Below are 57,671 nucleotides of genomic sequence, written 5' to 3' on the forward strand. Positions count from 1 at the left end.
TTGGAGGCGCTTATTTATGGAGTAAAAACTTTCAATTAGATACCGCTTTAACCTTTAACACAAAAGATACACCTTCTGTTTTTAGTGTAAATTTTGGAGCATCTTATCGATTAGATTTTCATAAAGATCCAGAAGCAGATCAAGATAATGGTACAGATGTTTTAGAAGAATATGAAAGAAAAGCTAACAAGAAAAAGAAGAAAAAAAAGAAAAAAGACGATGATTCTGACGATAATCCTGAGGAATCAGGAAAACGAAAAAAAGAATCTCAAATAATAGATTTTGATGACGAAGATTAAACCTTTCTTTTTTATATGATTACAACAAAAAAAGTAGTTACAAAAGCAGATTATAAAGCATTTGTTACTTTCCCATTTCAAATTTATAAAGACTCAAAATATTGGGTACCACCTATTATTAATCAGGAGTTAGCCACTTTTGACAAAAATAAAAACCCTATTTTTAATGATGCTGAAGCTACATTATTTCTAGCGTATAAAAACGATAAACTTGTTGGACGTGTTGCAGCCATTATTAATTGGTTGGAAGTTAAAGACCAAAACATAAAAAAAATGCGTTTTGGTTGGTTTGATTTTATAGACGACAAAGACGTTAGTAAAGCATTAATCAACGAGGTTTATAACATAGGAAAAGCAAATAATCTAGAATACACAGAAGGTCCAGTTGGATTTTCTAACTTAGATAAAGTTGGTGTTATGACCGAAGGATATAATCATGTTGGCAATATGATTACTTGGTATAATCATCCTTATTATATCAATCACTATGAAGCTTTAGGTTTTGAAGTTGAAAAAAAATATTCTGAAAGCAGATTCCCGTTTTCTAATGTAACACCAGATGCGTTTTTGAAAGCTCAAGAATTAATAAAAAGACGCTATAAACTTAAACCACTTTCGTTTACAAAAACCTCTCAGGTTATGCCTTATGCAGATAAAATGTTTGATTTGTTTAACGAAAGTTATTCTGAATTATCTTCATTTGTTGCTATAACAGACATACAAAAAGAATATTTCAAGAAAAAATTTATCAGCTTTATTAATCCAGAATACATCAACTTTGTAGTAGATAAAGACGACAAACTTGTAGCATTTGCTATTGTTATGCCTAGATTTGCTGAAGCATTACAACAAATAAAAGGTAAGCTTTTTCCGTTTGGGTTTCTAAAATTACTAAAAGCTAAAAAAGAAAGTAAAGATGTTATGTTTTATTTAATTGGCGTACATCCAGAGTATCAAAACAAAGGAGTACACGCAATTATATTTAATGAATATTTTGACACGTTTACTAAAAAAGGCATCAAAATGTGTTATCGTACACCAGAACTTGAGGATAATGAAGCCATCCATAAAATATGGAAGCATTTTAATCCAGAAGTTTACATAAGACGCTGTACCTATAAAAAATTACTATAAAAAAAATCCGATTCAATTGAATCGGATTTTTTAATTATAATATTACGTTGCGTTATTCTCCCATTGCTTTTATTAAAGCAGCAGACATACGCTTATATGTTCCGTTTTCTAATCGTTCTCTAATAGCATCAAAAGCATCTAAAGTTTCTGCTACATCTTGTAACGTGTGGGTTGCAGTAGGAATCATTCTTAATAAAATAAGTCCTTTAGGTATTACAGGATACACAACTATAGAACAGAAAATTCCGTAGTTTTCTCTTAAGTCACGTACCAAAGCCATAGCTTCTGGAATACTTCCATTTAAGTATACAGGAGTTACACAACTTTGTGTAGTACCAATATCAAACCCTCTGTCTTTTAATCCAGATTGTAACGCATCAACAATTTTCCATAAGTTTTGTTTTAACTCTGGCATTGTACGTAACATATCTAAACGCTTCAAAGCACCAACAACCAATTGCATTTGCAATGATTTAGCAAACATTTGAGAACGTAAGTTGTATTTTAAATAATCTATAATTTCTTGATCTGCAGCAATAAAAGCACCTGTACTTGCTAAAGACTTAGCAAATGTTGCAAAATACACATCTATATCATCTTGAACACCTTGCTCTTCTCCTGCTCCAGCACCTGTTTTACCTAGAGTACCAAAACCATGAGCATCATCTACAAATAATCTAAAATTAAATTTTTGTTTTAGCGCTACAATTTCTTTTAAACGTCCTTGCTCACCACGCATTCCAAACACACCTTCAGAAATAACTAAAATTCCTCCTCCAGTCTGCTCAGCCATTTTAGTAGCACGCTCTAAGTTTTTTTCTAAACTTTCAATATCGTTATGCTTATAAGTAAAACGTTTACCATGATGTAATCTTACTCCATCAATAATACAAGCATGTGCATCTACGTCATAAACAATTATATCATCTTTACTTACTAAAGCGTCTACAGTAGACACCATCCCTTGGTAACCAAAGTTTAATAAATAAGCTGCTTCTTTATGAACAAATTCTGCTAATTCGTTTTGTAGTTGCTCGTGCAAATCTGTGTGACCAGACATCATACGTGCTCCCATTGGATAAGCAGAACCGTATTGTGCAGCTGCTTCAGCATCAACTTTTCTTACTTCTGGGTGATTGGCTAATCCTAAATAATCATTAATACTCCAGGTGATAACCTCTTTTCCTTGAAATTTCATTCTGTTTGAAATTTCACCTTCTAATTTAGGAAATACAAAGTAACCCTCAGCTTGGGCAGCCCATTTACCTAGTGGTCCTTTGTCTTTGTATATTTTTTCAAATAAATCTTTCATTGTAAAACGCTATTATTAAGCTAATAATTATTGAAATAATTGGCTTAAGCTATTAAAATTTAGTTAGATGCTACAAAATTAGGCATTTTTACTAAACGTGCATAACAAATAGTACATCTATTATCAACAAAAAAGTTAATCTTAATTACAATTAAGATTAACTTTTTGGTAATTGATTGTTATTATTATTTTATATATTGAATACTTTGTGCTGCAGCTTCATTTTTGCTATCAAAAAATCCTTGCTCATTCATCCATTTATCACTGTAAATTTTGCTCATATATCTTGACCCATGGTCCGGAAAAATCACAACAACATTATCTCCTTCTTTAAACTCTCCGCTTTCATTTAATTGCTTAATAGCTTGCATAGCTGCTCCAGAGGTGTAGCCAACAAACAAACCTTCTGTTTGTGCTATTTCTCTTGCTGTATGTGCACTTTCTTCATCTGTAACTTTAACAAATTCGTCTATTGTATCAAAATCTGTAGCAGTTGGAATTAAGTTTTTACCCAATCCTTCAATTCTGTAAGGATAAATTTCTTTATCATCAAACTCTCTTGTTTCATGATATTTTTTCAAAACAGAACCATAAGCATCTACACCAATAATTTTAATGTTTGGGTTTTGCTCTTTTAAGTATTTTGCTGTTCCAGAAATAGTTCCTCCGGTACCACTACAAGCTACTAAATGTGTTATTTTACCATCTGTTTGGTTCCAGATTTCTGGTCCAGTAGAATGATAATGTGCGTCTATATTTAACTGATTAAAGTATTGGTTTATATACACAGATCCTTTAATCTCGTCATGTAAACGTTTTGCTACTTGGTAATAACTTCTAGAGTCATCTGCACTAACATTTGCTGGGCAAACGTAGACTTTTGCTCCCATGTTTTTTAACATGTCAATTTTATCTCCAGAAGACTTTGAACTTACAGCTAAAATACAATCGTAACCTTTAATTACACTAACCATAGCTATACTAAATCCTGTATTACCAGAAGTAGTTTCTATAATGGTATCACCAGGTTTGATGATACCTTGCTTTTCAGCTTGTTCTATAATGTAAAGTGCTATTCTGTCTTTAGAAGAGTGTCCTGGATTAAAAGCTTCTACCTTTGCTAGGTAATTTCCTTTAAATCCTGAAGTCATTTTTTTTAGTTTTATCATTGGTGTTTGACCAATAAGGTCTAATACGCTATCAAAAACTTGTTTGTTGTCTTTCATAAATGCTATTTAAAAGCTACTTATTTTGGGTTTTGAAAATCAAAACCTCGCAAAAATAAGCATTTTTTTTGATTATTTATTTATCCCTTCCAAATTGAATAAAAAAGCATATTCTAAAGCCACTTCTTTTAAAGCTTCAAAACGCCCAGAAGCTCCACCATGACCTGCTTCCATATCTGTTTTTAGAAGTAATAAATTATTATCTGTTTTTAAATCTCTAAGTTTTGCAACCCATTTAGCCGGTTCCCAATATTGCACTTGAGAGTCATGCAAACCAGTAGTGACTAAAATATTTGGATATGCTTTGGCTTTAACATTATCGTAAGGTGAATAGGATTTCATGTAAAAATAATATTCCTTATCATTTGGATTTCCCCATTCATCATACTCTCCAGTAGTTAATGGTATAGAATCGTCTAACATTGTAGTTACTACATCCACAAAAGGTACAGCTGCAATAACACCATTATAAAGCTCTGGATTCATGTTTAAAATTGCTCCCATTAACAATCCTCCAGCACTTCCTCCCATAGCATATAAATGCTTGCTTGAAGTGTATTTATTATCAATTAAATATTTTGAACAATCTATAAAATCTGTAAACGTATTTACTTTAGTTAATAACTTTCCGTTTTCATACCAAGGTCTTCCTAGATACTCACTTCCTCTAATATGAGCAATAACATAAATAAATCCTCTGTCTAATAAACTTAAGCGTATAGACGAAAAATAAGGGTCAATGGTAGATCCATAAGAACCATATGCATATTGTAGCACAGGGTTTTCTCCATTTAAAACAATATCTTTTCTATATACTATAGACATTGGTACTTTAACACCATCTCTAGCAGTTGCCCAAATACGTTTAGAGGTGTAATTATTTTTGTCAAAATTTTTATCTAAAACTTCCTGCTCTTTTTTAATATCCTTTTGCTTTGTTATAAAATTATAATCAATTACAGAACTTGGTGTTGTTAGAGAATTAAATACATATCTAAGGGTGTCACTTTCAAAATCTGGATTATTACCAATTTGTACCGTATAAGTTTCGCTTTCAAAATCTAAGTAATAATCTTCAGTCTTATCCCAACTTATAATACGTAACTTGTTAAGTCCATGTTCACGCTCGTTTAAAACCAAATAGTCTTTAAAAATTTCGATATCTTCTAGTAATACATTAGCCCTATGAGGAATGACGTCTACCCATTTTTTAGCATTTGTTTCAGTTTCATTAGTTTTTTGAAGCTTAAAATTTGTTGCACCATCTTTATTAGTAATGATGTAGAAACTATCTTTAAAATGTGCTATAGAGTATTCAAGGTCTCTAGTTCGTTTATTAAAAATTCTAAATGCTTCATTTGGCTTATCCGCTTCTAATATTCTATATTCTGTAGTTAATGTACTAGAGCTACCTATAACTAAATATTTTTTAGATTTTGTCTTGTAAACATAAGTATTAAAAGTTTCGTCTTTTTCATGAAAAACTAAGACATCTGCTTTTGTTTCTGTATTAAGTTGATGCTTATAGATTTTGTCGGAACGTAGCGTGACTTCATCTTTTTTACTATAAAATAAGGTGTTATTATCATTAGCCCAAGTAGAACTACCTGAGGTGTTTTCTATTTTATCTGGATAGACTTCTCCAGTTTTTAAATTCTTAATGTAAATGGTATATTGTCTTCTGCTTACAGTATCTACAGAAAAAGCTGCTAATGTATTATCCGTACTTATTGAAATGCCACCTAACTTAAAATAAGCATGTCCTTTAGCCATTTTATTGCAGTCAAATATGATTTCTTCTTCTGCATCTAAACGCTCTTTTTTTCTGGTGTAAATAGGATAATCTTTACCCTCTTGGTATCTAGTAATATACCAATACCCATTTTGTTTGTAAGGTACACTTTGATCGTCTTCTTTAATTCTAGATTTCATCTCTTCAAATAAAGCTTTTTGAAACCCTTCGGTGTGTTTTAAAACTTTATTTGTGTAATCATTTTCAGCATTTAAATAATCTAAAACATCTTGATCTTCTCGCTGATTTAACCAATAGTAGTTGTCTATTCTTGTATCATTATGAATGGTTAGTTTTTTTTCAATTTTTTTAGCGATTGGAGGTTTAATGTTAGGTTTTGTCATACTAGTTCATGTTTTCAAGACTTGGCAAAGGTAAAATTAATAGCTATATCTCTATTAGATATTTATTTAATTTAATGAATTTAATAAATTTGCAGGTATAACTTTAAAATAAATAAAAATGTTTGGAGACTTAATGGGAATGATGGGTAAACTTAAAGAAACCCAGCAAAAAGTAGAAGACACAAAAAAGCGATTAGACACTGTGTTAGTAGACGAAACAAGTAATGATGGATTGTTAAGTGTTACTTTAACTGCTAACAGAGCTATTAAATCCATAACTATAGACGATGCTTTGTTAGAGGACAAAGAACAGTTAGAAGATTATTTAATATTAACATTAAATAAAGCAATAGAAAAGGCTACTAATATCCATGAAGCAGAAGTTGCTGCAGTTGCAAAAGATGGAATGCCTAATATTCCTGGATTAGATTTATTTAAATAATAGTTGTTGATTAAAACAAAAAAAGGAAGCCAAATGGCTTCCTTTTTTTTATGAAAAGTATTTACTAATCTTAGTTAGCATTGATTACTCTAAATTGAGTACGTCTGTTTGCTAAGTGCTCTCTTTCTGTACAAGATACACCATCAGAACATCTGTTAGTTAATCTTGACTCACCATATCCATTAGATACAATTCTTGAAGAATTGATTCCTTTAGAGATTAGGTAGTTAGTTACAGCTTGTGCTCTTCTTTCAGATAAAGCTCTGTTAGATTCTTTTGAACCTCTAGAATCTGTATGAGAAGCAATCTCTACAGATACACCATCTGCTAATACTGGTAATAATTTAGCATCAATTTCTGCTTTAGCAGCATTAGTTAACGTTGCAGAACCTAAGTTCCAGTTTATGTTAAGATCGTTATACTCAACGATTTTACAATCAACTTCTTTCCAAGTTGTTAATCCACCTTTTTTCTGTAATACTTCCTTAGTTACTGTTTTGTTAACAGCAGGAACAGTTACTTCTTCTACTCTAGCATCACTAGCTAAAACTGTACGCTTTAAAGTAGTTGTTTTTTGAGGTACATCTATTACTCTTGTTGTAGGAGGTGCAGTCATTACTGTACGCTTCATTGTAGTTGTTACAGCAGGTACTTCAACCACTCTTGTTGTTTCTGGAGAAATGATAGTTTTTCTAACTGTAGTTGTTTTTGCAGGAATGTCTATAGCTCTTGTTGAAGGCGGTGTAGCCATGACTGTACGCTTCATAGTTTTAGTTACAGCAGGGATTTCAGAAACTCTTGTTGTTGCTGGCTCTAATACTACTGTACGCTTCATTGTTTTTGTTACAGCAGGAATTTCAATTACTCTTGTTGTAGGTGGTGTTACCATTACAGTTCTTGTTACTTCTTTTGTAACTGCAGGTACATCTACTACTCTAGTTGTAGGAGGTGTTACCATAACTTTTCTAGTCACTTCTTTAGTAACAGCAGGAATATCAATAACTCTTGTTGTTGCTGGAGAAACTAATACTGTTTTCTTGATTGTTTTAGTTACAGCAGGAATTTCTACCACTCTAGTTGTAGGAGGTGTTACCATTACTGTTTTCTTAACGGTTTTAGTTACAGCTGGAATATCTATAACTCTTGTAGTTGCAGGAGTTTGAACAACTTTTCTTGTATAAGTTCCCATTCCGCAATCTGCAGAATTGTTTCCACCTTGATCACATCCAGGCTTAGTAATTACTTGCGCGTCAGATGCTAACTCTGTAGTATTAATTGTAATATTTTGTGCTGGTACATTTTTGTAACACCAGTATCTACAATCGTTAGGATCACTTGACTGACAATCTGCAGCTGGTGTATCACTCATTCCCCATTTAGCTGTTGCAGGCTTAACTTCGATTACTTGGTAACCAGAAGTAAATTTAGCAGGTACAACTGTTAATGTAGAACCATATTCTTGTTTTTTATAAGTCATTGTTTCTGTTCCCCATTTTGCTGGAATAACTTCTAAACGCTGAGATGCTTCTTGAACAACTACTTCTACAGTTTGTGTTTCATACTGTGCAGGAACAATTTCAACTCTTGAAGATGCTGGTTGAACAACCACTTCTATGTTTTCTGTTGCCCATTTAGCAGGAACAACTTCTAAACGTTGACCAGCAGATTGTACAACTACTGTCTCAGTTCTAGTTTCGTACTGTGCAGGAACTGTTTCTAATTTTGTGTAAGCAGCTTGAACTACTACTGTTTCAGTTCTGTTTTCATATTGTGCAGGTACAACCTCTAAACGTTGGCTAGCTTCTTGCACTACAACCTCAAAGTTTTCTGTACCTAACTTAGCAGGAATTACAGATAATGTTTGACCAGCTTCTGCAGATACTACTTCAAAATTTTCTGTAGCATACTTTGCTGGAACAACAGATAGCTCTTGATAAGCTGGTTGTGTAATAATCTCTTCAGTAGTTGTATCTGTAGATCCAGCTACTTTTTCTAAACGTTGTGAAGCTTCTTGTGTTACAACTTCAAAAGTTTGTGTTTCGTACTGTGCAGGTACAACAGATAGTTCCTGTCCTGAAGACTGGATAACTACTTCTTCATTTTCTGTTCTGTACTGTGCAGGAACAACTTTTAATTTTTTGTAAGCTGGAGCAACTTGTACAGTAATGTCTTGGTTTACCCAAACATCAGGTGTTACACAACGTACGTAACATTTCCCAGGTTCAGGATTTGTAGGTAAATCTTGTGCAAATACTGCTGAACAGACTACAAAAGATAAAATTGTTAGTAATACTTTTTTCATTTTTGTTGAATTAAATGGTTAATTATTAAATATTTAAGTCGAAATAGCTGACGACTTTTACTAATTTGATGTAAAAAAAATACTTATCAAACAAAACTTACAGGTTACTGAATGAATTGAGCGGACTATTCGATGAAGTGTAATATAAATCGGTTAAATAAACTATTTTATTTAAAAAATCAAATTTCCTACCTAATTTACTAAATAAATATTTTATAAAGAATTAATTACATCTAATACTTTAAAATGCTGATAATCATCATAATCCAAATGTGTTACTAGTCTAAGCTTATTACTACCCATTCCAATAATCTTAATGTTTTTATCAGAAAGTAATTTTAAGAAGGTATTTTCTGTGTATTTTTTGTTAAGCTCAAAAATGACAATATTAGTTTCAATGGGTTCTACTTTTTTTGTGAAGCTAGCATTAGATAAAGCTATTCCTAATTCTTTAGCTTTTTTATGGTCTTCTGTTAATCTATCAATATTATGTTCTAAAGCATATAAGCCTGCAGCTGCTAAAAATCCTGCTTGGCGCATACCTCCTCCTAAAATTTTTCTAATACGGATAGCATGTTGCATCATTTGTTCGTCTCCAACCAATACAGAACCAATTGGACAACCCAAACCCTTGCTTAAACAAACAGAAATAGTATCAAATGCCTCTCCGTATTGTTTTGTAGTTTCGTTTTTTGCTACTAATGCATTCCATAATCGTGCTCCATCTAAATGAAATCCTAATTTATGATCGTTACAAACTTGTTTGATTTTTAATATTTCATTAAAATCCCAACAAGCGCCTCCTCCTTTGTTAGTCGTATTTTCAATTTCTACTAAAGTTGTTAACGGACTATGATAAAAATCTGGTGGATTTATAGCCTCTAAAACTTGTTGAGCAGTAAACATACCTCTATGACCATCAATTAATTTACATGACACACCACTATTAAAAGAGGCTCCTCCTCCTTCATAATTATAAATGTGTGCATATTTATCACAAATTACCTGATCTCCTGGATTGGTGTGCAACTTAATTGCTGTTTGATTAGCCATAGTACCACTTGGAAAAAACAATGCATGAGATTTTCCAAACTGTTGTGCTATTTTTTCTTCTAATGCATTAATTGTTTCGTCTTCTTTGTATACATCATCTCCAACTTTTGCTTGCATAATGGCTTCCATCATTTCTGTAGTTGGCTGGGTTACAGTATCACTTCTTAAATCTATGATCATCTTTAAATTTTTTAACTATAAAACTATTAAAAATACTTGGTAAAAGTTTTTAAATCGTAGTAATAATTCTATTTTTGTTTCAAACCCAAATTTAATTAATGATTACATCAGACAATATTAAAAACCTTAATACACGCCTTACTAAGTTAAGGCAATATCTTTGACATTGATGCCAAATTAATTGCGCTTCAAAATGAAGAAGAGCAAACTTTTGATCCTAACTTTTGGAACGATTCTCAGCAAGCAGAATTGGTAATGAAATCCATAAGAGAAAAGAAAAAATGGATTACAGACTACGAAACATCTAAAACACTTGTAGAGGATTTAGAAGTTATATACGATTTTTACAAAGAAGATGAAGCTACTCTTAATGATGTTCAATCAAGATATGATAAAGCATTAATTAAAATAGAGGACTTAGAATTTAGAAACATGTTGTCCGAGGAAGGTGATAGCTTAAGTGCTGTGCTTCAAATTACAGCTGGAGCTGGTGGTACAGAAAGTTGTGATTGGGCTAATATGCTGATGCGTATGTATTTAATGTATGCCGAAAAAAATAACTTTAAAGTTAAAGAACTTAATTTTCAAGAAGGTGATGTTGCAGGTATAAAAACTGTGACTTTAGAAATTGAAGGTGATTATGCTTTTGGATGGCTTAAAGGCGAAAATGGTGTACATAGACTAGTACGCATTTCTCCTTTTGATAGTAATGCTAAACGACACACCAGTTTTGCTTCTGTTTATGTGTATCCTTTAGTAGATGACACTATTGAAATTGAGATCAATCCAGCAGATATCGAAATAACTACTGCACGTTCTAGTGGTGCTGGAGGACAAAATGTTAATAAAGTAGAAACAAAAGTCCAATTAACACACAAACCAACAGGAATACAAATATCGTGCTCAGAAACACGATCTCAACATGATAATAGATCTAGAGCATTACAAATGTTAAAATCACAATTGTATGAAATAGAACTTCAAAAGCAATTAGCACAACGTGAAGATATTGAAGCTAGTAAAATGAAAATTGAATGGGGAAGTCAAATACGTAATTATGTGTTACATCCCTATAAATTAATTAAGGATGTTAGAAGCGGTTATGAAACTGGAAATGTAGACGCTGTATTAGATGGACACATAGAACCCTTTTTAAAAGCCTATTTAATGATGATGGGGCAACAAGAAATAGATGATCAAAATTTTTAAATTATGATAAAAATATATCACAATCCAAGATGCAGAAAATCTAGAGAAGGCTTACAAATTTTAGAAGAAGCTAATCAAGAATTTGAAATAATTAAATATTTAGAAGACACACTATCTATACAAGAGCTTGAACAATTAATTTCCATTTTAAAAATTAAACCTATTGATTTGGTTAGACAAAACGAATCGATTTGGAAAGAACTATATAAAAACAAATCATTAACAGACAGTCAAATTTTAGAGGCTTTAGCAACATATCCCAAGTTAATAGAACGACCAATTGTTACTAATAAAACTAAAGCCATTATAGGAAGACCTCCTGAAATAATTAAAACTATAATTTAAATATTACACAACAGATTAATAGCAACCCTTAATTTCCCCTTAAACTAAATGATAGTAATTTATCACAACCCAGAGTCTTCAGACTCTAACGCATGCTTAGAAATATTAGAAACACATAAACACGCTCATGAGGTTATTAAATATCAAGAAAAACCTTTGGACAAAACCAAACTTATTAAAATTATTAAAATTTTAAATGTGAAGCCAGAAGCACTTATTAGAAAAGAAAGCAAAGTGTGGATAGAACATTTTAAACACCTAGAAGATGATGGTCACATCTTAGACGATGATAATTTAATTGATATTATGATTGAGTATCAAGACCTTATAGAACGACCAATAGTTATAAACGGACAAAAAGCAGTTATAGGTAAACCTGCCAAACGCATTTTTGATATTATTCCGCAAAACTAAAAGGCAATCTAATTTAGTTTTTATTTAACAAACCTTTAACCAAAGTAGCTTAAACCTATCGGTATTTTTGCGGTCATATTTGAAAACCAAACCTTATGACTAAAAAATTTATCGTCTGTTGCCTATTGGCATTATTTTTAAATGTTTCATTTTCTCAAAACACTACTGATGACACAGTAACTATAACAGGAAAAGTTTTAGAAAAAGACACTAATATTCCATTAGAATATGCTACAATTGTTCTAAAAAACATCAAAAATCCATCAGATATTTCTGGAGGAATTACAGATGCTAATGGTAATTATGCTGTTGAAGTAAAAACAGGAACTTATGCTGTAAGCTTTGAGTTTATTGGGTTTAAAACCGAAACTATTCCAAATAAGACCATTACTAAAAATGAGAATTTTAATACCATTTATTTATCTATTGATGCTGAAGCTTTAGACGAAGTAGAAATTGTTGCAGAAAAAACAACAGTTGAAATTAGATTAGATAAAAAAATATACAATGTTGGTAAAGATTTAACCGTTCGTGGTGGAACTGTAAGTGATGTTTTAGATAATGTTCCTTCGGTTTCTGTGGATGTAGAAGGTAATGTCGCTTTACGCGGAAATGACAACGTAAGAATATTAATTAATGGTAAACCATCTGGTTTAGTTGGTTTAAATTCTACTGACGCATTAAGACAACTACCTGCAGAATCTATAGAAAAAGTAGAAGTTATTACATCACCATCTGCTAGATACGAATCTGAAGGTACAGCAGGAATATTAAATATTATATTAAAACGTAGTAAATTACAAGGATTAAATGGAGCCATAACCACTGATGTTGGTTATAATCCAGCTGCGGGAATTAATGGAAACATAAATTACAGAACAGGAAATATTAATATTTTTAATACTTCTGGTTATAGCTATAGAGAAAGTCCAGGAAACTCTTCTTCTTCAACAGAGTACTTTTCTACTGGTAATATTTTAGAAGAATCTAACATTTATGATAGAGTTAGAAAAGGATTAACGTTTAATTCTGGTATAGAGTGGTATATCAACGATTCTGCTTCTTTAACTACATCGTTTCTATATAGAGATAGTAATAACGAAAGAAACACTAGAAACTTACTAGAGCAATTTGATGCTAACAGAAATTTATTATCATCTACATTACGATTAGACCCAGAAATGGAAGAAGATAAAACCACTCAATATGCAGTGAATTATCAAAAGAATTTTAGTGACAGTGGTCATGTGCTTACATTTGATTTTCAGTATGAAGAAAACTCTGAAGGTGAAAACTCTTTAGTAAGTGTAGATAATGTAGTATCAGAACGTGTTGCAACCTTAGAAGAACAAACACAAATATTATTACAAACAGATTATGTATTACCAATTGGTGAAAACAGTCAATTTGAAGCTGGATACAGAGGTAATTTTAACACGACAGCAACAGATTTTCAGGTAGAGTTTTTGGATACTGACACCAATCAGTTTTATGTTAGTACAGATTTATCAAACCTATTAAACTTTAGAGAATACTTAAATGCGGTATATAGCCAATATGGAAGTAAATTTGGAAAATTTTCTTATTTATTAGGACTTCGTTTAGAAAACACCCAATTAACTATAGACCAACCAACAACAGGAGATTTTAGCAAACGTAATTTTACTGGATTGTTTCCTACTGTTAATTTAAATTACGAGTTTAGTGATTCTGAAAATCTTACTTTAGGATATGCAAGACGTTTACGCAGACCTAGAGGGCGTTTTTTAAACCCATTTCCATCAAGATCTAGTGTTACTAACTACTTTCAAGGAAATCCTAATTTAAATCCAAGTTATTCTGGACAATTTGATTTAGGGTATTTAAAACGATTTGGAAAATTCACTCTAAACTCTTCAATATACTATGCACATGCTACAGACGCCTTTAGCTATGTTAGCTTTGATACTGGCGAAACTGCTTTAGTAAATGGTGAAGAGTTACCAATCATACAACGTACACCTATTAATTTAGCTACAGAAGACCGTTATGGTTTTGAGTTTACCTTAACTTATAATCCTTCAAGAAATTGGCGTGTTAACGGAAATTTCAACTTTTTCCAAAATGAAACTAAAGGAACCACTCCTAATGGATTGTCTTTAGACAACACAAATACTAGTTGGTTTGCACGTTTAAATAATAAATATACTTTACCAGGAGCAATCGATTGGCAAACTAATTTATTTTACAGAGGTCCAGATCAAGATGCACAAAATAATAGAGAAGGAATTTTTACAACCACTATGGCTTTTAGTAAAGATTTATTTAACGAAAGAGCATCGATAGCATTTAACGTTAACGACTTATTTAATAGCAGAAAACGAAAGCAGACTACTACTACTCCAACTTTTGATGCATACAGTGAGTTTCAGTGGAGAGAGCGTAGCTTTAATTTATCTTTTACATATAGATTTAATCAGAAAAAGAAGCGTACACAACGTGGAAATTATGAAGGTGGAGATGATGAATTTGAAGGGTAATTACTAGTTTAAAACTAATAACAACATATAAATAAAAAAAGGGAAACTATTTAAGTTTCCCTTTTTTTTTTAAATATAACTTAACCCTAGTTGGTTAGTAATTATTGTAATTAAGCGTTCTTTTGCTTAGTTTTTTTCTCTTCTTTAATTTCGTTTAAACGTTCTATTAAACTTCCACCAATCCAATAAGGAACTACAAAAGTGATTAAAAATATCATTAACCAAAAGCCTATGGTTAAAATAGTTAAAAATGCTAAGAAGCCTAAATATTGATCAAATTCGAACATAATACGTTTAATTTCGTGGGTTTAATTATTGCAAAGATAAAGTAAACTTGTTTTTTATACAATACAAAATAAAAAATTATTAATAGAGTTATTAAGTATCATTAATCTAACCATGAAAACTTTTCTCTAAAGGATTAAAATAGATTACAAAAGTACTTTCAGGTTCTTTTTCATAGGTTATAGTTCCTCCTAACTGCTCTGTTAAAATACTAATTAATTGCATACCTAAGGACTCTGAGGTTTCAATATCAAAATCGTCTGGTAATCCAGATCCGCTATCTTTATACAATAATTTGTAGTGCTCAGAATCTTTAGTAATCTCGATACTTAATGAGTTTTCTTTTGTATCGTCAAAAGCATATTTAAAAGAGTTTGTAATCAACTCGTTTATAATCAATCCTAAGTTTGAAGTAGTATCGGCATCAAAACTTAAATCCTTATCAATTTTTATAAACTTTATAATTTCTGTAGATTTATTTTTTACAGTGTCTTCAACAAAATTAATTAGTTGCTCTATGTACTCTTTAGTTTTAACCTCTTTTAAAGTACTGTTACCATAAAGTTTTTCATGGACTAAAGACATAGATTGTATTCTGCTTTGACTATCGCGTAGTGCTTTTTTAATATTCTCATCTTCATATTCTCCCTCCTGCATCAGTAAAATTCCTGACACCATTTGCATATTATTTTTAATTCTATGGTGTATCTCTTTAATTAAAGTCTGAATTTTAAGAAGGTTACTTTCTAAATCTTTGTTAGCTGTTTTTAAACTTTTGTTTAAGTATCTATTTCTTAAATATTGATGTAAGGCAACAAATAATAATACTGAAACCAGAGCATAACTAATGTAAGCTAAGTTATATATGCTTTTCTCTACAACAGGCTTATTTTTAAAGGCGCTACCTATTTTTAATTTTAATCCAAATAATTCTATAGTAGAGTAGATAAAATCAGAGTCTTTAATATCAAAATTCTTATAGTATTCTTCATCTTTTTTGGAGTTGAATATCTCAGAACCATTATAAAAAGCTTCTCTGGTTAAATCTAAAGTGTCATTAATAACAAATTTGTGAGCGAAATTTTCATATTTATTATTTTCATAAAAAAAGTCTAATAAATACTTTACATTAATAATAGGTGCAAAATACCCAATCACCTCATTATTTTTATTTTTTGCAGAAAAATTAAAAGGAAAACCTGTCCAACCTTCTCTTAAATTAACAGGACTGAAAATTCTAATATCTTCTGATAATAAAATTCTTTCTAGCTCTTCTATTCTTTCTTTAGATCTAAACGAACTAACATTAATCCCCTTTAAGTTTTGAGGATCAATTTGCTTTGGTGTAATTATATATCTAAAATAATGGTCTTTATCTATGTAGTTTATCAAAATAGAGTCGTTAAACTTTATTTCTTTAAGTATATCATTAAGATATTTTTGAAGTAATTTTTCGCTAGGAAACTCCTCACTATTATTAGTAAAGCTTTTTAAAGAAGATACTATGGTAGCATAAACCTGAATACCAGCTTTGGCATTAATAATAGCATCATTATGGGTTTTATCCAATTGTGCCTCAATTTTTTGATTTTCTAAATTAATGTTACTGGTAACAACATTATTTAAAAAATAGGCACCAGTAATTATTATAATTAAGGCTATTAAGTAATATTTTATTTTTTTATCGAAGTTTGGGAGCAACATTTTACACAATTCTGTTTAAATATAAACTAATTCATTTTAATCATCACTATATAATTAGATTTAGAAGTAAGTTTTTTATAAAATAAATTAGTTATACAAACCATTAAATATAGAAAACAAAAGTAATATTAAATTATATTTTTAATGTTAATTTGCCCTTAAATAAAAGTGTAAATTTCGTAATTTTGCCAATCTTAAATAAACAACTTTATAATGGACTACAGAATAGAAAAAGATACCATGGGAGACGTTAAAGTGCCTGCAGATAAACTTTGGGGTGCACAAACAGAACGATCTAGAAACAATTTTAAAATTGGAAATGCTGCCTCTATGCCTTTAGAAGTAGTTTATGGTTTTGCTTATCTTAAAAAAGCTGCTGCATATACTAACTGTGAACTAGGAGTTTTAGCGATTGAAAAACGAGATTTAATAGCACAAGTGTGTGACGAAATTTTAAACGGTCAGCACGATGATCAATTTCCATTAGTAATTTGGCAAACAGGATCTGGTACGCAATCTAATATGAATGTAAACGAGGTTATTGCTAACAGAGCACACCAATTAGCAGGAAAAACCATTGGTGAAGGCGATAAAACTATTCAACCAAACGATGATGTAAACAAGTCGCAATCGTCTAACGATACTTTTCCTACTGGAATGCATATTGCAGCTTACACTAAAATTGTAAAAACCACGATTCCAGGTGTCAAACAATTACGTGATACACTAAAAAAGAAATCTGAAGCATTTAAAAATGTAGTAAAAATAGGTAGAACACATCTTATGGATGCTACCCCTTTAACTTTAGGACAGGAGTTTTCTGGATATGTTTCACAATTGGATCATGGTTTAAAAGCGTTAGAAAATACGTTACCACACTTAAGTGAAATTGCTTTAGGTGGTACAGCTGTAGGTACAGGATTAAACACACCAAAAGGTTATTCTAAACGTGTTGCTGAATATATAGCAGAATTTACAGGTCTTCCATTTATAACTGCACCTAACAAATTTGAGGCTTTAGCTGCACATGATGCTATTGTTGAAAGTCATGGCGCTTTAAAACAATTAGCGGTATCATTAAACAAAATAGCTAATGATATACGTATGATGGCATCTGGACCACGTTCTGGAATTGGAGAAATAATAATTCCTGCTAACGAACCAGGAAGTTCCATTATGCCAGGAAAAGTAAATCCTACACAATGCGAAGCTTTAACCATGGTTTGCGCTCAAGTAATGGGTAATGATGTTGCTATTAGCGTTGGTGGTACCCAAGGACACTACGAATTAAATGTCTTTAAACCAATGATGGCTGCTAACATTTTACAATCTGCTCAACTTTTAGGAGATGCTTGTGTAAGTTTTGATGTTAATTGTGCTGTTGGTATCGAACCAAACCATGAGGTCATTAAACAATTATTAAACAACTCCTTAATGCTTGTTACCGCATTAAACACCAAAATTGGATACTATAAAGCTGCAGAAATTGCAAATACCGCTCATAAAAACGGTACAACATTAAAAGAAGAAGCTATACGCTTAGGGTATGTAACCGCAGAAGATTATGACGAATGGGTAAAACCAGAAGATATGGTTGGTAGTTTAAAATAAAAAACCAATAAATATTAAATTAAAAAAACCGATAAGTCAACTTATCGGTTTTTTTGTTCGTTAGTTATTAATTATAATAGGGATGGCTTATTTAACCAATACAAGTTTATAACATATAAAAGGCTAAACCATTAACATATGTTAATAAATACTATAACTTAGCTCTAATCCTGCTTAATTGGACAGGCGTTATGCTTAAATAGGCAGCTATTTGGTATTGTGGAATTAAATTATCGATGTTAGGAATCATTTGTCTTAACTTTAAATAACGTCCTTTAGCATTTAACGTTAGTAACTCTATATGTTTTTTATCATTTTGACAAATCAAAAATTCTAAAAACTTAGTGTGAAACATTAAAACGTCAATATGTTGCTTACATAACGATTTATAATCTGAGTATTCTATTTCATACATCTCACAATCTGTAAGTGTTTCATATATACTTCCAGAGGGTATTTGATTGATTAATGCATTAAAAGAAGCTAGAATAACATTTGGCACAAAAATGGTTTTTGTAACCTCTTTGCCACTTTCTAATCTAATGTAAGAACGCATAACACCATTGTTAAGCATATAGATTTTATTAGGTATTTCACCTATATTATCTAAAACAGTTCCGGCTTTAATTTTTTTAAATTTTGCTGCTCCTAACATTAATTCAAATGAGGGTTCAGAAACAGGATAAAACGAAGATATATAAGAATATATCTCATTATAATACTTTGGCTTTACAGCTACCATAATTTTTTATTTACACACTGGCTAAATGTATCGTTTTAAATGCTTGTCTCAACAATTTTTCGATGTAGCGCAATTAAAATGTTATGATAAGTAAACCCTAAAGAATTGTTCAATACTATGCATTTTATCTATATTTGAGTGAATTAACAGGTTATCCAATATGTCAATACTTATTACAAACATTAAAGAATTATTACAAATTAGAGACGAAAAAACTATTAAAGTGTCTGGTAATCAAATGAATGAATTACCAACTCTTAAAAATGCTTACCTACTTATAGATAACGATACTATTGTTGACTTTGGATTAATGTCTAATATCAATGGTATTGAAGCAGACCAAATACTAGACGCTACCGGAAAAATGGTCTTGCCTACCTGGTGCGATTCTCACACACATATTGTGTATGCTGGAGATAGATCTCAAGAATTTGTGGACCGTATTAACGGATTAAGCTATGAAGACATTGCAAATCGAGGTGGTGGTATAATAAATAGTGCAAAAACACTTCAAAATACTAGTGAAGATGAACTTTATAATCAATCGATTGAACGAGTACAAAACGTTATGAAACTAGGTACTGGAGCTTTAGAGATTAAATCTGGTTATGGATTAACTCCTGAAGCAGAACTTAAAATGTTACGAGTAATTAAGCGTATAAAACAAGAGTTTCCTATAAAAGTAAAAGCTACCTTTTTAGGCGCTCATGCTTTACCCTTACAGTTTAAAGACAATAAACAAGGATATTTAGATCAAATTATCAATGAGATGCTTCCACAAATAGCTAAAGAAGGTTTAGCACATTACATTGATATTTTTTGTGAAAAAGGCTATTTTGATTTGGAAGATGTCAATCAAATGTTAAGCGCAGGAAAGCAGTATAATTTAATCCCTAAAATACATGTCAATCAATTTAATGCATTTGGTGGTGTTGCTTTAGCTGTCAAACATAACGCTTTAAGTGTGGATCATTTAGAAGAGTTAAATCCAGAAGATATTGAAGCCTTAAAAGGTAGTAATACTATGCCTGTTGCATTACCTTCTTGCTCTTATTTTTTAAGTATTCCATACACACCTGGACGACAATTAATTGATGCTGGATTACCATTAGCTTTAGCTACAGATTATAATCCAGGATCTACACCATCTGGAAACATGAATTTTGTAGTAAGTACTGCTTGTATTAAAATGAAATTAACACCAGAGGAAGCCATAAATGCTGCTACAATTAATGGCGCTTATGCAATGGGAATAGCTAAGCAATATGGAAGTGTTACTAAAGGTAAAAAGGCTAATTTAATAATTACAAAACCATTGTCTAGCTATAATTATTTACCTTATGCGTTTGGAGATAATCATATTGACACTGTTATAATTAATGGAGAAATTATTTAATTTTTAATTCATTATTTCATACTTTCCAATGTGGTAAAAAAAAACCTGAAAGTAATACGCTTTCAGGTTTGTTAATATAATAATTAACTACTATTAGTACAAGTTCTTATTTGAGGGTAAATTCTGAACTTGACACTAATTCTTTTCCATTAAATACATTGACTTGGTATCGTCCTTTCTCAAAATCGTCTTCTGTAGTATTAGTAACAAACTCACATACATCTAGGTTTCCGTTTTCGTAGTTAAATTTGCTAATTACACTATAATTTAAAGTTTGTTCTCCAAATTTAACTTGCTCGTTTGCTCCTAATATATTGTTTTTAGGATCTATTACTTGTACAAACAATTCTTTGTCTCCCGCTTGTACTAACTTGTTTTTTGCTACTGTGTAACACACTCTAATTTTATCACTTCGTCTAGCTCTTTCTGTAGGTATTAGTTTTCCGTTACTACGCTCAATAACTCCATAACCTTTTAAATTAGCAGTTGTAAGTACTGCTGCATTTTCAACAACTGTTGCAAGTGCAGTATTTTGAACTAATAAAGAATCATTAAACATCTTGCTTTGCTCATATTGTACTCTAGTACTATCTAAGTTTGTTGCTAACTGCATGTTTTCTACTTTCAGCCTATCGTTTTCAGCTAATAACACATCCATTTCATCTTGTAATGCAAGATATTTCTTTTTGTATCTCCATAAGCTTTTTACATTTGTTTCAGATAATTGTAAAGAATCTATTAAACCTTGTATACGCTCTCTTGCTTCTATTAAACTTTGATTAGAAACTTGGTTTTCGCTTAAAGCAACATCATATTTAGCTTTTAAACCATTTAAATCTTTTAAAACATCATTTTTTTCTGTCGTTAACTGTTGTTCGGTTTGTTGTTTGTCTTTATATAAAGACGAGGTATAAATACCTGTTGCAATAAATAAAACTAATGCTATTCCTAATGCTACTTTTAATCCTGTATTTGCAGTGTTATTTGCCATAATAATTTGTTTTTTAATTGTGAAACGTTAATTCTTTGTTCTAGTTAAAAGTTTAATAATAAAAACGTAATTTTAATTTTTCAAAACTATATAAAAAGTAAATGGATAAATTAGTTTTATATAATAACTCAATTGTAAATAATTTACTCAATACACGTTCTGGTGAAACTAAATTTGGTGAACATGTTCAGTTTTTAACCAGTGTTTCAAATATATACGATTCACTTATAAGTTTGGACGTCAGCTATGTAATTTTTGGTCTTCCCGAAGCAGTTGGTGTATTTGCAAATCACGGAAAATCAGGCACTTCGACTACTTGGGATGCCACAATTAAAATTTTGTTAAATACACAAAATAATAGTTTTAATGATGCACATAAAGTGTTATTATTAGGGCATTTAGATTTTACAGAAGAACAAGAACAGTTGTCTAAATTAAAACAAGACCATCCAAAACATATTAATAAAGCTAGAAAAATAGTTGCAGAAATAGATAAACACGTTGTGGATTTAGTATCTACTATTGTAAGCGCAGGTAAAATACCTATTGCTATTGGTGGTGGTCACAATAACGCTTATGGAATGATAAAAGGAACTAGTCTAGCGTTAAAACATCCTATTAACAGTATAAATTTTGATGCGCATACAGATTTTAGAGCTTTAGAGGGAAGACATAGCGGAAATGGTTTTAGTTACGCTTACGCTGAAAAATTTTTAAAACGGTATTTTGCTTTTGGTTTACACGAAAATTACACCTCTGCTGATATATTTAAACATTTTAATGATAATAAGCACTTAAATTATAACACCTATGAAGCCATTGCTGTAAGACAAGACCTTAAATTTAAAAAAGAATTAAAACGTGCCGAAAAACACCTAAATAATACAACTTTTGGAATTGAAATAGATTGTGACGCAATTATAAATACGCCAAGTAGCGCACAAACTTCTAGCGGATTTTCTGCCGAAAAAGCAAGACAATTTTTGCATTATTTTGCAGCATTAGAACAGGCAAGTTATTTACATATCTGCGAAGCTATAGCCAAAAAGAAAAACGCGCACCAAGTAGGCAAATTAATTAGTTATTTAATAACCGATTTTATTCGTTCTAACTCTAAAATACATGACAAAGCTTAACATTGAATATATAAGACTTACAATAACTTTTGTTGTTTTTGTATTTATTATTACACTACTCTTTTTACATATTAATCAAGTACAATTAGATTGGTTTGAAACCTTGTCTGAAGTATTTACCATTCCTGCATTAATCTTAAGTATAATTATACCCATTTGGATGATTATAGATTTAATTAGAAAAAAAATAGCCGATAAATCTATATTTAATCTCACGTTTTTTATCTGTGTTATCTCTATATTATTGTTACTATTTGCTCTAAGTTTTTTAAATTAATTATGATAGATAAAGTTTCCATCATTCCTTTTGACAAAAAATACTCTAAAGATTTTTATAAACTTAATAAAGAGTGGTTACAAACCTATTTTTATGTAGAACCTTTAGATGAAGACGTTTTAAGCCAACCTGAAAAGTATATAATTAACAAAGGTGGTTATATCTTTTTTGTAAAATTAAACGATACTATAGTTGGTACCTATGCATTTATGTCATTAAAAGATAAAGAAGGTTTTGAACTTACAAAAATGGCTGTTTTACCTGAAATGCGAGGTCAAAAAATTGGACAAAAACTATTAAACCATGCTATAAATTTTGGTAAAGAAAATAAGTTTAAAAACTTATTACTTTATTCTAACAGATCTTTAGAAAATGCCATTTATTTGTATAAAAAAATTGGATTTAAAGAAGTTAAGCTAGAACCAAACACACCTTACAAAAGAGCAAATATTAAAATGGAATTTAATATGAATTAAATAAAAAAAGCACTCTATTTTTAGAGTGCTTTTTCAATTAAAACTAACAAATTAATTAAGCAACAACGCTTATAGTATTTTCCTCTTTTTTAACCTGTTTTTTAGTTTCAAATTGATTTGAAGTATTTTTTGAGCCACCAGCTTTTAAAGCATTATCTCCTGCAAAAAAAGTTTTATGGTCGTCTCCTAAATCAGATCCAGCCATACGTTGGTGTTTTACACAAGCTACACCTTTGCGTATTTCTTGTCTTTGCACGTCTTTAACGTAAGCTAACATACCATCTTTACCAAAATAACCTTTGGTTAAATCATTCATATGTAACGCTGTAGTATGATACGTAGGTAATGTTATTAAGTGATGAAAAACGCCTGCTTCTCGAGCTGCATCCATCTGAAATGTTTTAATTTTTTGATCTGCTCTAAACGATAATTCGGTATTATCATATTCTGCATCCATTAAATTATTACGGTCGTAAGCAGTCATATTTTCACCTTCAGCTAACATTTCTTCATACACTTGATTTCTAAAGTTTAAAGTCCAATTAAACGATGGTGAATTATTGTAAACTAATTTAGCATTAGGCACAACATCTTTTACACGATTTACCATATGTGCTATTTGCTTTACGTTTGGTGTTGGCGTTTCTATCCATAAAAGATCTGCACCATTTTGTAAGCTAGTAATACAATCTAGCACTACTCTATCTATATTAGAACCTTCTTTAAATTTATACAATCCGTTGGCTAATCGTACAGGTTTTACTAATTGTCCGTTTCGTTTTAACAACACTTCATTTTCGGTTACGTCTTCAATATTAACTGGATTTGCATCTACAAACTCTAAATATTTAGACGCTAAATCACCTTTTGTTTTACTTACCGGAAGCTTTTGTGTTAATCCTGCACCTTCAGAATCTGTTCTTGCTACTATAATTCCATCATCAACTCCAAGTTCTAAAAATGCATATCTAACCGCATTTAATTTTGCAATAAAATCCTCATGTGGCACAGTTACTTTACCATCTTGATGACCGCATTGTTTGGCATCAGACACTTGATTTTCAATTTGTATCGCACATGCACCAGCTTGAATCATTTTTTTAGCTAATAAATACGTCGCTTCTTCATTTCCAAAACCAGCATCTATATCTGCTATTATTGGTACGATATGTGTTTGAAAATTATCTATTTGATCTTGTACATCTTCGCCTAATTCTAAACGTCTAAATAAATCGTTTAATTCAATTGCATCTGCTTGACGTAAAAAATCATAAATCTCTGCAATTAAAGCAGGAACAGCTGTTTTTTCGTGCATAGATTGATCTGGTAATGGTCCAAATTCAGAACGCAACGCAGCTACCATCCAACCCGACAAGTATAAGTATCTTTTATTTGTTGTATTGTGGTGTTTTTTTACAGCAATCATTTTTTGTTGTGCCACAAAACCATGCCAACAACCTAAAGACTGTGTATAATTTGAAGCATCTGCATCATATTCTGCCATATCTTTTCGCATAATAGCTGCAGTATATTTTGCAATATCTAAACCTGTTTTAAATTGGTTTTGAAACCTCATTCTTGCGCCATTTTGTGCCGAAATTGCTTCCCAAGTCGAACCAAATTTTGCTTTTAAATCTTGTATTGTTTGTAAAGCAGAATTGTAATTAGTATCAAATAAATTTTTCATAATTTTGTAATAGTTATTTATTATTAATAATTGGATCCTGTTGATTGTTGCCGCAATCGCAGGATCATTTTTTTTTATAAGTATTTATAAGCTGGTAATGTTAAAAACTCTTCAAATTCGGTTGCAGTTACCAAAGATTTAAATAACGATATCGCTAATTCAAATTTTGTGTTTTTAATAGCATCGTCTCCTATTTCTGTGATCAATTTTTCAACTTCATCATCAAATATATCAGTAAATAATTGGTTGTTAAACACTCGTCCATCTTCTAGAGTCACTTCATTTTTTAACCATTGCCAAACTTGAGTTCTAGAGATTTCTGCTGTAGCTGCATCTTCCATTAAATTATACAGCGCAACTGCGCCATAACCACGTAGCCAAGCTTCGATATAAAGAATGCCGACGTTTATGTTTTTTCTTATTCCTGCTTCGGTAACAGTTCCTTTTGGGATTTCTACTAAATCTTCTTCAGTGATAGTAATATCATCTCTTGTTACGTGAAGTTGATTTGGCGTTTTCATGTGCTTATCAAATTCATTCATTGCTACTTCTACCAATGCTGGATGTGCTACCCATGTCCCATCGTGACCATTTTTTACTTCGCGTTCTTTGTCTTTTCTTACTTTTTCTAACGCAGCTTTATTAGCTGTTTCGTTATTTTTTATAGGAATTTGAGCCGCCATTCCGCCAATAGCTAAAATGCCTCTTTTATGACATCTTTGAATTACTAATTTTGAATAGGCGTCCATAAATGGCGACGTCATTGTTACTTGATCGCGATTTGGTACAACAAAATTTGGATGATTTCTAAACTTTTTGATGTAAGAAAAAATGTAATCCCAACGTCCGCAATTAAGTCCGACAATATGATCTTTTAACTCGTAAATAATTTCATCTAATTGAAAACTAGCCGTAATAGTTTCGACTAAAACCGTTGCTTTAAATGTGCCAACAGGAACATTTAAATAGTTTTCGGCAAAGGTAAAAACCTCATTCCACCAACGCGCTTCTAAATAATGTTCTAATTTTGGTAGATAAAAATATGGCGCAGTACCATGTTCTAGCATGATTTTGGTGTTATGAAACACATACAAACCAAAATCTACTAAACTTCCAGACGCTTCTTGATCATTAAATAAAAGATGTCTTTCGTTTAAATGCAAGCCTCTTGGACGCACTAATAATGCTGCTATTTTATCGTTTAATTTGTAAGTTTTATTACGTTTACTATCGTGTAAAATAATAGTCTTATTATTAGCATCTAATAAGTTTTGCTGACCTTCGATTGAGTTTTTCCAACTTGGCGCGTTACTATCTTCTAAATCTGCCATAAAAGTTTTTGCGCCAGAGTTTAATGCATTAATAATCATCTTTCTATCTACTGGACCAGTGATTTCTACGCGTCTATCTTGTAAATCTTCCGGAATTGCATTTGCTGTCCAATCACCTTCTCTTATGGCTTTAGTTTCTCTAGGAAATTCTGGAAATTTACCTTGGTCAAACACCTTTTGTTGTTCTACACGTCTGGACAATAATTGTAATCTATTAGAATTAAACTTTTCGTGTAAAGCAGAAAGAAACTCTAAAGCTTCGTCGGTTAAAATTATTGGGTAATACTGTTTTACCGCTTTAGAAAATTGTACTGTTGGTAATTTTAATGTGCTGTATTCCATGACGTTTTGTATTTATAAAGCAATATTAAAACAAACTTTTGAAAAAAACAAGCGAACGTTCGCTGTTTTTGTTTTTTCGCTAAAAATTAATATTCGCAAAATTGATTATATTTGCTATTATGGAAGAAGATTATATTAAGTTAATTTTTGGCTTAAAGCTAAAGCAGATAAGAACTGACAGGAATTTATCCTTATTTGGATTATCTAAATTATCTGGGTTATCAAAATCGTATTTAAACGAAATTGAAAAAGGAAAAAAATATCCTAAACCTGATAAGATTGCAATATTATCTGAAAAATTAGATGTGCCTTACGATCAATTTGTATCCTTAAAATTGGATAAAAATTTAGCGCCAATTGGTGATATCTTAAAGTCGAAGATTTTAAAGGAAATTCCGTTAGAATTATTTGGTATAAAAGAAAGCGACTTGATAGATATTGTTGCAAATGCACCAGATAAAGTCAATGCATTTATTAGTACTATTATAGAAATAGCACAGCATTACAGCTTTAGCAAAGAAAGTTTTTATTTGGCGTCTGTAAGATCTTTTCAAGAAGCAAATAATAACTATTTTGAAGTTTTGGAGCAAAGCGTAATTAAGTTTGTAGAAGCTTATCAATTAGATTTAAAAGCTAATATTTCGTCTTTAGAATTAGAAGAAATTTTAGTTGAAGAATATGGCTATACCATTAATAATAAAGAATTAGAAAATTATAAAGAATTAGATAGTTTAAGATCTATTTTCATCCCTAAAACAAAAACGTTGTTAGTGGCTAATCATATAGATGAAGCCCAACGTACGTTTATTTATTCTAAAGAAATTGCGTATAATTATTTGAATTATAAAGAACGATTATATACGTTTTCCTGGATTAAATTCGAAAATTTTGATCAAGTATTAAATAACTTTTACGCATCTTATTTTGCTGGTTCGTTAATTTTACCGCAAGAATTACTTACCAATCAAGTAGAAAAACTATTTAAGAAAAAAACATTTGATGATAAGCAATTTGTACAAATTGCACAATCGTTTAACGCTTCTCCAGAATCTTTTTATCAACGTTTAACTAATATTTTACCTAAAGATTTTAATATTCAGAATTTATTTTTCTTACGATTTATACATAAAAAAAATAGTCCAAACTTTTACTTAACTAAAGAGCTGCATTTATCACATCAACATTCGCCTCATGCTAACGAAACTAACGAGCATTATTGCAGACGTTGGATGTCTTTAAAAGTGTTAAAAGACATTGTAAATACAAATGATAAACATGTGTTTAATTTACAAATCTCTAATTATCCAGATAGTAACCAATCGTATTTAGTATTGTCTTCTGCAACTAAAGATCCGTTTAAAACCGACCAATATAGAAGCGTTAGTATAGGATTATTAATTAACCAACAATTAAAAAGAAAGCTTAACTTTTTAGAGGACAAAAAAATTGAAACCTTTAATGTTGGTGTTACTTGCGAGCGTTGTGCGATCAAAGATTGTAAAGAGCGAATGGTACCAGCTAAAATCTTAGAAAAAGAACAAAAAAACCTAAAAATTGAAACCGTTGTAAACGATATTTTTAAACAATTTAGTTAGTTTTCTAAAGCTTTTAATGAGTCTAGTTCGCGTTGTAAACGTTCTACTTCACTTTGTTGTCTAGCTTTTTTAATGGAATCTATTTGTGCTTTAAGTTCTTCTACAGTCAAGTCTTTGTTTGAAGTATTAGTTAATGTAGAATCTATTGAAACGACTTTATCCTCTATATCACTTAAAGCATCTAACATTGTGTTATCGTCTTGAAAATAATTGCCAATTCCTTCGCTAGCACGCCAAGCTTCGTTTAACTGATTATAAACCGTTTTATCCCATTGACTTGGATGTTTTGCATCAATCCAAACTACATCACGATACTCGCTATCAATTAACGCTAAATCTGGTGTAGCACTTCCATCAAACTGAGAACCTTCTTCTTTTATTGAAGAAATAGTTCCTAGAAAGAACATGCGCTTACGACCTGCAATATTTTTGATGTAAGGTCTAAATTCTACAGGTTTATTTACAGACCAATCGTATTCTTTTCTAGATTCAATAACCTTTAAAGGCATCGCAGATACACCTGCATACCCTTGTTTTTTAGATGCATGGTCGTAGTAGTACAAAGTATTAGTTCCGTCTGCTGGTACAAATACACTAAAGGTTAAACTAGTACGCTCATCACCTACTGGTTCTAATCCAAACCAATGGTATAAACCACTGTAAGCATCCGACTTAGATTCTGAAAAATCAAAATCTGTAACAAATGGTTGCTGATTTTGATCGTCTGGTAAATCCGGAATTTTAACTGCAGTTTCCATATTCCATGGTAATGGATCGCTAAATCCACCTAAAAACTTTAAAGACTCTGCTTGTAGACGGGATACTTTTTCAGATAACGTATTTTGTCGCGTTAAGTAGGTATGGTTTTTCAATTCCTCTGGAGCAATAAAAGTCCCTTTTCCTATTGTAACACGCTCGATATAATCGTTAAAATCATGTGCTCCATTGTCTATAACCATAACGCCTCCAAAGGTAGGATATGGGAAGAAAAAACCTTTCCATTTTATTAAACTTACTACTTCCACCCATTGTCCTTCATCATTTTTCATATAAAACGTATCGCTTGGCTCATAGTTAAATAACATCCAAGGATTAAAACGTTGCACAACAGCGTTGTAAGTATTTCTACTAAATTTTAAAGATTCACCAATTGAGAATGTAACTGGAATTCGGTTTTCGTTAGAAAAACGAGGAAAAGGCGTCGTACTTGATACAGCAAATACTTCTTCTGTATTATCGCTTATTCCTTGCCAGATATATTTTTCTGTAGGTTGAATCGCCATAGTCCACTTATTCTCATCACCTATTCTAACCAAATGAGGCAGCGAGACATCTTTTGTTTCTCCTACACTTTCATTAGCCATAGAAAAAATATTACGCAGTGGTTGGATACGTTCGTTTTGTGTTAAGGGAAGCTCATCTATTTCAACTTTATTTAAATCGTTAAACACGTTGTAGGTTTTCATATAATCATACAACTGAAAATGCCAACCACCAACGTATAACAATCCAAAAAACACCAAAAGCAATCCTAATATCCCTAGTCGATTCCCTGTAGATGCAGAACGTCTAAAACTTCTTAATCCTAAAACCAAAACTAATGCACTAAGTAAAATGATAAAGATATATTTGCGAATAAATAACAGTAATGGTTGATAGTCGTCTCTTAAAAAAAACAATAAACCTATGACTATTAAGGATAGTATTATGACAATTACTTTTTGTTTACCTCCTCTATTCCAGTAGTTTTTTATCATGGCTTTATTGTATTGGCTTAATTATATTTTGGTGATTTAATAAGAGATTAAAAGGTTTAAGAAAGATATTGATACATTACATTAAGCCTTTATCCTTTAAGCGTTCTCTTGCGCTTTTTTCTGGTGCTTTAGGTTCTTCTTTAATTTCTTTTTTAGCTTCTTCTACAACTTTAGCGTCTTTATTTTTTAAATCTTCTAAAAATTCTTTTCCTTTATTTATTCCATCTTTGACTACATCTTCTATAGAGTCTGACTGCTCTTCTAAAACTTCTCCAGATTTTAAAACAAAATTAGCTAGATAAGTTCCAATCAAAGTTCCAAAGATTGCAGAAGCAAAAGCAGAAACACCTTCATAATTAGAAAAAATTTCAATAGGTGTTAAAAATTGAATGATTAATCCAATAACTAAATATGCTACAGCAAGATAAACTAGTCTTGGTAAAAATTCTTGCTTGTAAATAAAACCCTTTGTTTCAGTTGGTTTCATTTGCAATTCTTTACTATTAAAAAGCTTATTAAAAAAACGGTATAAGCCATTACTTTTAGACTCTGTCCAATACACAAAAATTCCGAAAAGGATTGCTCCAATAAATATGATAATATCTAAGCCCATAAGTTTTTTTTATTATATGTAGTAAAGTTATAAGAATTGTTACAAGAATACAAACAATAATTAGTGCTAATAGCTAATACATAAATGTATGTTTTTTAGCGATTTAATTAGTTAAATATTTTAGATACAAAATAATACAACTTATATTTAAGCGCTATTACTAATAAACTAAACAAATGATTAAAAAAATTACACTCCTAACACTAGCCTTATCTATTAATTTTTCGTTATTACAAGCCCAAGATGATGGTGGCCTACTTAAGATTGCAGATGAGTTTCCTGTAAATGCTTCAGCTACTTTAGACTATAACTCAAACAATTCTGGAATGGTCTATCAAAAAGAATTTAGATCAACCGGTTCTGGTTATGTAAAAGTTCATTTTAAAAATTTCGATTTAAAACCTGGCGACTTCGTTAAAGTATATAGTCCAATAACATTAGATGAGATTATTTACACTAATCAAGGAAAAGTTATAGGAACACAAAACGAAATGATTAGCAACTTTTGGTCAAGAACCATTTGGAGTGACCATATAATTGTAGAATTATACAGTGCTCAAGGTAATAATACCCATTATGGATTTGATATTGATACTGTTGCTTATGGTTATAGTATGGATAAAATCAATAATGCGTTTCAATATGTGCAATCTGATTTTGAAACTATTTGCAGTGTAGATGATAAAGAAGCTATTGTGTGTTATGATGGAACAGAAATGGGAAGAAAAGCCGAAGCTGTTTGTAGACTTTTAATTGGAGGAGGCGGTTTATGTACTGGATGGCTTTTAGGAACTGAAGGAAATATCATGACTAACAACCACTGTATTGGCGATGCTGCAGATGCTTTAAACACCGAGTTTTTATTTAATTATCAATATAGTGATTGCGTTGGAATTACAGATGATATTTTTGATTTAGTAGCTACTACATCAACTTTTATCCAAACGGATGCCAATCTAGATTTTACTTTAGTGATGTTACCGGTAAATCCAGTTGCTACTTATGGTTATTTAAGTTTGGCTTCAAATCCGCCTTCTGTTGGAGAACGAATTTATATTCCACAACATCCTGGAGGTCGAAGAAAAGAAATTGCAGTTAATACTGATACTAATGGTGATGCCAACGGGTTTGCACAAATTACTAATGCTGGTGGTTTACCTTCGCGTGTAGAATACCATTGTGATACAGAAGGTGGTAGTTCTGGTTCTCCTGTACTTCGTTATTCTGATAATTTAGTGGTAGCCATCCATAATACAGGTGGATGTCCAAATGGGTCTCATGGTCGTAGTGACGAGCTTATCGCTGCTATTGGAGCAAATATGCCTAATGGAGGTGTTGATGATCCAAACCCTATAACACCTTCAATAAGTTTTGGTAACGCCAATATAGTTGTAAATGAAGCAACAGGTTGTGATTTTCAAGATATAGATTTTACATTAAGAATGGCATTACCAGCTTCTCAAAATGCTGATGTGACGTTTTTATTTCAAGGAGGTACTGCCACCAATAATAATGATTATGAGTTGATTACACCTAGTACTGTTACTTTTGTAGCAGGAGATAATACCGATAAAACGGGTACTATTAGAGTGTATAATGATGCATTTGTTGAAGGTGAAGAAACTATAGTTTTAGAATTAGCGCTTAACGCAAATGGTGGTGATGCAGAACTTGGTTTTCAAGATACATTAACTGTCTCTATTAAAGATGATGATTATGACCCTTCTGTTGGAAACCAAATTAATTATGCTTTTGATGATTTTGAAAACACCCTATCTAATTGGACAGTTACTGGAAACGCAACTACACCTTTTGCTATAGGTGATGCTACTACTGCTAGTTCTGGATCTTGGAGTGCTGCAGGTAATGCAACTAACTTTGTGTTTATTAACGATGATGCTTGTAATTGTACAATGAATAACGAACGTTTAATGTATAATACTGTTTTTGACCTTTCTAGTGTTAGTTCAGCTAGTGTAACCTTTGATATAATACACACAGATAGTAATAACCAATATGCATCAGATACGTATGCGCAAGTATCTACAGACAATGGACTTACTTGGGTCAACTTAGGAAACGAATTTATTACTTACAGTACTTGGACCAATCTAAGCTTAGACTTATCTGCTTATACTGGACAATCTAGTGTTATGATTTCTTTTTTATATAACGATTTAGGAAATTGGGCTTACGGTTTTGCTATAGATAATTTTTCTGTAGATGGAAATGGTAATGCATTAATCCAAACTAATACCAATGATGGTACCACAAGTGCAACCTTACCTTTAGCTAGTGCTGGAACAATTTATGCATATGATGCTGGTGATGGAAGCATAATGACCGATATTATAAATAATGATGGTACAGATTATGATTGTATAGATGTAGCAGTATCTAGATCAGGAACTAGCGGACAATCGTTTCAAGGTAGTACAGGCGCGTTATTAGCTACAGATAAACAATTTACAATTACAACAACACAACCCTCTCAATCTAGTGATGCTACTATAACTTTTTATTTTACAGAAGCGGAAGTATCAGGTTGGGAAACTGCTGTTGCTAATGCTGGAGGTTCATTTACTAGAAGTGATTTAAGAATATATAGAGAATCAACTTCTGGTACCTCTGAAACTATTGTTCCAACTATTACCGACTATAATGGAAATGTTAAAATGACAGGTAATTTTACAGGTATAGATGGCACCTATAGTTTTGCGCCAGAACAAACATTATCTGTGAGCGATTTTAAAACCAATTCATTTTTATTGTATCCAAATCCTGCAGGTAACAATCTTACCATTGAAGCTAAGGAAACCATTGATAAAGTGTCTGTTTATGATATCAATGGACGATTAATTAATAGTGTATCACTTCAAAACAATCAACTTAAACACCAATTAGATGTTACTGCATTGTCACAAGGTTTATACTTTATTGAAATTGAATCTGAAAACTCTAAATACGTTCAGAAATTTATAAAACGATAAATTTTAAATTATAGATAAATAAAAAAACCAGATGTTATCATCTGGTTTTTTTGTTTATATATTATTGTTAATAGTTTCAATAACCCAATCTTTAAAGGAATCGTCCCAAGTAACATATTGCTTATAAAACTCTTCTTTGTCGTACCAATACAAAAACAACACGTCTCTAGGTGAGACATTAATCAACAACTTCCATATCAAGTCTTGGTGATTGGCTGGTAAAGAAGAATGAGGTGTATGCAATGCATTAAATAAATTTTTATCTACAATATCTGCAATCTTATATTGGTTACTCACTTCTAATTTGTCTAAGTACAACTCCACTCCCATCACACGCTTTCTGGTATCAATATCCAATTTGTTTAAATAACTTTTAAACAACACAGGGTCACTTAAAATATCACGTAATGGATGTTGCGTATCTTTTAAAGCCATAGCAAACTCCATTTTTTTAATACGTTGGTATCTATCTGTATTAAGAGCTTCCTCTAAGTCATGTTCTATGATTACATGATCACGTAATTTTTCCATTAATTCTGGCTGCTCAATATGAAAGATAATAACGTCGTGAGTCGTATCTTTAATCGCTTCTTTGTACCATTTTAAATCTTCAAAAACTACAATAGGCGAAATAAAATCACGAAGCACATAAACACCTCCAAATGACTTGGTATAAAACGAATCTGTTTGATATTGCAAACTATGTAAACTTAAATCTCTACCTCGCAAATCGCCATACGTTTTAGCAGATTCTAAAAGTTGAGCATGCAAATCTTCATCTATAAAATTATGTCCTTGCTTAAAGGTGTCAATTAGTTTTTGCTGTTCTTTCTGTACTTGATCTAAATTGTTTATTAAATGAAATTTAATATAAACCTTATCATATTTTAGTACATCAAGTGGCTCGTAAAACGCATCAATATCTTGGTCAAAATCGATGCAGATAGCAGAGTCTCTGGTAATATCATTAATTTTTGTACCATGGACTTGAAACACTTGTTTCATCATCTCTCTATCAAAACTATGAAATGGAGAATACACAGGTTTACCCTTTTGTAAAGGCGAAATTATGATAGCATGCGGATTAGCTTCACCATTATTTAAATACATGGTGGTGCCTTTTTCTTCTGCTATTTCTGGACTATAACCTATACCATCTATTGAAAATTGGGTAAGATTAGTTGGCGCAAAACCTAACTTCTTTAGGCATTGGTTATAACGCTCTACTAATTTTCCACTAACTGGAATGAGCTCACTTCTGTATAAATTGGCTTGTTTTAGTTTTTGCATGTAAACTAATCCTTAGTTTCTTTTTTTAATTTTTTAATCAGTTTAATATTACTATCAATTGGTGCAATAGAAACCTCTTTATCTCCTTTGTTTATATAAAATATATATAAACTGTTTTTACCTAACATTTTTACTTGAGAAACTTGACCATCTTCAAAAGTAATTTGGTGTGTTAATTTATAGTCATCATCATTAATACGTTCCTGGGTTCTTTGACCACGACCAATTCCAAAACCTATAAATCCTCCCATAATATATAAAGCAATTAGAAACATTATTAATGCTTTTGATCCATTTTTAAGTGACTGTCTTACTTTATCTAACTTTTCTTTTTTCTTACCAGATTGATACTTTTTCTTTTTGCTTAACCAATCGTAATATTTTGGAAGATATTTTGCATAAACTAATGCCAAAACACAACAAACAACAACCCCAACTAATAACTTTAAATCTCCCGTTAATACTGCAATTGGACTAATTAAAACATCTAAAATTGAAGAGTATTCTAAAATATTAACACCTAAATATTTAAAATATATAGTTTGGTAAAAAACACCCAAAACCAATAAGAATACGTAACCTATAGATAGATAATCTTGTATGCCAAGACTGGATTCTTTTTTTACATCATTAGTTTTTAATTGCTCTTCCATATGTATAGTTGTTATTTACCAAATTGCTCTCTTGCAGCAGTTTCGATATTAAGTTGATTAATTCTAGCATCTACTTTTCGTTTAAAATCGGTATCTGCAATTGTAGCTACATTGTCTAAATATCGTACTACTTCTTGACGTCTAATGTCTGAAAAGTCTAAACCTTTCATGTTAGCTCGCATTAACTCTTGCAACATGCCAAATTTAGTATCGTAATCTTTTTTGAAATATATTTCTGGATTGTCAAACCAATCTGGCTCTAAGTCAAAATCGGTTAAACGCAAAGACACTGCTTTTTGAATATTACGCACATCACGAGACGAAAAGAATGGAAATATCTTCTGAATCTCTGTATATAAATGCGCATAAAACATATGCTCTGTATCTTTGTATTTGCTTTCTACTTTATTAAACGTGTCTAACACACGTTGCTCTGTTGGTTTATCAACTTTATCTAAAATTTCACCCAAGTTTTTAGCGACTTGTTGTGCATCTAAATACTTGTAATCGTTTGGATTACTCATATTCACAAAACTAGGCATAGTTTTATCTAATTTTCTCCACCACAAATGATCTTGATCAATAAAATCGTGTTCATTACGTGCTCCATCTATTTTAAAACGTCCTTGTACACGAGAAATAACTGCTTTGTCTAGCATTTCTGGCAAGTTTGTAAATAACCCAATAGAACTGTTTCCATAGTTTACCGCATAAGCTCCTTCTGTGTATCTTAAAAACACACCAATTACCTCTTTTACTCCAGCAGAAACACCTTGTGTGGTACGCTCTTGTAAATTGTTTTCAGCATCATCTATTGGTGCAAAAATAAGCTTGTTTGGGTCTTGCAAAGGTTTCATCCAATCCACCATTTTCTCTGCAGATCCACCTTGAAACGTACTAATCAACGTGTCTGGCATTGGGTGAAATAAAAACGGAATATCTAAATGATCGCAATGCTCTTTTAATCGTGTTGCTATTGCTGCAATAAGCATACTTTTTCCTGTTCCTGGAATACCATAACCCATAAACACTGGCATAAAACCACCTAATTCTTGAAATGGATTTTTCTTTGCTTCAAAATCGTAGCTTAGCATACGCTCAGTTAAACGACGTGCAAAGTGCTTAGCATCTCTGTTTCCTACAATTTGCTCAAACTGTATTTTATTAAACTCGACACTTTTAGCTGTGCCTTGAAAGGTGTTTTCCCAACCAGAAATAGCAAAATCGCTTTTTTCTAATTTATACGTTCTATCTACAATAGTTTCGGTGTATTCTAAACTACTTCTTCGTAAATTAATTTCATCAATTAATGCTTCAAAATATACAACTGTAAAATCGGCAACATCCTTATCACTTTTAATAATATCTGGATGTGCTAAGTATTTGTCATAATAGAATAATGCACAGGAAATTCCTTTTAAAGGAGTCATTAAAGACACTTCAGGAATACCTGCAAATTTCTGCTTCATCACACTTAAATCATCTGAAGCGTGTGGTTTTAATAAATGCAAAATTTTATAAGCTGAAGCAAATAGCATAAAGGCACTTGCAGTTTGCATTTTGCTTTCATACTCGCGTCTTCCACTAGCATCTAAAGCGGATTTACGCTCGTTTAAACTAGATAAACCAGACGCATCGTAATAACTATCTTTTATCCAAATCCCTAAGGTTAGTCCTTCTTGAACCGCAAATAAAGTTTGATTTAAAAATAAAGGAATGGCAATAGAATCTGGTAATAGGCGTTTTTTTAAGGCTAAAATTGTTTTTGATACAGATGTAATACTTACTGATGATCCATTATTTGCTTTAGACAGGTACAATAAAATTGAGTCGTCTTTAGCGTCTTTATCTTTATTTTTTGCACGTGCTCCTTGCTCCCAACTTACACTTTTTAAGTATGATGAGGCTTCGTCACGTAAAACGTCTAATTCTGATTTTTTTATTGGGAATGTTGAGTTGTGCTCCATGTTTATTAGTCTTCAGTATGCAGTTTGCAGTCTTCAGTACTCACTCAGTACTTTTACTCTTACTGCTAATTTTTATTTTAAACCGAATTTATCGGGATTGTTAATCATATAATTAAGAAGTTTTCCAACCTCTTCACTTTTGTTTTGTAATTCTTTTCTTTTGTTTTCTGAAATATATTGACATTCAAAAGCAAAATCTAACCACAATTGAGTTTCTGAATTTTCACTATCAACATCAGATAATTTACTTTTAAAATGTTTTTCATATTGACGTTTTCTATGACCCTAAGCAATATTGGAGCAAACTGCTCTACTTGATCTTATCATTTGAGAACTTAAAACAAATATTTCTGACTTGGGAAAATCTTTAGTTAGATGAAATATCTCCATAGCCAAACTAAATCCTTTTTTATAGGCTAACAATGTTTTAAAACTCATTATTTTACTCTAATTCTTTATTTGACTGCCAACTGCCAACTGCTGACTGCTGACTGCTGACTGCAAACTGCTAACTGCTGACTGCCTACTAATTTTATATTTTATCAATTTTTAAATCAGATACCTGAAAAGGTGGTTTTGCCAACTTATTCATAATATCAGGATTTTTGTTATATAGCAATTGTATGATTCTGTGTGGTGCAAACACATAGCCTTGTTTAATTGGTGGGCTCCAATTTTGAAGCGTTTGCTTACTAAAATAACCACCTTCTTTAAAAGTACTTCCAGAAAATACTTCGTGTATTTTAAAGGATAACGCATAAGCTTCTAATGGCACTTCTTTTTTTGCTATTGCTTCAAGAATAGTATGCGTTAAATCGTTATCGTCTTTTGCAAATACGTTATGAAATGCTCCTATATCTAATCGTTTAATATGTTTTGGAAACACATTTTTTAAACGTCTATCTATACCATAAGCCATAGTATCCATGTCCATTTTACGATCTGCAACAGTTTTTAATGTCTCGTAAATGTTGTCTTTATCTTTTAATGGGTCTTTTCCATCATAATCAAAATACATGAAACAAATAAAGGGTCTGTTTAAGGACACATCATAAAAACTCCAACTGGTCATATATTCTGCTTGACTACTCTCTGGTGCTTTAATTATTTTACCTTGAACAAAACGATTAAAAATATACTGCTGTTCTACTGATGTGTAGTAGACTATGGATGCTGCTTGAAACAGTTTATCACGTCTAACAGGTTGCTTTTTACGTAGTAATTGATCTAGAAACTCTTCTTGAAGCTCTGAGACGTCTTTAAGCTTGTTTAAGTAATTATCGCGTAAAGACAAATCGTTATACAAGTATCTAAACTCTAAATAATTTGGAAAACCAGAATCTGTAACATCCACCTTCATGTTATCTTCTTCATCGTACATATACTTAATACGCATGGCTTCGATAGAATACAGTAGTAAATCACAATATTGCTTAAAGAAAATAACTTCTTGTGGTGTACACAATCCGTTTTGTTGGACACCAACAATTAATTCTTTTAACGCAAAGTCCACCTTTTTGTGATAAAACACATATTGTTCTTTGCTATCTAAATAGGCAGAGTCTAAAGGTGTTACGATGTGGTTTATTGACATTTTTTCAATTAATTGTCTTTAGTGATTAGTTATTGGTTATCACTAATTCACGAATTATTTAATTATGAGTAAGTGCGTTAAGGATTGAACGGTCTGTCTGAGCTCCTCGCAGAGAGCGAGTAGTGAAAGCCTGACCACGCCTAAGCGTGGTAACGCCCAAATTAATTGTTCAGAGATTGCTTGGTTATACTTCCTAGCAATGACATTAACCCAACAAGTCGTCGTTGCCTGCTTCAGGTTTTGGTGTGCCTTTACCACCTTCTGCGTCGTCTCCTCCAGATGGTGCGTTTGCATCTGTATTGTAATACTCCTCAAAAATCTCTTTCATGTCAATACCGTAACGGTCTGCAAAGTTTTTCTGGATGTCTACATCTTTAGCTCTAATTTCTTGTAAAGCTTCAGCATAGCTACGATATACGCCTTGCATAACTTTTTCGTGTACCGGAATGTTATCCATCATTTCTTGACGTGCTTTAGCACTTGCTGTATGCATTGCTGCTAAGGTCTCGCCTATATGCTCGTCTGTTTTTACTCCTAAATGCTCTAAAATAGCAGCAAACTCTTGGTCTGTACGTGCTTTTAAAGCTACCACATAACCGTCGTAATACTTTAAACGCTCTTCTGTATCTGACTTTAATTTAGCACGATGTGTTTGTAAATTACTTCGAAGAGAGGTTAGTACTTTAATGGTCAAGTTATGCTTGTGTACAAAGCTATCTTTAGATGCTGCAAGGGTTGTGTAGGCGTTTTTAAGTCCTTCTAACTCTTCTACCTCTTGTTCTAGTTGAGTTACTTTTGATAACGCCTCAGAATACTCTGTAGATTGTTTATCTGCTACTTCTTCTAAAGCTTGACGTGCTTGCTTTAATAAAGCGTATTGCGTTTCTAGCTTTTCTTCGGTTTGCGCCTTTTTTTCTAATGCTTTAGTGTGGTTTTTAGAGGCTTCTACTATTGCATCTTGTAGTTTGTCTTCTACTTCTTTAATTTCTACTTCACGATTTTTAAGTCGAGTGATTGCTGCTTGAGATTTATAAGATAACTCACCCAAAAGCGTTTGTATGTCTGCACTTTCAATACGTTCTTGGAACATGGCTTTAGCTTTATTGTCTGCTGCAGCACGTGTTTTTTCTGCTGTTTCTAAATCTTGTTCTGCTTTTTTGATTTTGCTTTTACGTCCCCAAAGGTTGTTCCACCAGGTGTCTGGTTTGTTTTTAGCGTCTTCAAGATTAATTTTAGCACGTTCTAATGCTTTTTGTGCATCGTCGATAACTTTTTGTTCTTTTTCGTTTAGTGATGAAAAACGCTCGAATAAAATACCAACCTCATCTTGATAATCTGTTAAATCTTTAATAGCATCTAAAAGCGTTGAACGGTCTTTTTCTGCCATACCAACAACATCGTCTAAAGTGGCATTAAGGATTTTTTGACGACTTTCTGGATCGTCTTCTTGCGCTAGTTTAGACTTCATGGTATCAATTGCTTTTCCCCAATTGACATCTACTTTTGCATTTTTATCGTTAGTGTTGGTTTCTAATAAATCAAAATCATCAGACATATGGATTCTAGTTTTTAAGGTTGGACTATTTTTAGTAAAGCAATTTCGGAAAAAAATAATTGTTCTCGAAATATTTATGCTTTGATTATATGTATTAATTGTTATAAAAATGTTACAATTATTTATTGCTTTAAAAAAGTAAGTATCTTTAAATCAAAACTTTTTAAAATGAAAAAACTAATTCTAGCCATGTTTACAATAACTTTAATGTTAAGTAGTTGTAAAAATGAAACTAAAACTGATACCTCAAAACTTGAAGAAAACAAAAGCTTAAGCACGCAAAATGATATAGAAATTATACCTATATCTCATGCCACAATGGTTTTAAATTATGAAGACCACACCATTTATGCTGATCCAACTGGTGGAGGAAAAGCTTTTGAAGGCCAAAAAACACCAACAATTATATTAATTACAGATATCCATGGAGACCATTTAAATCTCGATACGTTAAAAGAATTAGATTTAAATAACAGCTTGATTGTTGCTCCACAAGCGGTTATCGATAAATTTCCTGAAGACTTTAAACCGATGTTTAGAGTATTAAATAATGGTCAAAGTGCTGTGGTTAAGGATATACCAATTGAAGCCATACCAATGTATAATTTACCAGAGGATGACACTTCAAGACATCCTAAAGGACGTGGAAATGGTTATATAGTAACTCTTGGAGAAAAACGCGTTTATATTTCTGGTGATACTGAAGACATCCCAGAGATGCGCAATCTTAAAAATATTGACAAAGCGTTTGTGTGTATGAATTTACCTTACACTATGACGGTTGATAGTGCTGCTAGTGCTGTTTTAGATTTTAAGCCTAAACAAGTTTATCCGTTTCATTACAGAGGAAAAGGTGGCTTAAGTGATGTTGCAAGATTTAAAACCTTAGTTAATGAAGGTAATCCTGATATTGAAGTAGTACAGTTAGATTGGTATCCTAGGAGATAGTGAATAGTTAAAATTAAAAAAGCTTCAAATTGAATCAATTTGAAGCTTTTTTATTACTCAAAAACTAGTAAAATTTATCTTACTAACTTTTTATACTTAATTCGTTTTGGCATTAAATCTCCACCTAAACGTTTCTTCTTATTTTCTTCGTATTCACTAAATCCACCTTCAAAGAAATATACTTGAGAATCGCCTTCAAACGCTAAAATATGTGTACAAATACGATCTAAAAACCATCTATCGTGACTAATCACTACAGCACATCCAGCGAAGTTTTCTAGACCTTCTTCTAATGCACGTAATGTATTGACATCTAAATCGTTAGTAGGCTCATCTAAAAGTAATACATTACCTTCTTCTTTAAGTGTCATTGCTAAATGTAATCGGTTACGCTCTCCTCCAGACAGTAGTTTTACTTTCTTATTTTGTTCGCTACCAGAAAAGTTAAATCGGCTTAAATAAGCTCTGGAATTAACTTCCTTTCCACCCATTAAAACTAGCTCTTGCTCGTCACTAAAATTTTGCCAAATCGATTTTTCTGGATCGATATTAGAATGTGCTTGATCGACGTAAGCGACTTTAGCGGTTTCACCTATTTTAAATTCGCCTTTATCAGGTGTTTCTTCTCCCATAATCATTCTGAAAATGGTAGTTTTACCAGCTCCATTTGGACCAATAACTCCAACTATTCCAGCTTGAGGTAGATTAAAGTTTAGATCTTCGTATAATAATTTATCTCCATAAGCTTTACTTACACCTTTTGCTTCAATTACATTTGTTCCTAAACGCGGACCATTTGGGATGTATATTTCAAGTTTTTCGTCTAATTGCTTTTGGTCTTGACTCATTAACTTGTCATAGTTTTTCAAACGTGCTTTTTGCTTAGTTTGTCTACCTTTAGCACCTTGACGAACCCATTCTAACTCACGTTCTAATGTTTTTTGACGTTTAGATGCTGTTTTACTTTCTTGAGCCATACGCTTAGACTTTTGATCTAACCAAGAGGAATAATTCCCTTTCCATGGGATACCTTCACCTCTATCTAATTCCAAAATCCAACCAGCAACATTATCTAAAAAGTATCTATCGTGCGTTACAGCTATAACGGTTCCTTTGTATTGTGCTAAATGATGCTCTAACCAATGTACAGATTCTGCATCCAAGTGGTTGGTAGGCTCATCTAATAATAACACGTCAGGTTCTTGTAATAACAAGCGACATAAAGCCACACGACGTCTTTCACCTCCTGATAATACACCAATTTTTTTGTCTCCATCAGGTGTACGTAAGGCATCCATAGCTATTTCTAGCTTGGTGTCTAATTCCCATGCATTGGAGGCATCAATTTGATCTTGTAACTCAGCTTGACGATTCATAAGCTTTTCCATTTTATCTGGATTGCTGTAGACTTCCTCTAAACCAAATTGATCATTAATACTATTATATTCGTCAAGGATTGCAACAGTTTCTGCTGCACCTTCACGTACAATTTCCATAACCGTTTTATCATTATCCAATTGCGGATCTTGTTCTAGATATCCAACTGTATATCCAGGAGAAAAAACGACATCACCTTGATAGTTTTTATCAACTCCAGCAATTATTTTTAATAATGTCGATTTACCAGAACCATTAAGACCTAAGATTCCGATTTTAGCTCCATAGAAGAAACTTAAGTAAATGTTTTTAAGCACAGGAGTTTGTGCACTAGGGAAGGTTTTAGTCAACCCTGACATTGAGAAAATTACTTTTTTATCATCGCTCATAATTATACCCTTCCTTTTAATGCATTAAACACCCAAGCGATAGCAAAAAAACCAATACCTACAGCTGCAAAACCCCATCCTGCAACATCATCATACCTAAAAGCACCTAATGCTATTAATCCCAAACCTACTATTATCATAATTGTGGTAGCCCAAGCCAACACTGTGTTTTTATTCATTGCCATAATCTATTTTAAATCTAAAGTGAATTACAAATATCGTGTATTTTAACAAAAAAAGCATCCTAATTAGGACGCTTTTTTTTTATATAATTTAAGTCTAATTTTTACATCGGAACCTCAATAAATAATAACTGTGAAGGAGTTATTGATTGTATTGAAAATTCTGTAGTATTAGAAACTCCTATAGCATCACGAGACTCTAATACATTATTGTCAATTGAAACTTCGCCTGTAATATTCATAACATAAGTACCATGCTTTTCACTTAAAGAGGTATATGTAAATGTACTAGCTTCATCTAAATCTATTCTAGATATTTTAGCATCTTGGTGAATTTTCAAGCCTTCTTCTTGGTTATCTATAGATGAAACTAGAGTTTGTAATTGGCCTTTACGGTCTTCAGCTTTAAAAAACTGTTGGTCGTAACGTGGTTCTACATTCTGCTTATTTGGTAAAATCCAAATTTGAAATAAGCTTAAATACTCATCTGTTTTTGCATTCATTTCTGAATGCATTAAACCACTACCAGCACTCATAACTTGTACTTCTCCAGCCTCTATAGTTTCCCAAGTATTACCCATAGAATCTCTGTGTTTAAGTGTTCCTTTTAAGGGTATAGTTATAATTTCCATGTTATCATGTGGATGTGTGCTAAATCCCATGCTTGGTGCAATAACATCGTCGTTTAAAACACGTAAGGCACCAAATTGTATTTTATCTGGATTATAAAATTGCGCAAAACTAAAACTATGATTGGCTTGTAGCCATCCATGATTAGCATATCCACGATCTGTTGCTTTATGAATTATTGTTTTCATTTTTTCCTTTCTTTTGAAATTATCTCATTTTATCTAGCAAATCACTTAATTGACCAGCTTCTTCTTCAGTTAAATTTTCTAATAATTTATGTGTGGGATTTGTTGGTTTTATTTTGTCTAACAACTCTAAACCAGACTTTGTAATTTCTATTAACACCACACGTCTATCTCCAGGAAATGGGATACGAACAATCAAATTTTTATCACATAACTTATCTGTTAGTCGCGTTAAATTAGGTGCACGTTCTACCATTCTGTCTTTAATAGTCTGCACTTTAATAGGTTTTTTGGCACCTCTTAAAATTCTGAGAATATTATACTGTTGTGGAGATAATCCGAATTGTTTAAAAAACTCGTTTTGAAAACTAGAAATGTAATTTGCAGTGTACAAAATATTAAGCATTGCTTTTATTCTGTTGTTTTCAAATTTAGAATTGATGTCTTTAGCAAAATTTCCCATGACCATAAATTTTAATTATTAAATACTGTCGTTAAAAATAGTGACTGCTTCTAGTAATAGATCGTTTAACTCTGGATTAGATATTTTTCCGTCCTTAAAATTATCGTTAAAAGAGGGCAATCTAAACTTAGCCACTATAGTAGCATCATGTCTATGAAACCTGCCTTCCGCCATTTCAAAAACCGATAGTCCGCCTCTAGGTCCTGGAGCAGTACTCATTAACAGCATTGGTTTTTCTTGAAACAATTTAACATCAATCCTAGACATCCAATCAAATAAGCTTTTAAAAGCAGCTGTATAAGCACCATTATGCTCTGCTAATGATATAATTACTCCATCAGAAGCACCTATTTTATCAAAAAAATGCTGTGCATTATCAGGTATGCCTGATTGTTTTTCGATATCTATGCTATATGTTGGCACATCAAAATTGTTTAGATCTAATACTTCTGTTTCAACATTCTCTACTAATGTTGATGCGTAAGTTGCTAATTGTTTGTTTATAGATGATGAGCTATTACTTGCTCCAAATGCAATTATTTTTTTCATAATGTTTTTCTTTTTTCAAAGATACAAAAAATGTATTTATTTTACAAGGAAACTAATTCCTTGTTTTATATTAAAAATGAAACAAAAAAAACACCTTAATTTAAGGTGTTTTTTAGGTGGTAAAAAGGTGTTTAAATCTTAATAATTTTACGGTTGATTGTACCAAAATCGCCTTCAAAAATAATATGAAGCATGCCTTGCCAATCATCGTTCAACTCTAAATTAATCACTCCATTTCCTGAATGCAATGTGTTATTATATAAGCGTTGTCCTAACGTATTAAAAATTGTAATGTTAATGTCACCTTTAATATGATTTAGATTAAATGACACATTGTTTCTTGTTGGATTTGGGTAAGGTAAAGAGATATTATTTTCTGCCCATTCTTCTACAGACAGCGTATTGACTTCTGTAGTCCAAAACCCAGATGGAGCAACTAAAGGTCTGGTTAAGACTTTTCCAGATACAGCTTGTGCAGAAATATAATAATCTATATTAGTAGCACTTGCAGCTAATGGTAAATTGGCTGTCCAATTGTCGCCACTAACCAATGACATTGTGGTTTCGTTAAACGTTGTAGTACCTTCTTCTCTCCAAAATACTTTAGCGCTAGAGATTCCTGAAACATGTTTTACCATTGCATCAATAGTTATATTGGTACCAGCATTAACTAAATTTACTGGTTGATGCACAATCCATAAAGGTTCTGCAACTCCAATAGTATGTGTAATACAATGGATGGCTCCACTAGATGCTATTAGGTTTTCTCCAGAATTATCAACATCAATTCCAACAACATTATAACCTGGCATCAGCTCTTGATACTTCGCTAATGCAGGTCCATCTACAGATGGTCTGTATGTAGGTACAAGAATTGATTTATTTAAGATTAATGAATTACTAAACGTACGATAATAACCTCCATTATCTGGATATAAACCACTTGTGCTTGGAGGTGCATCAATCCATTCTACTTTATAGGGTGTCCCAAAAGGCGACTGAAAATTATTTAATACATACTGTATATTAGCTTCAATTTGAGGTCCATCTGCTACTCCATTTGGATATTTACTCACCAAAAGGGTTTCTTCATCCAGTAGTTTCATGTGCATATCTATATGATGTATTCCATCATAAGGTAATGTTGGCATTTTTATATAATTATCAATGCCCATATAATTAAACATGATATTATCAATTTGTGCTTCTGTTTTAGCACTAACATTGTATGGGTTTCCGGGCTCGTTTTCTTCTAAAATTAATTCAGAAGCAAATGCATTACCCAATCCATCAGACATAAAATTTCCTCCAGTATTTACTAAATCATTAGTACCAGAATCTGTTATATAAATTGGTAAACTTAGCATACTTGCATGTCCAGCAGGAACGACATCGTCATCTGGTCTAGGACGATTATAAATCCAATCAACCAAAGCTCGTTGACCCACGTCATTGCTATAAATAGTGTTTCCTGCATAATCCCTAATCCAAATGCTATTTGAAGCTGCGTTTAAAAAGGAAACGTTAGTTAAATCTATTCCGTTTGAAGATAAATAATTAGATACCGAAGACTGATTTTGAGTGACAATTATGACTTTACATTCGGTGACACCAACTTCTACAATTTGACGTAGGATGTTTTGATAATTAGACGTCCATCTAATAACTAAATATTCTACTTCTTCCCATTCGGCAGCAGTCCTAACAGGTCCTGAAGGTGCAGCAGTTGAGCTTGAACTTTTAAATTGAAATTGTGAGACTAAGGATCGTTCGTTTTCAGATAATCCTTTGGGTAGTAATTGATCTTCTTGTGCAATAGTTAATTGAACAGCAAAGAGCAGAAATAACAATAGGGTAAATTTCTGTTTAAGTGAATACATAGTAGGTTAATTTAAATTTGGTGTATCTAATATAATAATTTTCAATTAAATCGATACTTACAAGTCTTTTTTTCAAAATAAAAAATAGTAATTAAATAGATGTTTCATTAGACTATTATCTTTTGTATTTTTACGTCAAACAAAATTCTAACAATGGATATTAACTTCAATAAAAACGAAGATCATAATAAATTACTTCTTTCTGAACTTAAATCTAGACTAGCTAAAGTCAAATTAGGTGGTGGAGAAAAACGTATTGAAAAGCTACACGGACAAGGAAAAATGACTGCTAGAGAGCGTATAGATTACCTTTTAGACAGTAAAAAGAAAAGTATTGAAATTGGTGCTTTTGCCGGAGATGGCATGTATCAAGAACATGGTGGCTGTCCTTCTGGTGGTGTGGTAGTTAAAATAGGTTACATTAAAGGTAAACAATGTATTGTTGTAGCTAATGATGCAACTGTAAAAGCTGGAGCATGGTTCCCAATTACAGGAAAAAAGAATTTACGTGCTCAAGAAATTGCAATTGAAAACAGATTACCAATTATATATCTTGTGGATTCTGCAGGAGTCTATTTACCAATGCAAGACGAAATATTTCCTGATAAAGAACATTTTGGTCGCATTTTTAGAAACAATGCGGTAATGAGTAGTATGGGAATTACCCAAATTGCTGCGGTTATGGGTAGTTGTGTTGCTGGTGGAGCGTATTTACCTATTATGAGTGACGAAGCATTAATAGTAGATAAAACCGGAAGTATATTTCTTGCTGGAAGTTATTTAGTTAAAGCAGCAATTGGAGAAACGATAGATAACGAAACGTTAGGTGGTGCTACAACACATTGTGAGATTAGTGGAGTGACTGATTATAAAGCCAAAGACGATAAAGATGCACTAGATAAAATTAAGCGCATTGTGGATAAAATTGGCGATTATGACAAAGCAGGTTTTAACAGAGCAGATAGTAAAAAACCAAAAGAAAACCCAGAAGACATCTACGGAATACTACCTAAATCTAGAGCAGATCAGTATGACATGAAAGAGATTATTAAACGTCTAGTTGATGACTCAGAATTTGATGAATATAAAGAAGGTTACGGAAAAACCATTATTACCGCTTATGCTAGAATAGATGGTTGGGCTGTTGGTATTGTTGCCAACCAACGTACATTGGTGAAAACCAAAAAAGGTGAAATGCAATTTGGAGGTGTTATCTATAATGATAGTGCAGACAAAGCGACACGTTTTATTGCTAATTGTAACCAGAAAAAGATTCCGTTAGTATTTTTACAAGATGTTACCGGTTTTATGGTAGGTAGTAAAAGTGAACATTCTGGAATTATAAAAGATGGTGCAAAAATGGTGAATGCTGTAAGTAATAGTGTGGTGCCAAAATTTACTATTATTTTAGGTAATAGCTATGGAGCAGGTAATTATGCAATGTGTGGAAAAGCTTACGACCCAAGATTGATTGCTGCATGGCCTAGTGCAGAATTAGCTGTAATGAGTGGTAATAGTGCTGCAAAAGTACTATTACAAATAGAAACTGCTTCATTAAAAAAGAAAGGCGAAACCATAACTAAAGAAAAGGAAGACGAGTTATTTAATAAAATTAAAGCTAGATATGACAATCAAGTATCACCTTATTATGCGGCTTCCCGTATTTGGACAGATGCTGTTATTGACCCATTAGATACCAGAACATGGATTAGTATGGGTATTGAAGCTGCAAACCACGCACCTATTGAAAAACCTTTTAATTTGGGTGTGTTACAGGTATAAATTACATTTAAATATTAAATTAAAAAAGGAACGTTTAATAGCGTTCCTTTTTTTAGTTTTAAATAACTAGTAAACAACCAAAACTTGTTATTTAAAAGTGCTTTTTAATCTTTTATAACTTCAATTAATTCTGGTAATAGTGATATTGCAGTCAGTAAGACAATGCTTCCAGTATTAGTTTTAGAATCTGATACTTGAGTTTTTACTACAGATTCAACCACTTGGTTTGTGTCTTCTTTAGCATCTGGATTTCTAACCATAATTAGCAGGTTATTGGCTTCTTCAGACAAATTATTAGTAGCATAAGTGTAAGCTTCACCAATACCGTCTTCATAATCTTCAATAAGGTTACCGTTTACATCACTAATAGCATGTAATACTTTTTTTAGTACTGTAGGCGATTCATTATCTAAAAGCAATCCATTTTGTCCAGAGTAAACGACTATAGAGAGTTTGTCTTCTTCAGTTAATCTAGTTGATAAAAACTTTAAAGCCTGCTTTAAAATAATTTCATCTTCGCTAGAAAAATTAGACGTTGTAGTCTCTATTAGAAAAGTGATTTGATAATTGTTTATCCTATCCTCATTGTCTAAATCCTCATCATCTTCATTAAAAGCAATTGTCTTTTCTGATGGAAAATTATCTGCTACAAAAGCAATTAAATTATCAAGTGTTACAGATTTAGTTTCTAGATTTTGGTCTTGTGCTGTTGTTTCTAAAGAAATAAATAGAAACAATAAAAGTGTTAGTACAGTTTTCATATTCTTTGGTTTTAAAGTTTAAAACAAACCTATAACCAAACAAAAGATTATAAAACTGATATTGAGCGAAGTAGACTTTTGAATGAGTAAACTCTACTTTTTAAGACGTGCTAGTGTTTTATTCCTGTCTATTTTTCCTGAAGATGTTTCTGAAAACGGAGATATAGCATACACGTTTTTAGGGGTTTCTATAGCTGTAAGCTTAGAAAACACGTCTGGTTTAAGTGTATTACTTTCTGCTTCTATAACTAAAATAGCAACTTCCCCAAAGGTGTTATCTTTTTCTGAAGAAATAAAAAATCGCGAATTAATTGTTGATTGAAGCTTTGCCTCTATTTGCTCCGGAAACAACTTGACACCTCCAGAATTAATAACATTATCTAGTCGTCCTAACCATTGAAAACTGGTATTAGAATGTAGCTTGACAATATCGTTAGTTTCGATTTTAGAGGCTATTAATTGAGGTGCTTCTATAACCAAACAGTCTTTTTTATTTTGTGAGATAGTAATATTTGGAAGGGTTTGGAAGTGTGACCTCTCGACTGCGCTCGAGGTGACAGTAGAAGCATTTAATGGCTTAACAGCAATATGTGTAATGGTTTCTGTCATTCCATAGGTTTCAAAAACCTTAGTTTTTAATCCTTGTAGTTTATCTTTTAACTGATAAGATACTGGAGCGCCTCCTACTATTAGTGTTTTAATATTATTAATTCGGTGTACAGTTTTTAAGACTTGAACAGGAATCATCGCACAAAAATCGTAGTGCTTTTCAGGATCAAAAATTGGATTGGTTGTTGGTTCTACAACATCAAGTTCTAACCCTAAAACTATTGCACGAACTAGCATCATTTTTCCAGCTATGTATGTAGTTGGTAAACAATGTAATGCTGAATCGCCAGGTTGTAATTTAAAAAAATCGCCTGTAGCAATAGCAGAATGCACCATTGCTTGTTTATTTAATTGTATGGTTTTGGGTTGACCTGTTGAGCCTGATGTGTTTACTGAAATTACATCTTTATCGTCTAACCAATCCAGTAAAAAATTGCCTAGGTCTTTCTCAAAAGGTTCTCCTTCTTTAACTAAACTATATCCTACTTCTTTTAAATCTTCAAAAGAAAAATAGTTTCCGTTTAACTTAAATCTGTTGTGTACTTTATCAAAAGTTGGTGTCATTATTAGTCTATTGTTTTAATGTCTTCTACTATTGGTTCTTCAATATTACCAAACAATTTATCATTCCAATTAGTCCAATTATATTTTTTCGCAAAAATAAATAACAGAATAGGAAATACAATAAATACAGGAATGACAATATCACCAAACCCTTGTCCTGGCTCTGAGATATCTTTTAAAACAGAATGCGTTTGCAATACCGTCCAATCTGCAGATACTAATAATGCTCCAAACAAATTGTTAGCAGCATGAAACCCTAATGCTAGTTCCATACCTTCGTCCATAAGTGTAATAATTCCTAAAAACAATCCTGTACCAATGTAATACACCATAACACCATAACCTAGTTTACCAACTTCTGGATTAAACACGTGTAATCCACCAAAGATAACAGAGGTCATTATTAGAGGAAACCATCTGTTTTTAGCAAGCAGTCCAAACCCTTGCATCAAATACCCTCTAAAAATGTATTCTTCTAAACTGGTTTGAATTGGGATAAGTAATACCGCAATTAAAGCTAAAATTAAAAACCTATTTAACTGAAAATTTAATACGTAATCCTCTGGATTAGCAAAATAATCTATCAATATCATACCAGACGATACAATTCCCCAAAACACAAATGCAAACAAAATACGTTTCCAGTCTATTTTTGGTCTAGCAGTAGTTACAGACCTCATAGTTTGGTTATGTAGGTATTTAACCACTATAATTAAACCTATAAAGCCAATAGCAAAAGACAGAAGCATTAAAAACAAGTTTAAATTAGGTTCTAAAACGGTCATTAAATCTTGTTCTTCTACAGAAGTAATAGAACCTCCTTCACGCAGATATTTTACTATAGCTGCAACTGCAAACGGAACTTGTCCAATAATTGCAAAAACCGCAATAATTAAAGAGCCTACTAGGTAGCGCCAAAATTCGTGTTTAACATGAAACGCTTGTTTTATAAAATTCATAATCTAAAAATTAAATTCCCAATTAGTGTTAGTATTGTATTGCAATGTACCATTTTTTACTTGTAATGGCGACTTAATATTATTTGTAAAAAGGCCACCAGTACCCAAGCCTTGTGGTAATTTACTTTGTTTTAAATAAGTGTATTGTGCGATAGCATTAAGACCAATATTACTTTCTAAAGCACTTGTAATCCACCATCCAATTTGTTGTTTTTCAGCCAAATTAATCCATGTATCACTTCCTTTAAAACCACCAATAAAGCTTGGCTTTAAAATAATATATTGAGGATTAATTGTTTGTAATAACTGTTTTTTTTTAACATCATCAAACACACCAATTAATTCTTCATCTAAAGCAATAGGTAAAGGTGTTTGCTCACAAAGTTTAGCCATTTCTTGAAATTGTCCTGCTTTAATTGGCTGCTCGATAGAATGTAATTTATAGTCTGACAATTGTTTTAGTTTTTCTAAAGCTTCTGTAGGTGTAAACGCACCATTAGCATCCACACGTAATTCTATATCTCTTTCGCTGAAATTTTGCCTGATTCTTTTTAATAGTTCTAGTTCTGTTTGAAAATCTAAAGCACCAATTTTTAATTTTATACAACTAAATCCAGATGAAATTTTATCTTTTATTTGTTGTTTCATAAACCCTTTGTCACCCATCCATATCAAACCGTTAATTGAGATTGCTGCTTGTCCAGAAGTAAACGCTGAAGGATATAATATAAATGGGTTATTGCTTTCTAAACTTTTAAAAGCCATTTCTAAGCCTATTTGTATACTCGGAAACGCTTTATTTTCTTCATACAAAACCTCTAACCCTTTATGGATATGTTGACATGTGTATTGTAATTGGTCTTGGTAATTTGGTCTATCATCTGCGCTCAACCCTCTCAGAATACCACATTCGCCTATGCCACGTTTTCCATTATTCTCAATGGTGATAAACCAAGTTTCTTTGGTTTTTAAAACACCTCTAGAAGTTCCGCTAGGTCTTTTAAATTCTAAAATATGTTTGTGGTAAGTTGCTTTCATTTTTAACGATTTCAAAAATACTCAATTAATTTTGTAATTTCACTTTAAAATATACGATTACATGACCTTTAAAAATAAAGTAGTTTGGATAACAGGAGCATCAAGTGGTATTGGTAAAGGTTTGGTTTTAGCGTTGTCCACAATGGACTGTCAGTTAATCATTTCATCTAGAAACCAATCCGATTTAGATGAGATTAAAAACAGTTTACCAAATCCAGACACTATTGCAGTTTTACCATTTGATTTAGCAAATTATGATGCTATGTCACCAATAGCAGAACAAGCTATTAATTGTTTTGGAAAGGTAGATGTATTAATTAATAATGGAGGAATAAGTCAACGCTCTTTAATTATAGACACAGCCATTAGTGTTGACAAAAAATTAATGGACATTGATTACTTAGGCACAGTTGCATTAAGCAAAGCTTTGTTACCTCATTTTATTAAAAATCAAATTGGACATTATGTCGTGGTAAGTAGTTTGATGGGTAAATTTAGCTCACCTTATCGTTCTGGATATTGTGGTGCTAAACACGCTTTACATGGTTTTTTTGATGCCTTACGTATGGAACACGATAAAGACAATATTAAAGTCACCATAATATGTCCTGGATTTGTCAATACTAATGTTGCCAAAAATGCTTTAGTTGGAGATGGCTCTGCACAAAACAGTCAGGATGTTGCAACAGAAAATGGTTTATCTGTTGTAGAATTTACCAAAAGAATGATTAAAGCAATAGAGAAAGAAAAGTATGAAGCATATATTGGCAAAAAAGAAGTTTTAGGTGTGTATTTAAAACGTTTCTTCCCTAAATTACTACACAAATATGTATTAAATAGTCAGGTTAGGTAATTATAACAAATGTCCTACACCCAGCAAAACACTTAATAAAACAGTTGTTAATGCTAGCTTTTTTAATTCTGGATCAAAATCTTTAGGATTAGTTACCGATTTAATTTTTTTAAGATGTAGTACTAAAGGTATATACGCTATAAAAAAGATAAGATTAAAAGGTGATGTAAAATAGAATATCCCAAACAAAAAAGACATAATAATTGCCGATATGATTAGAGAAAAGTGATATTTTTTAGCTTTTTCTGCACCAAGTTTTACTGCTAAGGTTATTTTGTTTGCACTTACATCCGATTGGATATCTCGCATATTATTTAAATTTAACACTGCAGTACTTAGTAACCCAATGGTAATTGCTGGTAAAATGGTAACATGGTCTAATTGTTTAGCATATAACACATAACTACCAATAACACTAACAAGTCCAAAAAATAAAAAGACATAAATATCTCCTTTGCCTTTATAACCATAAGCAGATTCTCCAATAGTATATTTTATTGCAGATTTAATAGCAATTCCTGCAATAATAAAAAACAACAATGCTAAGAAGAAGTGTTTTGCTTTAAAAGAAAAATAAATTAATCCTACTGTTAGAGCTATGCAAATTAAAATGTTTATTCTAATAGCTTTAAAAAGTTCTTCTTTAGTTATTGCTCCGGATTGTAATGCTCTAGTTGGACCAATACGTTGGTCGTTATCTGTGCCTTTAACACCATCTCCATAATCGTTAGCTAAGTTTGATAATATTTGATAACTCAACGTTGTAAGTATGGCAAAAATGAATATTCTAGTATCAAAAACGCCATTATATTCTGCTAAGCAAGAACCAATGATAATCCCAGAAATTGATAAAGGCAATGTCCTTAAACGCATTGCAGACACCCAAGTGGCTATATTTGTCATAAAATTAAGGTATCCATTTTTTTGGAAAGTTAGGCTTACGTTTTTCTAAAAACGCATCACGACCTTCTTTAGCTTCGTCTGTCATATAGGCTAATCTTGTTGCTTCGCCAGCAAATACTTGTTGACCAACCATACCATCATCTGTTAAATTCATAGCAAATTTAAGCATCTTTATAGACGTTGGAGATTTTTCTAAAATCTCTTGAGCCCATTGATAAGCAGTAGCTTCAAGCTCTGCATGAGGGATAACAGCATTAACCATACCCATTTCAAAAGCTTCTTGTGCGGTGTAATTTCTTCCTAAGAAAAATATTTCTCTTGCTTTTTTTTGACCAACCATTTTAGCTAAGTAAGCAGAGCCATAACCACCATCAAAACTGGTAACATCTGCATCTGTTTGCTTAAAAATAGCGTGTTCTTTACTGGCTAAAGTTAAATCGCAAACCACATGTAAGCTGTGACCGCCTCCTACTGCCCAACCCGGAACTACAGCAATTACTGCTTTTGGCATAAAACGGATTAAACGTTGTACTTCTAATATATTTAGTCTATGGTATCCATCTTCTCCAACATATCCTTGATGTCCTCTAGCCTTTTGATCACCTCCAGAGCAAAAACTATAGACACCATCTTTACTAGATGGTCCCTCTGCAGATAATAGTACTACACCAATACTTGTATCTTCTCCAGCATCATAAAACGCTTCGTATAATTCTTTTGTTGTTTTTGGTCTAAAAGCATTTCTAACATCAGGTCTATTAAATGCTATTCTTGCTACACCATTACATTTGGAATAAGTAATGTCTTCAAAATCTTTAGCTTTTTGCCAGTTAATGACTTCCATAAACAGTATTATAAAAATTAATTTTAGTGCATAAAAGTACGTAAATTATATATTTTACATCTGTAAAAACGTTTTTTTGTAACTATACAAAACAAAAAACCACCTGTTAAATTCATGTATTTCAATCTATTATAAATGTTTATAGCATATCAAATATTGTAAGAAAAAACATACTGAAAGTGGTTTTTAAACGATGTTTTTATTGTTTAATCGAGAAATTACTATTGGATACTTCTAAAAAATGGTAATGAATAATTGAAATATATATTTGTACTACTATTAATTAATCCTTTGAAAATGAACATTATAGACTCGGTTATTTTTAATCATGTCATAAAAGAACAAACCTTTGAAATCGGTCAACTTTATTTTTTTGAACATTTAATTTTAATTCAAATAAATGATGGTATGCATGTTAGTATAGACACTGCTCAAGATTGTTTTAAAGCTATTTATGATTTTTATGGTACAGAAAAGCCTTTTGGTTACATATCTAATAGAATTAATGAATATTCTATAGAAGTTTTAGATTATCCTAAACACAATAGTTTGTTTCCTAATTTAAAAATGTATGGAGTTATTGGTTACTCTCAAATAAATGAAATGAACTTTAATATTGAGAGACAATTTTGTGACATACCTTATATAGAATTTAAAAATTTAAATGACGCCTACACTTATGTTAATAATTATGTGTTAAATAAATCTTTTACTAACGCATCGTAGTTATTTAATTTCCCTCTGTAAACAACTATTTAATAGTTAACTAATTAGCTGCTTGATATGAATTGAAATTTCATTAGAGCAGCTTTTTTATGTTATAATTTTAAAATAAATTAATTTTTATCAAAATTTATTTAAATTTAGGAGCTAAAATAATTCTATTATAATTAAGCCTCTAAGTTATAATTGTTATGAAAATAATTGATTCAACATTAGCAAACGAAATTAAGGACGTTTATGTGTCTGACTATGGAAATTTTTACTTTTTGGATGGTATAGTTATCTCTGAAATAGAAGAAGGTGTGACTTTTACTTGGGATGAAGCAGTAAAAGCTATAGAAGCAGTAAAAGCATTTTATGGGCCTAATTTTAATGTTTGTTATATTTCAAACAGAGTAAATAATTATTCTGTAAAACCATCTGACTGGTTAAAATTTTATAGAAAAAATAATAAGCTTGTAGGATATGCTGTTGTAACTAAAAGTGAAAACAGTTGGTTTAATGCTTTAATGGAAAAGCTATTTTCTAAAATAGAAATAGAACGCTTTGAAGATTTATATGAAGCTATTAAATGGGCTAAACAGAAAAACTTGAATAAATCTAATCTTGCGTCTTAAGGTAAATACCGTCTTCTTTTATTTCTATTAATTTCTTTTTATATAAGGTCCCAATTGCTTTTTTAAATGTTTTTTTACTCATCTGCAACTGGTTTTTAATTAGCTCTGGATTTGACTTATCTGTTAATGGTATAAAACCACTATTATCCTGTAATTCTTGCATGATTTTATCTGCATTAGGCTCTATATTTCTGTAACCAATTTGCCCTAAACTAATATCCAGTTTGTTACCTGGTCTAATTTTCTTAACTATTCCTTTTAGTTTGTCACCAACACTTAAATCTTGATAGATATTATCTTTATAAATTAATCCAGAATGTTTATTGTTAACAATAACATTCATCCCCAAATCACTTGGGTGTGATACTATAATATCTACTTGATCAAACTGAGATACTGTTAAGTCTTTATTATCAAGAAATCTATTGGTTTTACTTGAAGCTACAAGGCGTTCTGTTACTTCATCTAAATAACAATGTACCAAATACCAACCTCCTTTTTTCATTGGAAAAGCTTGTTCTTTAAATGGGCAAAACAATTCTTTAACTAATCCAAAATCTAAAAAAGCGCCAAATTTGGTTACTTCATTACAACGTAACATGGCAAATTCACCTTTTTTAATATAAGGTTCGTCTGTGGTAGCTATGATACGTTCTTCATTATCTAAATAAACAAAAACTTTAAGTGTATCACCAATTTCAAAATGTTCTGGAACATATCTATTTGGTAATAATACTTCGTTATTATCGTCATCACCTAAAAATAATCCAGGTTCTGTATCACGTAAAATTTCAAGTGTATTGTAGTCTCCTATTTGTATCATTTTGCAAAGGTAAGCATATAAAAAAAGCG

At 31.7% G+C, this 57,671-nt stretch carries 50 protein-coding genes and 1 pseudogene (1 of these 51 only partly in view); 19 read left to right on the forward strand and 32 right to left on the reverse strand.

Features of this window, described 5'->3' with window-relative positions:
• Both LY08_RS05450 and LY08_RS05455 read left to right on the forward strand, forming a co-directional pair.
• Positions 1-299 carry the final stretch of a transporter gene (locus tag LY08_RS05450; RefSeq protein WP_111659439.1) on the forward strand. The gene continues 769 nt to the left of window position 1, outside the view, so the window shows 299 of its 1,068 coding nt (coding positions 770-1,068); its start codon lies beyond the left edge, outside the window; the stop codon is at positions 297-299.
• A 15-nt stretch (positions 300-314) separates the two neighbouring features.
• A complete protein-coding gene (locus tag LY08_RS05455; protein ID WP_111659440.1) occupies positions 315-1,433 on the forward strand; it encodes a GTP cyclohydrolase in 1,119 nt (372 codons plus the stop codon).
• 52 nt (positions 1,434-1,485) lie between these two features.
• Here the strand turns inward: LY08_RS05455 and LY08_RS05460 are convergent, their stop codons facing one another.
• The 3 genes from LY08_RS05460 to LY08_RS05470 all read right to left on the reverse strand — a co-directional run bounded on the left by LY08_RS05460 (position 1,486) and on the right by LY08_RS05470 (position 6,107).
• Positions 1,486-2,745, reverse strand: a complete 1,260-nt coding sequence (locus LY08_RS05460; protein ID WP_111659441.1) for an aminotransferase class I/II-fold pyridoxal phosphate-dependent enzyme — start codon at positions 2,743-2,745, stop codon at positions 1,486-1,488.
• Positions 2,746-2,930: 185 nt separating this feature from the next.
• A complete protein-coding gene (locus tag LY08_RS05465) occupies positions 2,931-3,971 on the reverse strand; it encodes a PLP-dependent cysteine synthase family protein (protein WP_111659442.1) in 1,041 nt (346 codons plus the stop codon).
• Positions 3,972-4,043: 72 nt separating this feature from the next.
• Positions 4,044-6,107 (reverse strand): S9 family peptidase, encoded by a 2,064-nt coding sequence (locus tag LY08_RS05470; protein ID WP_111659443.1) that lies wholly within the window; start codon positions 6,105-6,107, stop codon positions 4,044-4,046.
• 118 nt (positions 6,108-6,225) lie between these two features.
• Here LY08_RS05470 and LY08_RS05475 point away from each other — a divergent pair, with 118 nt between their 5' ends.
• Positions 6,226-6,549 (forward strand): YbaB/EbfC family nucleoid-associated protein, encoded by a 324-nt coding sequence (locus LY08_RS05475; RefSeq protein WP_111659444.1) that lies wholly within the window; start codon positions 6,226-6,228, stop codon positions 6,547-6,549.
• 70 nt (positions 6,550-6,619) lie between these two features.
• Here the strand turns inward: LY08_RS05475 and LY08_RS05480 are convergent, their stop codons facing one another.
• Together LY08_RS05480 and LY08_RS05485 are read right to left on the reverse strand one after the other, a co-directional pair.
• On the reverse strand, positions 6,620-8,851 hold the full coding sequence (locus LY08_RS05480; RefSeq protein ID WP_111659445.1) for an OmpA family protein: 2,232 nt from the start codon (positions 8,849-8,851) through the stop codon (positions 6,620-6,622).
• Positions 8,852-9,064: 213 nt separating this feature from the next.
• On the reverse strand, positions 9,065-10,084 hold the full coding sequence (locus tag LY08_RS05485) for a threonine aldolase family protein (RefSeq protein WP_111659446.1): 1,020 nt from the start codon (positions 10,082-10,084) through the stop codon (positions 9,065-9,067).
• A gap of 98 nt (positions 10,085-10,182) precedes the next feature.
• Here LY08_RS05485 and prfB point away from each other — a divergent pair.
• The 4 genes from prfB to LY08_RS05505 all read left to right on the forward strand — a co-directional run bounded on the left by prfB (position 10,183) and on the right by LY08_RS05505 (position 14,571).
• Positions 10,183-11,293, forward strand: a protein-coding gene (gene prfB / locus LY08_RS05490) for a peptide chain release factor 2 (RefSeq protein WP_111659447.1) whose coding sequence is annotated in 2 segments (ribosomal slippage) — positions 10,183-10,245 and positions 10,247-11,293 — 1,110 coding nt in all. Because the reading frame shifts where the segments join, the coding sequence is not laid out codon by codon here.
• Positions 11,294-11,296: 3 nt separating this feature from the next.
• The gene (gene arsC / locus LY08_RS05495; RefSeq protein ID WP_111659448.1) at positions 11,297-11,638 is read left to right on the forward strand and encodes an arsenate reductase (glutaredoxin); all 342 of its coding nucleotides are present in this window, start codon (positions 11,297-11,299) and stop codon (positions 11,636-11,638) included.
• A 48-nt stretch (positions 11,639-11,686) separates the two neighbouring features.
• Positions 11,687-12,052, forward strand: a complete 366-nt coding sequence (locus tag LY08_RS05500; RefSeq protein WP_111659449.1) for an arsenate reductase family protein — start codon at positions 11,687-11,689, stop codon at positions 12,050-12,052.
• A 95-nt stretch (positions 12,053-12,147) separates the two neighbouring features.
• Entirely contained in the window at positions 12,148-14,571 is a 2,424-nt protein-coding gene (locus LY08_RS05505; RefSeq protein ID WP_111659450.1) for a TonB-dependent receptor domain-containing protein, read from the forward strand.
• Positions 14,572-14,681: 110 nt separating this feature from the next.
• On the opposite strand, the gene LY08_RS13560 is transcribed toward LY08_RS05505, so the two are convergent.
• Positions 14,682-14,858, reverse strand: coding sequence for a hypothetical protein (locus tag LY08_RS13560; protein WP_170120602.1), 177 nt, complete (start codon positions 14,856-14,858; stop codon positions 14,682-14,684).
• Between the two features lie 106 nt (positions 14,859-14,964).
• A complete protein-coding gene (locus tag LY08_RS05510; RefSeq protein WP_111659451.1) occupies positions 14,965-16,560 on the reverse strand; it encodes a sensor histidine kinase in 1,596 nt (531 codons plus the stop codon).
• Positions 16,561-16,773: 213 nt separating this feature from the next.
• Here LY08_RS05510 and fumC point away from each other — a divergent pair, with 213 nt between their 5' ends.
• On the forward strand, positions 16,774-18,171 hold the full coding sequence (fumC, locus tag LY08_RS05515; RefSeq protein ID WP_111659452.1) for a class II fumarate hydratase: 1,398 nt from the start codon (positions 16,774-16,776) through the stop codon (positions 18,169-18,171).
• Positions 18,172-18,322: 151 nt separating this feature from the next.
• On the opposite strand, the gene LY08_RS05520 is transcribed toward fumC, so the two are convergent.
• The gene (locus LY08_RS05520; RefSeq protein WP_111659453.1) at positions 18,323-18,913 is read right to left on the reverse strand and encodes a Crp/Fnr family transcriptional regulator; all 591 of its coding nucleotides are present in this window, start codon (positions 18,911-18,913) and stop codon (positions 18,323-18,325) included.
• A gap of 160 nt (positions 18,914-19,073) precedes the next feature.
• Between LY08_RS05520 and hutI the strand changes: the two genes are divergently transcribed.
• Complete coding sequence (gene hutI, locus LY08_RS05525) at positions 19,074-20,309, forward strand: imidazolonepropionase (protein WP_111659454.1); 1,236 nt, start codon at positions 19,074-19,076, stop codon at positions 20,307-20,309.
• Positions 20,310-20,415: 106 nt separating this feature from the next.
• Here hutI and LY08_RS05530 read toward each other — a convergent pair whose 3' ends face one another.
• Complete coding sequence (locus tag LY08_RS05530) at positions 20,416-21,300, reverse strand: chromosome partitioning protein ParA (RefSeq protein WP_111659455.1); 885 nt, start codon at positions 21,298-21,300, stop codon at positions 20,416-20,418.
• A gap of 101 nt (positions 21,301-21,401) precedes the next feature.
• Between LY08_RS05530 and LY08_RS05535 the strand changes: the two genes are divergently transcribed.
• The 3 genes from LY08_RS05535 to LY08_RS05545 are packed head-to-tail and all read left to right on the forward strand — an operon-like array spanning position 21,402 to position 23,189.
• Entirely contained in the window at positions 21,402-22,436 is a 1,035-nt protein-coding gene (locus LY08_RS05535) for a formimidoylglutamase (protein ID WP_111659456.1), read from the forward strand.
• Positions 22,423-22,713: a hypothetical protein gene (locus tag LY08_RS05540; RefSeq protein ID WP_111659457.1), complete on the forward strand. Its 291-nt coding sequence runs from the start codon at positions 22,423-22,425 to the stop codon at positions 22,711-22,713. Before LY08_RS05535 ends, LY08_RS05540 begins: the two co-directional genes overlap by 14 nt.
• A gap of 2 nt (positions 22,714-22,715) precedes the next feature.
• The gene (locus LY08_RS05545; RefSeq protein ID WP_111659458.1) at positions 22,716-23,189 is read left to right on the forward strand and encodes a GNAT family N-acetyltransferase; all 474 of its coding nucleotides are present in this window, start codon (positions 22,716-22,718) and stop codon (positions 23,187-23,189) included.
• Between the two features lie 55 nt (positions 23,190-23,244).
• Here the strand turns inward: LY08_RS05545 and LY08_RS05550 are convergent, their stop codons facing one another.
• Positions 23,245-24,876 (reverse strand): isocitrate lyase, encoded by a 1,632-nt coding sequence (locus LY08_RS05550; RefSeq protein WP_111659459.1) that lies wholly within the window; start codon positions 24,874-24,876, stop codon positions 23,245-23,247.
• Between the two features lie 74 nt (positions 24,877-24,950).
• On the reverse strand, positions 24,951-26,549 hold the full coding sequence (gene aceB / locus LY08_RS05555; protein WP_111659460.1) for a malate synthase A: 1,599 nt from the start codon (positions 26,547-26,549) through the stop codon (positions 24,951-24,953).
• Between the two features lie 119 nt (positions 26,550-26,668).
• Here aceB and LY08_RS05560 point away from each other — a divergent pair, with 119 nt between their 5' ends.
• The gene (locus LY08_RS05560; protein ID WP_111659461.1) at positions 26,669-28,144 is read left to right on the forward strand and encodes a helix-turn-helix domain-containing protein; all 1,476 of its coding nucleotides are present in this window, start codon (positions 26,669-26,671) and stop codon (positions 28,142-28,144) included.
• Here the strand turns inward: LY08_RS05560 and LY08_RS05565 are convergent.
• Both LY08_RS05565 and LY08_RS05570 read right to left on the reverse strand, forming a co-directional pair.
• Positions 28,141-29,901, reverse strand: coding sequence for a hypothetical protein (locus LY08_RS05565; protein WP_111659462.1), 1,761 nt, complete (start codon positions 29,899-29,901; stop codon positions 28,141-28,143). The genes LY08_RS05560 and LY08_RS05565 overlap by 4 nt on opposite strands.
• A gap of 76 nt (positions 29,902-29,977) precedes the next feature.
• Positions 29,978-30,514, reverse strand: a complete 537-nt coding sequence (locus tag LY08_RS05570) for a hypothetical protein (RefSeq protein ID WP_111659463.1) — start codon at positions 30,512-30,514, stop codon at positions 29,978-29,980.
• Positions 30,515-30,690: 176 nt separating this feature from the next.
• Here LY08_RS05570 and LY08_RS05575 point away from each other — a divergent pair, with 176 nt between their 5' ends.
• Positions 30,691-33,504, forward strand: a complete 2,814-nt coding sequence (locus LY08_RS05575; RefSeq protein ID WP_111659464.1) for a trypsin-like peptidase domain-containing protein — start codon at positions 30,691-30,693, stop codon at positions 33,502-33,504.
• Positions 33,505-33,558: 54 nt separating this feature from the next.
• On the opposite strand, the gene LY08_RS05580 is transcribed toward LY08_RS05575, so the two are convergent.
• The 6 genes and pseudogenes from LY08_RS05580 to LY08_RS05605 form a co-directional block, all read right to left on the reverse strand.
• Positions 33,559-34,794 carry a DUF6638 family protein gene (locus LY08_RS05580; RefSeq protein WP_111659465.1) on the reverse strand — a complete coding sequence of 412 codons (1,236 nt, stop codon included), beginning with the start codon at positions 34,792-34,794 and terminating at the stop codon, positions 33,559-33,561.
• 5 nt (positions 34,795-34,799) lie between these two features.
• Complete coding sequence (locus LY08_RS05585) at positions 34,800-35,447, reverse strand: hypothetical protein (protein ID WP_111659466.1); 648 nt, start codon at positions 35,445-35,447, stop codon at positions 34,800-34,802.
• An 11-nt stretch (positions 35,448-35,458) separates the two neighbouring features.
• Complete coding sequence (locus LY08_RS05590; RefSeq protein ID WP_111659467.1) at positions 35,459-37,414, reverse strand: AAA family ATPase; 1,956 nt, start codon at positions 37,412-37,414, stop codon at positions 35,459-35,461.
• A gap of 72 nt (positions 37,415-37,486) precedes the next feature.
• Positions 37,487-37,852, reverse strand: a pseudogene (locus tag LY08_RS05595) (four helix bundle protein).
• 94 nt (positions 37,853-37,946) lie between these two features.
• Positions 37,947-39,008 carry a hypothetical protein gene (locus tag LY08_RS05600; protein WP_111659468.1) on the reverse strand — a complete coding sequence of 354 codons (1,062 nt, stop codon included), beginning with the start codon at positions 39,006-39,008 and terminating at the stop codon, positions 37,947-37,949.
• 205 nt (positions 39,009-39,213) lie between these two features.
• Positions 39,214-40,563 carry a coiled-coil domain-containing protein gene (locus LY08_RS05605; RefSeq protein WP_111659469.1) on the reverse strand — a complete coding sequence of 450 codons (1,350 nt, stop codon included), beginning with the start codon at positions 40,561-40,563 and terminating at the stop codon, positions 39,214-39,216.
• Between the two features lie 168 nt (positions 40,564-40,731).
• Here LY08_RS05605 and LY08_RS05610 point away from each other — a divergent pair, with 168 nt between their 5' ends.
• Positions 40,732-41,511 carry an MBL fold metallo-hydrolase gene (locus LY08_RS05610; RefSeq protein WP_111659470.1) on the forward strand — a complete coding sequence of 260 codons (780 nt, stop codon included), beginning with the start codon at positions 40,732-40,734 and terminating at the stop codon, positions 41,509-41,511.
• A 74-nt stretch (positions 41,512-41,585) separates the two neighbouring features.
• Here LY08_RS05610 and ettA read toward each other — a convergent pair whose 3' ends face one another.
• From ettA to LY08_RS05640, 6 genes are all read right to left on the reverse strand, one after another.
• The gene (gene ettA / locus LY08_RS05615; protein ID WP_111659471.1) at positions 41,586-43,277 is read right to left on the reverse strand and encodes an energy-dependent translational throttle protein EttA; all 1,692 of its coding nucleotides are present in this window, start codon (positions 43,275-43,277) and stop codon (positions 41,586-41,588) included.
• A gap of 2 nt (positions 43,278-43,279) precedes the next feature.
• Positions 43,280-43,462 carry a CAL67264 family membrane protein gene (locus LY08_RS05620; RefSeq protein ID WP_040249340.1) on the reverse strand — a complete coding sequence of 61 codons (183 nt, stop codon included), beginning with the start codon at positions 43,460-43,462 and terminating at the stop codon, positions 43,280-43,282.
• A gap of 101 nt (positions 43,463-43,563) precedes the next feature.
• Positions 43,564-44,277, reverse strand: a complete 714-nt coding sequence (locus LY08_RS05625) for a pirin family protein (protein ID WP_111659472.1) — start codon at positions 44,275-44,277, stop codon at positions 43,564-43,566.
• Between the two features lie 19 nt (positions 44,278-44,296).
• Positions 44,297-44,737: a MarR family winged helix-turn-helix transcriptional regulator gene (locus tag LY08_RS05630; protein ID WP_111659473.1), complete on the reverse strand. Its 441-nt coding sequence runs from the start codon at positions 44,735-44,737 to the stop codon at positions 44,297-44,299.
• 18 nt (positions 44,738-44,755) lie between these two features.
• Entirely contained in the window at positions 44,756-45,286 is a 531-nt protein-coding gene (locus LY08_RS05635; RefSeq protein ID WP_111659474.1) for an NADPH-dependent FMN reductase, read from the reverse strand.
• Positions 45,287-45,417: 131 nt separating this feature from the next.
• Positions 45,418-47,166, reverse strand: coding sequence for an agmatine deiminase family protein (locus LY08_RS05640; protein ID WP_111659475.1), 1,749 nt, complete (start codon positions 47,164-47,166; stop codon positions 45,418-45,420).
• A 153-nt stretch (positions 47,167-47,319) separates the two neighbouring features.
• Between LY08_RS05640 and LY08_RS05645 the strand changes: the two genes are divergently transcribed.
• Positions 47,320-48,948 (forward strand): acyl-CoA carboxylase subunit beta, encoded by a 1,629-nt coding sequence (locus LY08_RS05645; RefSeq protein WP_111659476.1) that lies wholly within the window; start codon positions 47,320-47,322, stop codon positions 48,946-48,948.
• A 104-nt stretch (positions 48,949-49,052) separates the two neighbouring features.
• Here LY08_RS05645 and LY08_RS05650 read toward each other — a convergent pair whose 3' ends face one another.
• The 4 genes from LY08_RS05650 to LY08_RS05665 all read right to left on the reverse strand — a co-directional run bounded on the left by LY08_RS05650 (position 49,053) and on the right by LY08_RS05665 (position 52,879).
• Complete coding sequence (locus LY08_RS05650) at positions 49,053-49,709, reverse strand: vWA domain-containing protein (RefSeq protein WP_111659477.1); 657 nt, start codon at positions 49,707-49,709, stop codon at positions 49,053-49,055.
• A 93-nt stretch (positions 49,710-49,802) separates the two neighbouring features.
• Entirely contained in the window at positions 49,803-50,882 is a 1,080-nt protein-coding gene (locus LY08_RS05655) for an AMP-binding protein (RefSeq protein WP_111659478.1), read from the reverse strand.
• Positions 50,883-50,884: 2 nt separating this feature from the next.
• A complete protein-coding gene (locus LY08_RS05660; protein WP_111659479.1) occupies positions 50,885-51,841 on the reverse strand; it encodes a CPBP family intramembrane glutamic endopeptidase in 957 nt (318 codons plus the stop codon).
• A 3-nt stretch (positions 51,842-51,844) separates the two neighbouring features.
• A complete protein-coding gene (locus LY08_RS05665) occupies positions 51,845-52,879 on the reverse strand; it encodes an o-succinylbenzoate synthase (RefSeq protein WP_111659480.1) in 1,035 nt (344 codons plus the stop codon).
• Positions 52,880-52,940: 61 nt separating this feature from the next.
• On the opposite strand from LY08_RS05665, the gene LY08_RS05670 reads away from it, so the two are divergent.
• Positions 52,941-53,732, forward strand: a complete 792-nt coding sequence (locus tag LY08_RS05670; RefSeq protein WP_111659481.1) for an SDR family oxidoreductase — start codon at positions 52,941-52,943, stop codon at positions 53,730-53,732.
• On the opposite strand, the gene menA is transcribed toward LY08_RS05670, so the two are convergent.
• Both menA and LY08_RS05680 read right to left on the reverse strand, forming a co-directional pair.
• Entirely contained in the window at positions 53,733-54,635 is a 903-nt protein-coding gene (gene menA, locus LY08_RS05675) for a 1,4-dihydroxy-2-naphthoate octaprenyltransferase (RefSeq protein WP_111659482.1), read from the reverse strand. It lies immediately after the preceding gene.
• A gap of 4 nt (positions 54,636-54,639) precedes the next feature.
• Entirely contained in the window at positions 54,640-55,479 is an 840-nt protein-coding gene (locus LY08_RS05680) for a 1,4-dihydroxy-2-naphthoyl-CoA synthase (RefSeq protein ID WP_111659483.1), read from the reverse strand.
• A gap of 297 nt (positions 55,480-55,776) precedes the next feature.
• On the opposite strand from LY08_RS05680, the gene LY08_RS05685 reads away from it, so the two are divergent.
• Together LY08_RS05685 and LY08_RS05690 are read left to right on the forward strand one after the other, a co-directional pair.
• Positions 55,777-56,205: a hypothetical protein gene (locus LY08_RS05685; protein ID WP_111659484.1), complete on the forward strand. Its 429-nt coding sequence runs from the start codon at positions 55,777-55,779 to the stop codon at positions 56,203-56,205.
• Between the two features lie 188 nt (positions 56,206-56,393).
• Complete coding sequence (locus LY08_RS05690) at positions 56,394-56,819, forward strand: hypothetical protein (protein WP_111659485.1); 426 nt, start codon at positions 56,394-56,396, stop codon at positions 56,817-56,819.
• On the opposite strand, the gene LY08_RS05695 is transcribed toward LY08_RS05690, so the two are convergent.
• Positions 56,803-57,642 (reverse strand): CvfB family protein, encoded by an 840-nt coding sequence (locus tag LY08_RS05695; RefSeq protein ID WP_111659486.1) that lies wholly within the window; start codon positions 57,640-57,642, stop codon positions 56,803-56,805. The two genes, LY08_RS05690 and LY08_RS05695, sit on opposite strands and share 17 nt — an antisense overlap.
• Between the last annotated feature and the right edge of the window lie 29 nt (positions 57,643-57,671).

It is taken from the genome of Olleya aquimaris (assembly GCF_003259525.1).
Taxonomy (GTDB): domain Bacteria; phylum Bacteroidota; class Bacteroidia; order Flavobacteriales; family Flavobacteriaceae; genus Olleya; species Olleya aquimaris.

Excerpts from the sequence above, each read along its gene's own strand:
- LY08_RS05455 (WP_111659440.1), top strand. The coding sequence starts at position 315 with ATGATTACAACAAAAAAAGTAGTTACAAAAGCAGATTATAAAGCATTT.
- LY08_RS05460 (WP_111659441.1), bottom strand. The coding sequence starts at position 2,745 with ATGAAAGATTTATTTGAAAAAATATACAAAGACAAAGGACCACTAGGT.
- LY08_RS05465 (WP_111659442.1), bottom strand. The coding sequence starts at position 3,971 with ATGAAAGACAACAAACAAGTTTTTGATAGCGTATTAGACCTTATTGGT.
- LY08_RS05470 (WP_111659443.1), bottom strand. The coding sequence starts at position 6,107 with ATGACAAAACCTAACATTAAACCTCCAATCGCTAAAAAAATTGAAAAA.
- LY08_RS05475 (WP_111659444.1), top strand. The coding sequence starts at position 6,226 with ATGTTTGGAGACTTAATGGGAATGATGGGTAAACTTAAAGAAACCCAG.
- LY08_RS05480 (WP_111659445.1), bottom strand. The coding sequence starts at position 8,851 with ATGAAAAAAGTATTACTAACAATTTTATCTTTTGTAGTCTGTTCAGCA.
- LY08_RS05485 (WP_111659446.1), bottom strand. The coding sequence starts at position 10,084 with ATGATCATAGATTTAAGAAGTGATACTGTAACCCAGCCAACTACAGAA.
- arsC (WP_111659448.1), top strand. The coding sequence starts at position 11,297 with ATGATAAAAATATATCACAATCCAAGATGCAGAAAATCTAGAGAAGGC.
- LY08_RS05500 (WP_111659449.1), top strand. The coding sequence starts at position 11,687 with ATGATAGTAATTTATCACAACCCAGAGTCTTCAGACTCTAACGCATGC.
- LY08_RS05505 (WP_111659450.1), top strand. The coding sequence starts at position 12,148 with ATGACTAAAAAATTTATCGTCTGTTGCCTATTGGCATTATTTTTAAAT.
- LY08_RS13560 (WP_170120602.1), bottom strand. The coding sequence starts at position 14,858 with ATGTTCGAATTTGATCAATATTTAGGCTTCTTAGCATTTTTAACTATT.
- LY08_RS05510 (WP_111659451.1), bottom strand. The coding sequence starts at position 16,560 with ATGTTGCTCCCAAACTTCGATAAAAAAATAAAATATTACTTAATAGCC.
- fumC (WP_111659452.1), top strand. The coding sequence starts at position 16,774 with ATGGACTACAGAATAGAAAAAGATACCATGGGAGACGTTAAAGTGCCT.
- LY08_RS05520 (WP_111659453.1), bottom strand. The coding sequence starts at position 18,913 with ATGGTAGCTGTAAAGCCAAAGTATTATAATGAGATATATTCTTATATA.
- hutI (WP_111659454.1), top strand. The coding sequence starts at position 19,074 with ATGTCAATACTTATTACAAACATTAAAGAATTATTACAAATTAGAGAC.
- LY08_RS05530 (WP_111659455.1), bottom strand. The coding sequence starts at position 21,300 with ATGGCAAATAACACTGCAAATACAGGATTAAAAGTAGCATTAGGAATA.
- LY08_RS05535 (WP_111659456.1), top strand. The coding sequence starts at position 21,402 with ATGGATAAATTAGTTTTATATAATAACTCAATTGTAAATAATTTACTC.
- LY08_RS05540 (WP_111659457.1), top strand. The coding sequence starts at position 22,423 with ATGACAAAGCTTAACATTGAATATATAAGACTTACAATAACTTTTGTT.
- LY08_RS05545 (WP_111659458.1), top strand. The coding sequence starts at position 22,716 with ATGATAGATAAAGTTTCCATCATTCCTTTTGACAAAAAATACTCTAAA.
- LY08_RS05550 (WP_111659459.1), bottom strand. The coding sequence starts at position 24,876 with ATGAAAAATTTATTTGATACTAATTACAATTCTGCTTTACAAACAATA.
- aceB (WP_111659460.1), bottom strand. The coding sequence starts at position 26,549 with ATGGAATACAGCACATTAAAATTACCAACAGTACAATTTTCTAAAGCG.
- LY08_RS05560 (WP_111659461.1), top strand. The coding sequence starts at position 26,669 with ATGGAAGAAGATTATATTAAGTTAATTTTTGGCTTAAAGCTAAAGCAG.
- LY08_RS05565 (WP_111659462.1), bottom strand. The coding sequence starts at position 29,901 with ATGATAAAAAACTACTGGAATAGAGGAGGTAAACAAAAAGTAATTGTC.
- LY08_RS05570 (WP_111659463.1), bottom strand. The coding sequence starts at position 30,514 with ATGGGCTTAGATATTATCATATTTATTGGAGCAATCCTTTTCGGAATT.
- LY08_RS05575 (WP_111659464.1), top strand. The coding sequence starts at position 30,691 with ATGATTAAAAAAATTACACTCCTAACACTAGCCTTATCTATTAATTTT.
- LY08_RS05580 (WP_111659465.1), bottom strand. The coding sequence starts at position 34,794 with ATGCAAAAACTAAAACAAGCCAATTTATACAGAAGTGAGCTCATTCCA.
- LY08_RS05585 (WP_111659466.1), bottom strand. The coding sequence starts at position 35,447 with ATGGAAGAGCAATTAAAAACTAATGATGTAAAAAAAGAATCCAGTCTT.
- LY08_RS05590 (WP_111659467.1), bottom strand. The coding sequence starts at position 37,414 with ATGGAGCACAACTCAACATTCCCAATAAAAAAATCAGAATTAGACGTT.
- LY08_RS05600 (WP_111659468.1), bottom strand. The coding sequence starts at position 39,008 with ATGTCAATAAACCACATCGTAACACCTTTAGACTCTGCCTATTTAGAT.
- LY08_RS05605 (WP_111659469.1), bottom strand. The coding sequence starts at position 40,563 with ATGTCTGATGATTTTGATTTATTAGAAACCAACACTAACGATAAAAAT.
- LY08_RS05610 (WP_111659470.1), top strand. The coding sequence starts at position 40,732 with ATGAAAAAACTAATTCTAGCCATGTTTACAATAACTTTAATGTTAAGT.
- ettA (WP_111659471.1), bottom strand. The coding sequence starts at position 43,277 with ATGAGCGATGATAAAAAAGTAATTTTCTCAATGTCAGGGTTGACTAAA.
- LY08_RS05620 (WP_040249340.1), bottom strand. The coding sequence starts at position 43,462 with ATGGCAATGAATAAAAACACAGTGTTGGCTTGGGCTACCACAATTATG.
- LY08_RS05625 (WP_111659472.1), bottom strand. The coding sequence starts at position 44,277 with ATGAAAACAATAATTCATAAAGCAACAGATCGTGGATATGCTAATCAT.
- LY08_RS05630 (WP_111659473.1), bottom strand. The coding sequence starts at position 44,737 with ATGGGAAATTTTGCTAAAGACATCAATTCTAAATTTGAAAACAACAGA.
- LY08_RS05635 (WP_111659474.1), bottom strand. The coding sequence starts at position 45,286 with ATGAAAAAAATAATTGCATTTGGAGCAAGTAATAGCTCATCATCTATA.
- LY08_RS05640 (WP_111659475.1), bottom strand. The coding sequence starts at position 47,166 with ATGTATTCACTTAAACAGAAATTTACCCTATTGTTATTTCTGCTCTTT.
- LY08_RS05645 (WP_111659476.1), top strand. The coding sequence starts at position 47,320 with ATGGATATTAACTTCAATAAAAACGAAGATCATAATAAATTACTTCTT.
- LY08_RS05650 (WP_111659477.1), bottom strand. The coding sequence starts at position 49,709 with ATGAAAACTGTACTAACACTTTTATTGTTTCTATTTATTTCTTTAGAA.
- LY08_RS05655 (WP_111659478.1), bottom strand. The coding sequence starts at position 50,882 with ATGACACCAACTTTTGATAAAGTACACAACAGATTTAAGTTAAACGGA.
- LY08_RS05660 (WP_111659479.1), bottom strand. The coding sequence starts at position 51,841 with ATGAATTTTATAAAACAAGCGTTTCATGTTAAACACGAATTTTGGCGC.
- LY08_RS05665 (WP_111659480.1), bottom strand. The coding sequence starts at position 52,879 with ATGAAAGCAACTTACCACAAACATATTTTAGAATTTAAAAGACCTAGC.
- LY08_RS05670 (WP_111659481.1), top strand. The coding sequence starts at position 52,941 with ATGACCTTTAAAAATAAAGTAGTTTGGATAACAGGAGCATCAAGTGGT.
- menA (WP_111659482.1), bottom strand. The coding sequence starts at position 54,635 with ATGACAAATATAGCCACTTGGGTGTCTGCAATGCGTTTAAGGACATTG.
- LY08_RS05680 (WP_111659483.1), bottom strand. The coding sequence starts at position 55,479 with ATGGAAGTCATTAACTGGCAAAAAGCTAAAGATTTTGAAGACATTACT.
- LY08_RS05685 (WP_111659484.1), top strand. The coding sequence starts at position 55,777 with ATGAACATTATAGACTCGGTTATTTTTAATCATGTCATAAAAGAACAA.
- LY08_RS05690 (WP_111659485.1), top strand. The coding sequence starts at position 56,394 with ATGAAAATAATTGATTCAACATTAGCAAACGAAATTAAGGACGTTTAT.
- LY08_RS05695 (WP_111659486.1), bottom strand. The coding sequence starts at position 57,642 with ATGATACAAATAGGAGACTACAATACACTTGAAATTTTACGTGATACA.